This is a genomic window from Streptomyces sp. NPDC052236 (assembly GCF_044548015.1).
In the GTDB taxonomy this organism is placed as follows: Bacteria; Actinomycetota; Actinomycetes; order Streptomycetales; family Streptomycetaceae; genus Streptomyces.
In genome coordinates this window covers 32,061-86,662 of sequence record NZ_JBIUBL010000028.1, presented here as the reverse complement: position 1 = coordinate 86,662, position 54,602 = coordinate 32,061, and the positions used below count along the sequence as shown (strand labels likewise).

The following is a 54,602-nucleotide window of genomic DNA, read 5'->3' as shown; positions in this document are numbered from 1 at the left end:
ACCTGGTGCAAGTGGTCCCAGACCACGTCACCGGGCGCAGTGATGTCGATCTGTTCCTCGAGAGTGGGCATAACGGTCTCCCTACCTCTTTTACCAGGGTGCGCTTCCGTGACGCGTCATCGCAACGGATCCGGCCCGCAAGACGGACTCAGCCGATGGATGTGCCGATCCTGCCGTCCGTCGTCAAGCGCTTGCCGGTCGTCGGCCTCTCGCTGCTCCTGCGGCTCGACGTGTTTATCTTCGGGAGTCACGCAGAGCGACAAGTGTCTTGACGCGCTTGACGGTCCTGCCGACGTCGTAGCGGGGTGCACGCCGCCGGCTCGGTCTGCGCCTCGGCCTGTCCGGCCTGTGGAGGCGCTGCACCATGCGCAGCAGCACGGCGTACTTGTGATTGCGGTCCAAGGTTCGAGGTCAAGGCCCGAGGGCCGTGACCGGGTCCGTCGTGGCCGACGATCGGGATGCGCGTCAACCGGAACGACAACCGCAACCGCATCGAGTCGGCGGTCCTGTATCCGATCCGATCCGCTCCGCGCACGAGGAGCAATTCCTTCTCCCGGACGACGAAGCAACCCTCGCCACGATCGGCGAGATCGCGTCCGGCAAGAGCCGAGCCCGCCTCCACGTCGTCCCCCCGAGGCGACAGTCGCGCAGGGACTTTGTTCGTAGGACTTGTTGTGGGCGAGGGGCCCGCCGGTGGTCAAGACACCGGTAATCTGCTGAGGCCCGGGGTGTTCCATCTCAGGTCGGCGTCACAGCTTTCGCGGTCGATGCGTTCCGCTCTGAGCTCCACGCGGTCGGCCGAGCGAGGAAGGGATTCGGTGAGCGAGCGCTGCTCGCTGTCGCCCTGCAAGGTTCCCGAAGCGATGAGTGTGGCGGCTGGATCGGTGGTGGTGATCTGCCATGCCACCCGTGCCCTGGCGCAGTCGGTCGAGCTGTCGGCCAGTTCAAGGTCTCCGCTGAGGAGAAGCCTGTTCTTGGCGTCTTCGGGCGCGAGGATTGTTCTGGTCTTCCCTCCGGCCGACAGTCTCCAGTACCAGCCGTCCATGCCAGTGCAGCGCATGCCATACAGGCCAGAGCAGCTCATGCGTCGCTCGGAGGGTTTGTCTCCTGCGTGATAGAGGATCCCGTAGCTGACGTCCGATGTGACGCGGAGATAGGTCAAGAGACCGATCACTGCGCCCACCGCGACCATCGCTGCGGCGTAGGCAACGCCGTTCATGTCCCGATGCGGCCTCGGGAGCCGCAGCCGGCGACGGAACGTCCGGTCAGCCGTCGACTCCTGCTCGCCTGGTGAGATCTCGCCGGTGATCCCAGAGCCTGGGATCGTTGAGGAGCGGGCGGTGGTCTGCGGCCTTTCCGGCCTGCCCGATTGACCCGCGACTCTTGCGAGGGCTTCGAGCTCGGCCACATCGCCAGGGAGTGACCCTTTGCTGCCCAGTCTCTTCCTCTCTGGGGCGCTGCCGCCAGTCTCCCGGCTCGTGGACGCTCGCTCTGCATTGGCCTGCCGGCTTTCGGGGACGTGGTGTCCACGTCTGGCCTGCTCCCCCTCTCCGCGGCGGTTGGCTTCCTCGGCGGCGTCGAGTTGCCGCTCCAGCAGGGTGCAGCGCTCCTCAGCCAGCACGGTGGCCCGCCGTGCGTGGGTCAGCTGCTCGGACAGCCGCGTCACCTGCCATTGCAGCTGATCACGCTCGGCGCGCAGGCGGTCCTGTGCCCGCTGCTGCTCCGCCAGGACGGTCTCCTGCTCCTCCCGGTCAACCGCACGCGCGCCCTCCACCGCCCGCAGCTGCAGCCGCAGCTGCTGGAGACGGTGCTGCCGGTCTTGCAACAGTTCGGCAGTCGATTGCTCCCGAGCTTGATACTGGCGTACCTGCGCGTCGGTCTCCTCCAGAAGGTGTTGCAGCTCCCGCACCCGGCCCGTGGCCGAGCTGGCCGTGATCGCCTTCCGGTGCAGCCGGCGCAGATGCGCGATGGTCTCCGGCGTAGCCGGCTCCCCACGGTGCTCGGCCACCTCCGTGAGCAGACCCATCACGAACGGCCACGGTGGAACCCGTTTGCCGCTGAGGAAACGCGAGACCGCGCCGGCATCGACATAGCAACGGGACGCGTACCGGCGCACCGAGATGCCCAGAGCGCTATGAAGAACCCGCAGCTCCCTCGCCAACTCGGCTGCTTCAGGTGACAAGTCCTCGCCCAGCGTCTCCAGCTCGCCCACAATCACATCCACCCCTGGCGCTGCCATAGATGGCAACGCGTGACGCTTGCTGCAACTCCCCAGGCCCGTACGAACCTGATCCCACCGCCACGCGGAAACAACGTCCGCCCACGATGGGGAGTTGACCCTATGCCCACAAACCGCCCGCCCGCACACCGCTACAGGCTCGCTCTCGTCGTGGCCGCGGTCTCCGGTGCTACCCGTGCCGCCGTCGCGTGGCTGCTGGACCGCTTCGCCGATCCACAGGGATGACCACGATCACCACCCGTTCGGGTGAGAGATACCGCCCTGGGAAGAATGCGGTGCCGCTCATGCGGGGGTGCGCACCCACCGCTTGAGTTCACTGACCCCCGTGGAGGATGGACAGCAGCTCTCCGCGATCGGCATGCGCTGGACACAGGAGTCGCCCTCCTGATTCCAGCTGGGCCGGGCAGAAGTTCTGCCCGGCCCGGCAACGTGGGGAGTAGCGCGGCTGAGCTCCGGCCGGTGGTGTTCGTGGGCATGGCGCAAGCCCACCGCCTGGTCATTGTCCGCGCCCGTGGGCGGCACCGTGCTGCCGGCCGGGTCGGCGGTGGATGCGGTGCTGTCCTGTGAAGCCGGGAGGGCGGCGTGCGCGGCCGTCTCCGGGGCGCTCGGCCAGCCTCTCGGCGTCAGTCGGGCCAGTCTGGGCGGCAGGTGCAGCGGAAAGGGGTGGCGACCCGGCGCTGTCGTCGGCGATCCTGAGCGCTTTCGCGGTCACGCCATACGGGGCCCGCCCAGGCGGCCCCGGCGAGGCGGGCCCGGGTGTGGAGGTGTCCTCCGCGGGCCCGCCGTGGTGGGGTGCTGCTCAGTGGTCGTCGCGGATGGTGGTCGCAATGCCGTTGCTGATCACGACCTCGGCGGTGAAGCCGGTGAAGCCGTTCTTGGCGGCCCTCTCCAGTTCGGTATCGGTGCACTCGATGCCGCCCTGGCCGCCTTCACCTGTGTTCGTGTCACCGCAGATGTCGCCGTAGCCCCAGATCTCGGTGTCCTCGGCGACGAGGAACTGCTGCTCGACGCCCTTCGTGTCGGAGACCGTGTACGTGCCCGGCGCCAGGTAGGAGACGTTGCCGAACCAGGTTCCGTTGACGCCCTTGCCCTTGTCGACACCCTCGATGACGGTCTCGTCGGAGCCGGCACCCGAACCGGAGGACGAGCCGGAGTCCGAGCCCGAACCGGAGGAGCCGGACCCGGAGTCGGACCCGGAGTCGGACCCGGAGTCGGTCCCCTGCTGGGCGGCACGCCGCTCGGTCACCAGGGTCGCGATGCCTTTCTTTATTTCCACGTCGGCGCTCACGGCGCCCTTCTTGGTGGCCGCCTCCAGCTGGTCCAGCGTGCACGGCGCGTCCACCTTGGACCCCGCCTCGCCGCATATCGTGCCGACGCCGTGCCTACACCCCGTCTTCCCTACGATCACCCAGGGAGCGCCTCCCGCCGACGCGAGCCGCCGCAGATCCTCGGCCGGCTCCAGATCGCGGCGACCTGGTCTTCGCTCAGGCTCAACACCCCGATACGGCGACGACCCGAGTTCGGCGGAATCCGTCGACGCCTCGTAGGCGAGCCGCGTGCGCTCGCCTACGAGGCGGTCCCTCACCAGGGCGACGTGTTGCCCGGACCTTCGTGTCCGATGGCGCCCGTTCACGTTGCGGCGGCGAGTCAGGGCCGGGCGGCGAGGGCCTCGACCTCGAACAGCACGTCAGGCGTAGCCAGGCTCGCGACACCGATGAGGGTTTGCGTGGGCGGTTTCGTACCCCAGCCCTCCTGCACGGCCCCGGCGATTGGCCCAAGCTTGCTGACGTCATGGTTCACCACATACGTCCTGAGCTGGACGACGTGGCTGAGGTCGAGCCCATGGGCGGCAAGAGCGACGCCGATGTTGCGGAACGTCTGCTTCACCTGCTCGGTGAAGTCGGTCGAGACAACCGCGCCGTCTGGGCCCGATCCGTACTGACCCGCGACAAGCACCAGTTCCGTACCTGCGGGGACGGTGGCGGTGTGGCTGTAGCCGAACGGGACCGGGTCGTGCAAACCGTCCGGATTGACAATGGCGTGTGCCATGTGGGTGACACCTCTCTTGTGCGATGGGTCTTTGTCGTGCAGGTAAGCCTTGGTAAGCCTCCCAACGAATCACGACATCCCGTGTCATGTATTCCTGTAGAGTTTTCGTATGCGCGCCGACCGGTTGGTATCGCTGGTTCTGCTGCTGCGGCAGCGCGGTCGGCTGTCCGCGACCGCGCTGGCCCGCGAGCTGGAGGTATCCACCCGCACCGTGCTGCGCGACATCGAGGCGCTGTCCGCAGCCGGCGTCCCGGTCTACGCCGAACGCGGCCGGCACGGCGGTTTCGCGTTGCTGCCCGGTTTCCGGACCGAGCTCACTGGACTGAACCCCGACGAGGCCCTTGCCCTGCTGGTCGCCGGATCGCGGCGCGGCGCGCAGGCATTCGGCCTCGGCTCGGCGCTCGCTTCGGCCATGCTCAAGGTGGTCGACGCGCTACCCGAAAGCCATCGGGACACCGCGGCCGGCGTGGCCGAGCGATTGCTCATCGACCCTGAGACCGACCTCCTCTCGCGTCGGCTGGTCGCTGAGGAGGTACCTGACACCATCGTGGCCGAGGTCCGGCGCGCGGTGTTCGCCGGACACAAGCTGCGCATCCACTACGCGGCGGTGGACCAGACCCCGAAGTGGCGCACGGTGGACCCGATCGGCCTGGTAACCGTGCGCGACCAGGGCTACTTGCTGGCCACGAGGTCCGGCGCGGACCGCACCTACCGGCTGTCCCGGATCTTGGCCGCCGAGGAACTCGCCGAACCGGCACAGCGGCCGGACCGGGTCGATCTGGACCGGGCCTGGCAGGAACGCAGCACGCAGTTTCGAACCGGCGGCGACCAAGTCACCGTGCTGGTACGAGTGGCCCCGGCGCGGCGGGAGGACCTGGTGGGCACCGCGCTCGCCGTCCTCGCCGAAGAAGCCGACGCGGACGGCTGGCTGCGGCTGGAGGTGACCTTCCAAGATTCGAGACACGCCGAATGGGCGCTGTGGCAGCTCGCCACGAACGCGGAAGCCCTGGCCCCGCAGTGGCTGCGCACCGCCCTACGCAACCGCGCCGCCGCGGTCGCCACCCACTACGAAGCGTCCTCCTGAACGTCGAAGGGCGATTCCCCCGCCATACGAGGCAGCGAAGTTCCCGACCTCGTCGCGGCGATGCGGCGAAGAACGCGGAGCAACCCAGTCCGCCACGAGCCGGCCGATCGATCGATTCTCGTTCGCAGCCCTGTCCGGTCTGATACCCCGACATCTCTGGCGCGACGTCTACCCGGTCTCCCCTGGGTACTTTGCTCGGTCGGCATCTCCGATTCATCACTGCGACGTGGAACTGCACCAGCACCCACAGGCCGCGTGGGCTGCCACGCCACACCGAAGTCACGCCCTGGTCAGCAGCACCTCCAGCGCCAGCGCCGTATCCGGATAGCGACTGGCCACTGCCGCGCCCGGCCGGCCGGGATCCGCGGTCTCCCAGGTCCCGTCGCAGCCCAGCAGGCTCGCCACCGCGTCGCACGCCGCGGGGTGGGCAGTGAGCAGCGTGCAGCCGCGGCTGCCGTCCGCGCGCCGCGCAGGATGGACGGCTTCCGGCTCCGGCTGCGCCCGCCACGGCGGCACCCACTCGTCCAGCGCTGCGAGCCGGCCGGGGAAGATCCGCCCGGCCTCACGGGTCAGCAGCGGGGCCAGCTCCGCGCCGCCCGATCGCAAGGTGGTGATCAGGGTCGGCAGCCAGGGCAGGAGCACCGGGTCCGGCAGCCGTGCGAACGCGTTCGACACTGCCTCCACGACGAAGTCGGTGAGGCCCGGGACGGGCTCCAGGGCGTGTACGAAGCCGCTGAGGTAGCGCGGATAGGCGGGTACCACCAAGGGGTTGCCCAGCAGTTCGTCGCACCTCGCCCGAAGGTCCGCGCGGGTCAGGTGCCCGAGCTGTACCTGAGCCGCCCACAGCAGCGCCGTCCTTGACGGGTCCCGCGGATGCGACTGGGCGAGGGCCAGTTCCAGTTGGGTCCGGTCGCAGCCCAGCGACAGCGCCAGGCTCTCCATGCTGAACAGGAAGCCCAGCATCGCCGCCACTTGCTGGACGGTGGCGTCCTCGTCGGTGAACGCCGTCGGCAGCAGGGTGCAGTAGTGCGCGTATCCGGTCTTGACGAAGGACTCGATCCACGACGGCAGCACCGGCTCGCTGGTGCGGTAGTACGCCAGCAGCCGCCGCACCCGGCGCAGCACCTGCGGTGCGCCGTCGACGCTGCGTTCGGCCGACAGCACCTCCAGGGCGCGGGTGCCCAGCTCGTCGGCGAGGCGGCGGCTGCGCAGGTACAGCGTCGCGTCCTCGACGGCCTGCAGGACGGTCGCCGCGGTGGTGTGCGGGCCGTACGCCGTGCGGCGCAGGCGCTGCTCCAAGACCTGCTCGATGCTGACACCCTCGTAGCCGAGCTCGATGAGCGCACGCTGGTGGGTGCCCAGCGCCAGGTCCCACGACTCCTGGATCGGCCGCTCCCCCAGCTTCCGCTCGCCCATGATCGGCCGCGCGGTGCCGTGCGGCATCAGGTAGCGCAGCATCCACAGCACATCGGAGCACTGTTCCAGTTCGGGCTGGGCGGCTATGTTCAGCAGCGCCCGTTGTACGCCGCGCTGCTGGAGCTTGAGGTTCAGCGGCGCGAGCCGGTCGTGGACGTCGCGGGCCAGGGGTGGCAGCGCGTCGTAGCCGACCTGGCCGATCCGGTCGCCGCCCATCATGATCTCCACGAGGCGGCGCACGTCGCGCCGGCCGGGCACGGTGTCCTTCTCGATGCAGGTGACGGCCGCGTCCTGGAAGTCGTACGGTGTGGGCCTGGCCCGGTCGCGCATCCCGGCCAGCAGGATCGACGTCTCGAACACCGCGATGGCGTCGGCGGTCGAGGCGAGGTAGCCGTTGCGTCGCGCGGCGCGCACGATCTCCACCGACCAGCCGAGCAGTTCGGCTTCGTCCAGCCGGTCCAGGACGGGCGGTTGCCGCAGGAAGCCGGTCAGCTTGTCCGTGGGCGGGAGATCCCCCAGAGCTTCGCCTGGGTGGGGGTCCCCTGGGGAGCTACGGGGGAGAAGCGAGGGGGAGTGCCCCCATACGGGAGCCGCGGCCGCGGTCTTCTTGGCCGCCCTCGGTTTCTTCGCGCCGGCCTGTCCCGCCAGGCGGTACGGCTCCAGGCGCGTGCGCCTGAGGTTCTTCGCCCAGAGGGTCGCGGCGATCGACACCGAGCCGGCGGTGAGGCCGAATTGCGCCTCGATCGCCGCGTGGCTGGACGGAATCAGGCCGTGCAGCCACTTGGTGGCACTGCGCGGGCTGATGTCGAAGGTGTCGGTTCCGTGGACGCCGAACTCCGCGACGCGGCTGGCCGCGTGGAAGGCGCCGCAGACGTACAGGCAGTCCGCGGGATCGGTGCCGGTCGCGGCCAGGTGTTCGCGCATCCTGGTCCACATGTAGCGCTCGCGGTCCTCGTCCACACGCACCCGGTTGGGGTCGCCGGGTGCGAGGCGCCTGAAGAGGCTGCCTATCAGGAGCATGACCTGGCGGTAGGTGTCGTGGTCGCTGTCGCCGAGGGGCAGTTCGACGTACTGGTGCCACCACTCCGACCAGTGCCGCACCCTGCCGTGACGCAGCAGGTGTTCCTCCAGTTCGGCGAAGCGCGGTCGCAGGTCGCCGATCTCCACGCCGACGGCGTCGCCGTGCAGCGCGGCCTCCTCCTCGGCGGGCGGTGCGTCCGGATCGGGCGCCGGGGAAGAGGCCGCGCGTGCGTCCCACTGAAAGACGTGGTCCGAGGAACGGTCGACAAGGACCAGTTCGACGCCCGGCGTGTCCAGTGCGTAGGCGATCGCCTGGTACTCGGCCGAGGCCTCGGTGATCGGTGCGACCACCGACAGCGGGGACCACTCGGCCGGGAAGCCGTCGATCTCGGTGGCGTACGCCTGGACCGCCACCGGGAGCCTGCAGTTGCGCAGTTCGCTGAGCAGCGGCGCCATGTCCTCGCACAGCTCCAGGTACACGACCTTGGGCTGCTTCTGGCGCAGGCGGCGTGCCATCGCGATGGCCGAGGCGGGCGAGTGGTGGCAGACGGGGAAGATCTCCAGTGGCTCGCGCACCGCGCGGTCGACGTCGTCGACGATGCCGAGAAGGATGCCCTCCAGTGCGTCGGGCCCGTCGGCGAACGTCGCGGCGGTCTCCTGCAGCTGCGCGCGCAGCGGGTCGAAGGTCCCCTCGTGTGTGCTGCTCATGACAGGGCCGCTCATGACAGGGTGGCGATCGCGTCGCGGCCGCCCTCCAGGAACTCCGGCCAGGATCCGCCCTCTTCCTTGCTGCGCGGCTCGACAACGCCGTGCAGATACTTGTTGAGGATGGCCAGGTCCTCGGGCTCGCGCCGGGCCAGTGAGCCGACGAGCGAGGAGGCCAGCGTGTGGGCGGTGAGGGCGCGCTCGCCGAAGAAGTTGCTGTGCAGGATCGCGTCCTCCAGCACGCCGATCTGTTCGGCGGTGGACAGCGCGGACTCCAGCTTCTCGTCGTCGCTGCCGGCCGCGGCCGCCGAGGCGCGCAGGTCGGCGAAGCTCTGCAGCAGCACGTCGAGCAGCGTCGGCGGTACGTCCAGTTCGAGCTGGTGGCGGCGCAGCAGTTCCTCGGTGCGGAAGCGGACGATCTCCGCCTCGCTCTTCTTGTTCGTCACCACCGGGATGCGTACGAAGTTGAAGCGGCGCTTGAGCGCCGAGGACAGGTCGTTGACGCCCCGGTCGCGGCTGTTGGCGGTGGCGATGATCGAGAAGCCGGGCTTGGCGAAGACGATGTTGTCGCTGTCCAGTTCGGGGACCGAGATGTACTTCTCGGACAGGATCGAGATCAGCGCGTCCTGGACGTCGCTGGTGGAGCGGGTGAGTTCCTCGACACGGCCGATCGCTCCGGTCTCCATCGCGGTCATGATCGGTGAGGGGATCATCGAGTCCCGGGACTGGCCCTTGGCGATGACCATGGATACGTTCCAGGAGTACTTGATGTGGTCCTCGGTGGTGCCGGCCGTGCCCTGCACGACCAGCGTGGAGTTGCGGCTGATCGCGGCGGACAGCAGCTCGGCCAGCCAGCTCTTGCCGGTGCCCGGGTCACCGATGAGCAGCAGGCCGCGGTCGGAGGCCAGCGTGACGATGGAACGCTCGACGAAACTGCGGTCGCCGAACCACTTCTGCGAGATCTCCCGGTCCAGGCCGTCGGAACGCTCGGAGCCCAGGATGAATGTGCAGACCATCTTCGGGGACAGCCGCCAGGAGAAGGGCTTGGGGTTGTTGTCGATGGACTCCAGCCAGTCCAGTTCCTCGGCGTACTTGGTCTCGGCAGGGGCGCGCAACACGTCGGACACAGCAGGGCCTTTCTAAGAGGTCTAAGGGAGCTGAGCGAGCTAAGCGAGGAACGTCTTGAGTTCGTGGACGAGTTTGCGGATGTGGCCGGAGAGCACCGGCGTACCGAGGTCCTTGAAGCGCTCCCGGAACCACGGGTTGACGCTGCCGCGGCCGGAGCTGGTCACCGAGCCGACCGGGATGAACTTGGCTCCCGAGCGGTGAATGGCGGCCATGCTCTCGAACAGCGGCTCTGTCTGCCATTCGTAGAAGTCGGAGATCCACACCACGACGGTGTTGCGGGGCTCGGCGATCTTCGGCTGGGCCAGTGCCATGGCGACCGTGCCGTCGGTGCCGCCCCCGAGGTTGGTGCGCAGCAGGGTCTCGAAGGGGTCGTGTACCCACGGCGTGAGGTCGAGCGCCTGCGTGTCGTACGCGATCAGATGGACGTCCACCTTCGGCAGTCCGGCGAAAATCGACGCCAGGATGGTGCAGTTCACCATCGAGTCGACCATCGAGCCCGACTGGTCCACGACGACGATCAGCCGCTGGGGCGTCGTCTTGCGGGCGGTGTGCCGGTAGTAGAGGCGGTCGACGTACAACCGCTCCTCCTCCGGGCTCCAGTTGGTGAGGTTCTTCCAGATCGTGCGGTCGAGGTCGAGGTTGCGGAACACCCGCTTGGGCGGGACGGAGCGGTCCAGGGCGCCTACCGTGGCTTTTTCCACCTGGGTGCGCAGGACTTCGGCGATCTCGTCGACAAAACGGCGGATCAGGGCCTTGGCGTTGGCCAGGGCCACGCCCGAGAGGTTGTTCTTGTCCCGCAGCAGCTGTTCGATCAGTGACATGCTCGGGGTCAGCTGCGCGGCGAGCTTGGAGTCGGCCAGCACCTCGCGCAGGCGCATCCGCTTGACGAGGTCGGCCTCGATGGCGCCGAGTTCCGGGCCGATCTCCGGGATCAGCCGGCTGAGGTCGGGCGTCGTGCCACGGCCGCCGGTGCCTGTGCCGGTCGGGCTGACGCCCGGTCCTGCGGTCCCTCGGCCGGCCCCTCCGCCGTGTAGGTCGCCGGGCTTGCAGCCGAGCGCGCGCTCCAGCCAGCCCGCGTCCGACTGCCAGCGCGTCAGCTGTCCGGCGGTGACCGTGCCCGAGCCGGAGGCGAAGACGTTGAGCAGCACCTTCGACACCAGCGCCGCGCGCCGTACTTCGGCGGCCCGGTCGCGTGCACCGTCGTCGTCCGGCTCGGGTGCCATCAGGCCGTCGAACTCGGCTGCCAGCTCCGGGTGGCGCTGCACGATCGAGTCGACGGAGGCCTGCGGGTCCAGCAGCGCGGACGGCAGAGCGATGTCCTCGACGACGGCGAGGCTCGCCGATTCCAGCGTGGGCTGCTCCTCGTGGTCGAAGAGGCGGGCGAGGAGCCGCCAGTACAGGATCTGACGGCGATTGTCGTGGGGGTCGACCCCGGGGTTCTGCGGGGTCGCGTACCCGGCAGACTGCTCGGATTCGGGCGTGTGCCCGGTCGTGTGCCCGGTCGTGTGCTCCGTCATTTCCGCAGCAGCCTCCCCGCACGCTCCCGCAGTACGGCCACGGCGTCGGTGGCGGCCTTCTCGGCCCTGACGCCGGCCTTGTCGGTTGTGCCACCGGCCCATCCCCCGGCGTGGATCGCGACAGCCTTCTTCCGTACGGTCGTCTCGACGGCCAGCGGCTGGACGCGATACGTACCGGCGTCCCAGCGGAGCAGCCCGATGCACGCGCCGGACACCGCGACTGCCTCGGGTGTGAGCGGTCCGGCAGTCGGAATGCGGTCGGTGTCGACAGCCAAAGAGTGTCCGGCGACGGTGAACGTCAGCGCCGCGTTGTCTTTCCGGGCGGAGTACCCCTCCAGGAACACGGGTACGGCGATGCGTGCCGGGTGCCGGTCCAGGGGTGCGGTCACCGCGTCGGTGGCGGTGGGCAGGGCGACGCGGGCAGTGGCGAAGGCGTCGGCGGGCTCGCTCGGGCGTGCGTGCTCGTCGCTCCAGAGCAGGTCGCCCTCGGGGGTGACCGGCATGCCGGTCAGCTCCATCGAGCGGCCTTCGCTGACGGCTGCCAGGAGCGACATGTGCGGGCGGAGCAACTGCCAGAGGCCGGCTCCGACGACCGTGTCGGGCTTCGGCACCGACACGCCGGCACGCACCAGGCGGGGCGCGGCGCCGTCTGCGGGCTCGAACACCGCGTGGACCTGGGCCTGTACGGCGGTCGCGTGTTCCTGTACGTCGACGCCGAGGGGCAGGAGGCGGCCGATGGCCGTGCCGGTCATGGGCACGTCGGCGGCACCGGGCAGCGTTAGCAGCATCGCGCGCGACCACAGGTCGGCCCAGCGGCGTGCAGGGATGCGTTCCAGGGCCGCTCCCGGGCAGGATGCGGCGAGTTCGGCGGCGAAGCCGTCGAGGAGCGTCGCCAGGCGGCGCAGGCCCGGGTCCGGAAGCATCGCGGAGACGACGTGCGCCGATCCGGAGACCACGTCGTGGTCGATGCCCTGCCACCCGGAGCGCGCCAGATCGGACAGCCAGGAGCGGGCGGCGATGAGCAAGTTCGCCGCTTGCTGCCCACCCGGCGCCGGGACGGACTCCTCGCTGCGAGGCCGGCCGGTCGCCTCCTCGACGCGGGCCATCAGGGCGTCGTGGACGGAGCCGAGCAGTGCGGTGCGGGCGGCGGCGAAGGCGACGAAGTGGTCTTCGCTCGCGGCTCCGGCCGCCGCCTTCTCGGCTGCCTCGGCAACCCTGGCGGCCAGCGGCGTCCCCGCGACGGCATGGGCGAGCCCTGTCAGGCCGGCGGCCTGGGCGGGCTGGGGACGGAGCAGGCCGGCGACGAGGGCCCGGTCAAAGGCGTCGACGGCCGTCAGGGCTTCGTCGAGCCCGGCGATGGGTTCGCGGAGCAGGTCGGCGCGCATCACGCCACCGCCCTGGTCGGCGGGAACCACTGCATCTCCGGCAACGGTGCGGTGGTCGGGGCGAGTTCCAGGTAGGCCAGGTGGCGCAGGAACCGGCTGAAGACCTGCGCGGCGGCCTTCGTGTCCCCCTGCGGTGGACGTGTGTTGCTCATGTCGTCGGCGATGCTCTGCGCGCTCGGCTCCCCGTCCGCGCTCTCGACCCTCAGGTAGCGGGCGACGCGCTCGGCGCCGTACTGCAGCACCGCCTCGTTGATCAGGGCCCGGATGTGATTACAGAACGAACCCCGCGCGCCGCCGCAGGGCCGGTTGTTGTTGGTGCTGCAAGCGAACGCGTAGGTGCCGGCCGCGACCGATGAGACATAGACCCGCTCGATGTCCGAGCCGCTGGACACCACGCCCTGCAAGCGTCCGTCGGCCAGCTCGACGAACGGGACCTTGGCGAGCTTGCGCGGCCGTGCGGGTGCTATTACCCGTGCCGTGCTCGACTTCTCCCAGTCAGACAACGCACCATCTCCTCTGCACCAAAGGGACTTCCGCGCCACAACGGCGGGACACGACTGAACATACTTGCGACCACTGACAACGCCGATTACGGACGCACCGCCGCGTCACGTACTGCTCACGGAACCGTGTCTGTACGCCCTGGTCACCCTGCTGATGGCCGAGTGCGAGGACCACGACCGCCGCCGGGCCGAACGCCGCATCATGCCGCCCTGGTGAACGAACCTGGCTCGCCGGCACTGTGGCTGCGCCTCGAACGGCGCAGGCGCGCGGCGGGCCCGCCGGTGACGACATAGACCCGGCGGCGCAGCGCTGGCCCCCACCGGCGTCTGGCTCAACAGCTTGGCGATGATGGTGGCTGTCACGACTGTGATAGCAGCGGGCCTCTCGCTCTACAAGCTCGCCCCGCGCTTCCGGTAGCCGCAGCAGTCCGTCCGGCCGGGCGATGTGTACCCCGGCCGGACGGACTGTCAACGTTGCAGGCGGCGAACGGCGACGCGTCCGATGAGGGGCAGGTGGGTGCCCCGGTGCGGGTCTACCGGGAGGTGACCGCCGAGGTCACGCCATGTACCGCCAGATCCGCGAGCAGCCGTGCCCGGCGGCCGGCGGCCGGCGGCCTCGGCTGCGTCGGGGAAGTCGGCGCTCGCCATGCCGAGGCGGTCCACCAGCTTCTCGACCGCGGAGTTCTCCGCGGTGGAGCGGCCCGGCAGCAGCGGCAGTTCGTAGTCGTGCTGCCAGGTCCGCTGCATGGCGCGGTCGTTCTTCCAGCGGACTTCGCGCAGGGTCTCCAGCTGGAGCCGGCGGGCGGTGGCACTGTCCATGCCCGTGTGCGACCACTGTTCGGCGTCGCCGTCCGCGTCGAACACCTCCAGGCCGAACCGCTCAGCGTCCTGCCATACCGGCATTGTCTCGTCGTTGAGCATGAAGACGTAGAGCGCGAAAGGGCCTTCGTACTCGTTCACCAGGAAGTTCTTCGTGTCCTCGAAGAGTTCGGGGGTCTCGCCCGGGTATCCGGTGTGCGCGATCTCAAAGGGTGTCAGGCATTCGGGCATGACACCGATGACGGTGCCACCGGCGCTCAGGGCCGCGTCGGCGACGGCGCCCATCAGGCCGACGGCCGCACCCCCGTAGACGAGACGCAGCCTGGCCTCGGCGATGGTCCGGCCCAGTGTGGCAGCGGCTCGTAGATGCGTGCCGACGCGGCCCGGTGATGATCCGCAGAAGACGGTGAAGCTGTTCACCAGCACAGGGTTCACCAGCACAGGCCATGCCTCCTGGTCAGGATCGTGTGGGGATCGTGGAGGCGCTTGGCCTCGGCGAGGCAGTAGCGGCGGACCCGGTCAGGAGCGGCCACCAGGCGTACGGTCGCCGGACCGCACCCGCGCGGGTACGCGCGGCCGGGCGAGGACGCGCCGCTCATGGACGTCACCGCGATCAACCCCTCGGTCGCGGGCGCGGGCGGCGAGATGATCTCCAGCGGTACCGACCTCAACCGGTTCCTGGACGCGCTCGTACGCGGCAGGGTGCTGCGCCCGGCCGAGCTGCGGGAGATGATGAAGACCCGGCCGACCGGCAACCCGGACGGACGGCCGGGCGTACGGCCTCGGCCTGGAGAGCAGGCCACTGCCCTGCGGCGGCCTCTACTGGGGGCACACCGGTGACATGTTGGGGTACGAGACGGCGGGCGGTGCCACGGTCCACGGCAGGCAGGCGACGGTCATGGTGAACGTCGACCCGGGGGGTTCGGACGCACAGAGCGACGACATGAAGGCCGCCGTCCAGACGGCGCTCTGCGAGGGCCGGTCCTCGGCCTCTCAGTAGCGCGCGCCCACCGGTGGCGGCAACGCGTCCAACTCGGCCGGTGTCGACCTCGGTGAGGCCGGCACCGGCGCCGGGGATGGACGGCCTCCGGCATCACGGCGGTGCGACACAACACCTTGGCTCCGACGGACGCACGCGGGCACCGGAATAGCGCGCCGAGGGTTCACCCCTGGCCTTCCCCCACTGCCCCCGCCGTCCCGTTGCGGTACAGGGCCTTGCCCATGGGGGAGCTTTCCCCGGTGACGTGCGCGCGGATCGAGGCGATGTAGTCGTCACGGCTGACGTGCCCATCGCCGTCGGTGTCCAGCGCCTCGAAGGCTGTTTCGATATTGCTGACCGGGTTCCCCAGTGCCGTACGCAGCGCCGTGAACTCCGGCAGATCCAGAGCGCCGTCCTTGTCGGTGTCGACGAGGTCGAACAGCGCACCGAGCACGGGCCTGCAGACGCTGTCGAACGCCTCGGCACCGGCCCATGCCGCGTACTCGTCAAAGGTCACCCCTCCGTCGCCGTTCGCGTCCATCGACGCCCACGCCCGCTCCCCGGCCTTGCGTGCGGTGATGACCAGGGGATCGTCCTCTGTGCGTCCCGTCGCCAGCGTCACACGCTCGGCCCGCGCGAAGTACTCGTCCTTCGAGAGCACCCCGTCTCCGTCCGCGTCGAGCATGGTGAAGACGAGTCGCTTGGCGGCAATTTCACTCACTGAAGCACCTTCTGTCTGGTTTAGTCGATATTGAGGGCTATGTTCTCGTTCGGCGGTTGCTACCCGGTACGCCGGGACTCAAGTCCCCCTCGGCGGTTCACGTGATGCAGGTGGTGCATGTCCGGCGCACGGGGCGGGATGTGCGCCCTCGGCCTGCTGCAAGGAGCTCGGGTGGCGGGAGGAGTGCGGGGTAGCCAGGGTGCGTTGGCGGATCCGGATTCCCTGGAGGGTGCATGATCGGCGGGCGTGGTGCGGCGGCGGCGTTGAGTTGTCTGGTCCTGGTGGGCTCGTCATGGGTCTGGGGTCCAGCCGGTCAGGCCGACGGGGGCAGGCACGGAGGGGGCGTCCTGTGCACGGGCGCCAGCAATAGCGTGTACGACCCGCCTCTGACTCTTGAGCCACGCAAGACCCGCGTCCGCGCGGAGGCACGGTACGCGTGCGCCGTCGCACCGGGCCCGACCGTAGCGGCCACCGGTTCTCTGGAAGGCGTATCACCGGCAGCGTCCTGTGTGGCGTTGACCAGCTCCCGCCTCACGGAAACCGTCCGGTATGCCGACGGCGAGCGGTCGTTGGTCCACTATCACAGCGGCACCACTCTCCGTGTCGCCGGCATTCTCGTCGTCAGACTGTCGGGCCGTGTCACCGAGGGGCGGGGCGAGGGTCAATCGGCGCAGCGGACCGTGCCCGCGCTGCCGAGCCGACTGCCCACGCAGTGCCTCTCCTCCGGTCTTCAGGGGAGCAGCGGCTGGGCGCAACTGCTGATCCAGCCGTAACCCGTCCCCTCACGGGGATTCACCCCAGCCCGTCCGCCAGGAGTCGTGAAGGCTGGGCTGCAGTCTGGTGACGGGCGGATCCGTCCTCCCCGCCGGCACGGGTTGGCCCCGGGCGGGAGTGCTCTCCCGGGACCGACTCGCATGGCGTCGGCCAATGGGCGTACGCCCTCAACCACCCGGCCCCTTACAGGGGCGCGGCGGCAGGCTCCGGGGGCTCGGGGTTCTCGTCCTCCTCGTAGTCCTCGGCGAGTTCCCGCACGTCCACGTCCGGGGACGCGCGGACCGCCTCAAGCCACTGTCCGTGCAGGTCGAGCGCACCGACATCGTCCAGCAGCATCTCCAGTGCCTGCATGGCGAAGACGTCGGTCACCTCCTCGCGCAGTGTCGCGGCCGCCAGCGGGGCCAGCTCGGCGTGCAGGCCCTCGGCGTACTCCTGCCCGGAGGCGCTCAGTCTGCGCAGCACGAGCCGGGCGAAGATGCCGGGCCGTCCCAGGCTCAGGGAGCAGGAGTAGAGCTCGGGCACGACGGCTCGTACCAGCTCCGGGCGGCTCCAGCCCACGTCCATGAGCAGATCCAGCGCGGCAAACATTTCGCCTCCGCCGTTCAGCGCCTTGCGTACCGCCGGCAGTGGGTCGGTCTCGAACAGCTCCCGCATGGCGTTGCCGCGCTTGTTGCTCGCCCGCACGAAGTCGTCCCAAGCCTCCTCGGCCTCGCTCTTCTCTTCCTTCCCGAACCAACCCATCGTCTCCCCCTCGGTGCGCGCTCTCCCTGGCCGACGACCCCGGCTGTCCGCTCCAACGGCCCGTCCCGTACCTCAGACCAACGAACCAGGGGATGCGTTGCCCTTGCGGTCCGAGGCAATCGCGCAGGTGCCGACGCGGGCTCGGACTGGGCGCAAGGGCCCGGCATTCGCGCCCACGGCTACGGGCACGAGGGCTTGGGGCTGAGCCGTGCGATGTGGCTGAGAGGGATGTCGATACTCTGCGACATGATCGAGATGTACAAGACCGTAGGGATCTTCCCCTCGCGGGTCCACCTGGACAGCGCCCTGGACAAGATCGAGGCGATCGGCCCCGGACGCTCGCCTGCCACCACGGCAGCGTCAAGGCCGGCCAGGCCGGCCGCTACCTCCGGGCCCTGCGGGAGCACGGTGTCACCGGCGTCACCGAATGGAACCCGATGCTGGAGCCACTCCAGCGCTGAGACCCCGCAACGGCCCCATATCGGGTGTGACGACAGTGCCCCACCCGTGACATTCCGCGCAGCCCTGGCAGGACACACGGCACGTGTCTCCTGAAGCAGTACTCAGTCACTCAGGCCACCGGCAAACGGCGTCGTCCGCCATTGCTCGACGGACGGTTTCAGTGCCTCCGCGAGCATGGGCAACTGCGGCGCGAGCGCGAGGCACGCCACCGTACGGGACATGCCTACGGCGTTGACGACGCGCAGCACGCGCTCGTCCAGCTGCCGCAGACCTCGGCGCTGCGCGGCGGAATTGTATGCGGCCTCGCAATCGGGTCCCATGGCCGCCACGTCCCACTCGACCGGTCCGAGCGTGACCAGCTCGAAGTCGGCGTACAGCTCACCGGCCGCAGTGGCGACGATGTTGACCGCGGGGGCGTCCCCATGGATCGGCTGGAAGTCGATTCCGGGGAACACCGCCTCGAACCCCGCGCGCGAGCCGACAACAGGTTCCAGGACCTCCCATTCCCGCCGAGCGCGGTCGAGATCAGCCGGCTCAATGAGGTCGGGACGCGCTTCGAGGGCGGCAAGACCCTCTGTAGTGAACTTCGGTTCGGCCGCCGACAGGAACGGCAGATCGCCCGGGTATTCGCGCAGCGCGGCGTGCAGGTCGACGATCAGGCGGGAGTTGTGCACGAAGTCAGGTTCAACGCTCTTGTCCTGCTCGACGAACTGCCAGAACGTCATCGAGAAACCGTCGCGCCGCACGGGTTCCTTCGGCACGAGCGGACTCGGCGGAATCACCGGGTTGCCCTGTTCCGCGAGCCACGACACCACATCGAGCTCCACCTGCTGTCGTGCCGCCTGGGTGTCGAGGTCGGTGTACGACGGCAGGACGGTGGGCACCCGGACCACCACTGGTGACGGAGCAAGGTGGACGACAACGGAGAACACGTCATGGAGCACAGTCGCCCCGGTCACCGTGAGCCCGAGATCGCGCCCCGCGGCGACGGCCGCCTCGAAAGCACGTGACGTGCGGGCGGCGAGCTGGTCGGGCGTCATGAATCCTGGCATGTCGGCGATGGTGCCACACCGGGCGGAGCCGTGCAGGTGTAGCCGTGCAGGTGTAGCCGTGCAGGTGTAGCCGTGCAGGTGTAGCCGTGCAGGTGTCTCCCGGGAGTTGCTCTTCGGCCGACGGCCGAAGTCTCATCCGCGCTCGCGGAGGTACGCCTCCAGCTCGGCGGCCCCGGTCAGCATCGCCCGCCCGCGGGCGGACAGCCGGCCGCGCCAGTCGCACAGTGCGGCCTCCAGCGGCTCCAGCCCGCCGGCCGCCCGCACCTGGGCGATCAGCGGGGCGATCTGCTCCAGCAGGTGGCCGCCCCGCCTGAGCTGGTGGGCCAGCCGTACGTCCCGCACATCGGCCTCGTCGTAGACGCGGTACCCGGTCAACGGGTCGCGGCGCGGGCGCACCAGCCCGGCGCGCTCCCATGTGCGCAGCGTCGCGGGCCGGATTCCGAGCTTCCCGGCCAGCGGCCCGATGAACGTGCCGCCGGGCCCGGACACCGCCGCGTCGGGTTCGGACGCCGTGGTGGGTGCCAGGTCGCGGAGGGCGCTCTCCACGGCCTGGAGTGTCCGCCGGTCCTCAAGGAGCTGGGCGTGGCTCTCGTCGATGAGGCGGAACGCCTCATCGACCACGCCCTGGTTCACCGCCCGCATGATGGACGTCGCCGTCTGGTGGCCGTGGCCGGGCACCAGGGCGAGGAACGCGCGCAGGGCCCGCGCGTGCAGCGGGGTGTAGGTGCGGTAGCCGTGGGGTGTGCGCCCGGCGGCCGGAAGGATGCCGGCCTCCTCGTAGTTCCTGACGGCCTGCGTGGACAGACCGTGCCCGCGCGCCAGGTCAATCGGCCTGAGCCGCTCGCCGCTTTGAAGGTTTCGCCCCATGAGCCCGACGATATCGCGGAAAAGTTTCAACCGAAGGTTCAACGATACCGTTGAAGGCATGGCTACTGACATCAAGGACACCACCCATGCCGTCGAGGCCGCCGCCGTCATGAAACTGCTTCCGGCCCGGCCGCGGCTGCTCGCCCTGGGCGAGCCCACCCACGGCGAGGACACTCTGCTCGACCTGCGCAACGAGCTCTTCCGGCAGCTCATCGAGCAGGAGGGCTACCGGACGATCGCAATCGAAAGCGACTGCATGATGGGCCTGGCCGTGGACGACTACGTCACCTCGGGCAAGGGCACGGGCACGGGCACGCTCGACGAGGTCATAGAGCACGGATTCAGCCACGGGTTCGGCGCGTCCGCGGCCAACCGCGAACTCGTGCGCTGGATGCGGGAGTACAACGACGGCCGGCCCGCGTCCGACCGGCTCCGCTTCGCCGGTTTCGACGGCCCGCTGGAGATCACCGGCGCCGCGAGCCCCCGGCAAGCCCTCACCGCACTCCACGACTACCTCGCGGCCGGGGTGGACACGGACCTGCTCCCCTGCACCGCGGAAACCCTCGACCGCCTGCTCGGCGCCGACGACCGGTGGACCGACCCCGCCGCGATGAGGGACCCGGCCCAGTCCGAGGGGCAGTCGGCCGAGGCCAAGGAACTGCGGCTGCTCGCCGACGATCTGGTGGCGCTGCTCGACGCGCAGACACCGCACCTGATCACGGCGACCTCGCGGGACGACTGGGACCGGGCGCGCCTGTACGGGCGCACCGCCACCGGCCTACTGCGCTACCACTTCTGGATGGCCGACACCTCGCCGATCCGCATGACGCGGCTGATCGGCCTGCGGGATTCGATGATGGCCGCCAACCTCCTCGCCCTCGCCGAACGGGGCCCGGCACTGGTCCACGCCCACAACAGCCATCTCCAGCGGGACAAGAGCACGATGCGCATGTGGGACCAGCCGCTGCTGAAGTGGTGGAGCGCCGGCGCGCTCGTGAACGCCCGCCTGGGGAAGGAGTACGCCTTCCTGGCCACGGCCCTCGGCACGATCCGGCACCAGGGAGTGGACACCCCGCCACCGGACACCGTCGAAGGACTCCTGTACGCGCTCCCGGAGAACCGCTACGTCATCGACTCCCATGGGCTGGCCACCGCCCTCGGCAACACGCGGCCCGCCTCCCGCGTGTCCCCCTATTACGGCTACTCCCCACTTGACCCGGCCCACCTGGCCGGATACGACGGGATCGTGTTCGTCAAGGACGTCCCGCAGAGCTAGCAACTCACCCACGAGCAGTGGAAGTTTATCGAGCCCGTGAGCAGTGTCGAGTCGGTCGTTTTCGGCGTCAGCGGTACCGGCCGCGTTGGGGGCCGCGCCAGTCGAAGCACACCACGGCGGCGTCGTCGCGCAAGAAGCCCTGTTCTGCCCGCAAGACCGCCTGGGTCAGGGCGTGGACCGTCTCGCGCGGGTGCAGGCCTGCGGTGTGTTCCATCAGAGCGGGAAGATCGGCCTCGGCGGCGTTGCGGTCCAGCATCCCGTCGGTGACCAGGATGAGCCGGTCTCCTGGCTCCAGTTGCAGGGACTGGACGCGATGGTGGCGGGGCATGGGGGCGCCGAAGGGCAGGTCGATCTCGAGTGTGAGGTGTTCCAGGGTTCCCCGGCGCAGGCGCCAGGGCCAGGGGTGGCCGGCGTTGACAAGGCCGGCGTGACCGGTGGGCAGGTCGATGCGCAGGAGCTGGCCGGTGACCATGGCACCTCCGCTGTGGTCGCTGACGGCCTGGTGGGCTTGGTGGGCTTGTTCGGCCAGGTCGGCGCCGGAGCGCCGGCCGTTGCGCAGGGCACCGACGAGCAGGGTGGCAAGCAGGGCGGCACCCACGTGGTGGCCCATGGCGTCGGTGATGGACAGGTGCAGGGTATGGCGGTCCAGGGAGTAGTCGAAGGTGTCGCCGCCGATCTGTTCGGCCGGGACCAGTTGGCCCGCCACGGTGAACTGGTCTGCTTCGCAGGTCAGGGCGTCGGGCAGGAGCTGATGCTGGATTTCGGCGGCCAGGCTCATCGGCAGGGTCCGCCGTCCCCACCGGTACAGGTCGGTGAAGCGGCGGTTGGCGATCAGGACGTAGGCCAGGGCGTGGGCGGCTTCGGTGATCCTCTGCAGGACCGCCGGGCCGGGTTCGGCGGGCAGGAAGAGTTCGAGCAGTCCGATGGCGTCGCCCCGGTTGGTCACGGGGGCCAGGACCTGGACATGACCGCGGGCATGCTCTGCCCTGCGCACGCCCACCTGCTGGGTCCGCAGAACCTGCTCGTAGACGCTGTCCGGCAGGTCGATGGACTCCCGTGCTTCGCCGGCCTTTGTGGTGCTCAGGCGCACGACGGCGTTTCCCGTGTAGTCGACGACCAAGAGGGATACCGTATAGGCGCCCAGGCGTTTCGCGAGTTCCCGGGCAACGACGTCGGCCGACTCCACAGGTGATCCCGCCTCCGCCATGGCCAGGAGCCGGGCCAGCTCCGCAGGTCCTTCTTCAGCCACGTGCGTTCCTCGTCCTGGGTGTAAGGATCCGGTCGATGGTGTGCCTCTGCTTCTTCCACGTGGAGAGATCCTCACGCGGCATCGCCTCGATGAAGCCCTCACCGGCTGCGGCACGCTCCCGCGCACGAGCTCCTCCGCTCGACCGCTCCTCCGCTCGATCGTTGTCAACGCAGAACAGCGTGACCCCACCAAACAGCCCCAATCCCCCATTACGCCAAAGACGGCATGTCACATATCAGCGGCCGAGGTGGCCCCATCGTCGGCGCGTGCCCAGCGCGGTGTGGCGAGGGTGAACTCATCATCCATCGGCGTCGGGCCGTGGCCGCGGAACGCCCGACCGCAACGCTTCGCGCAGAAGCGCGACGGCCGGGGGAATCTCCGTGTCGTTGATGTTGCCGTACCCGAGGACGAGCGCGCGCTCCGCTGACCGCTTCGCGCTGTAGTCGTCCAGGTCCACCAGGCGCAGCCCGACGGCGGCCGCGGCCCGGACCGCCCCGCGGGTGTCGGCGCCGTCCGGCAGGTGCAGCAGGATGTGCAGCCCGGCGGCGGTGCCGGCGACCCGGCCCTGCGGCACCTGGGCGCCGAGCGTGCGGACCAGCAGGTCGCGGCGGGAGCGGAACCGCCGCCGTGCCGCGCGCAGGTGGGCGTCGTACCACCCGCGGTCGATGAAGGTGGCGAGCGCGAGTTGGTCCAGCACCGGTGGCGCGGCGGCGACGAGGTTCGCCGCCCGCAGCGCCGGGGTCATCGCGGCAGGCGCGACCAGCCAGCCCAGGCCGAGGGCCGGCGACAGCGTCTTGCTGACCGAGCCGAGGAGGAAGACCCGGCTCGGATCCATCCCCTGCATGACGGCGACCGGGTGGTGGTCGTAGCGGAACTCGGCGTCGTAGTCGTCCTCGATGACGAAGCCGTCCACCTCGCGGGCCCAGCGCACCAGTTGCGCCCGGCGTGCCGGGGACAGCACCGTGCCGGTGGGAAACTGGTGTGCCGCGCCGACGACGACGGCCCGGGCAGGCGTACGCCCGAGGTCCTCGACGCGCAGGCCGTCGTGGTCCACGGGCACCGGGTGCACATTCAGACCGGCGCTTGTCGCGGCGTCCCGCAGCCGCCCCCAGCCCGGGTCCTCCACGGCCAGGTCGGTGATCCCCTCGGCGTCGCGCAGCGCCCGGCACGTGCGGACCAGACCGTCGGTGACGCCCGCGCACACGGACACGGACGCGACATCCGCGTCGGCGCCGCGCGAGCGCCGCAGGTACTGCGCGACGGTGGTACGCAGTACCGCGTGCCCGGCGGGGTCGGGCAGGCCGAGGTCGTAGTGGACGGCCGAGCCGGTGACCGTTCGGACGGCGTCGGCCCAGCGGCGGCGCGGAAACGCCCGCAGGTCGGGCAGGCCGGGTGCGAGGTCGTACCGGACCGGTGGCGGCGCTGGTACGCGCCGGGCGCGAGGCCGCGGCGGCGCGGTGTCCGGTGACCATGAGACACGCGTGGCGGAGCCCACCCGGGCGCAGAGATAACCCTCCGCGATGAGCTGCCCGTACGCCTGCGTCACGACCCAACGGGAGCAGCCGAGTTCCTCGGCGAGCGCTCGGCTCGGTGGCACGGTGGCGCCCTCCGTCAGCCGGCCGTCCCGGATCGCGGTGCGCAGCGCGTGAGCCAGGCGATCGTGCAGGCGGTGTCGGCCGTGCTCCGCTGGGCCAAGGTCCAGCAGCGTCGCCCAAGCGAGATTGGTCTGGGAAATGGTCACGGGATTGGAGCGTACCGCCGATCCGAATCCGCCTACCGTGAAGGGCATGATCAAAAACCTGGTTCTTGGTTCCATGCTGTTCGGCACGGTTCAGGACGAGCGCCGATCGTTCGAGCTCCTGGACCGCTTCGTGGACGTCGGAGGCGTCTGGATCGACACCGCGAACTGCTACGCGTTCTGGGATGACCCGACCGGCTTCGGCGGGCAGAGCGAGGCGTTGCTCGGGCGCTGGATGGCAAGCCGCCCGGGCGTCCGTGACCGCGTCAGGATCAGTACCAAGGTGGGCTGTGAGCCGACCGTGGCCGGGCGATTCCCGGAAACCGCCGAAGGCCTGTCGGCCGGGGCCGTCAAGAGCGGGATCGAAGGCAGTCTCCGACGGCTCGGTACGGACCACGTCGAGCTGTACTGGGCCCACAAGCCCGATCCGGCCACCCCGCTGGAAGAGACGGTCGCCGCCTTCGACGAGCTGGTGTCCGCGGGTACGGTCGGCCGCCTCGGCTGCTCCAACTACCCCGTCTGGCAGATCGAACGGGCACGGCAGATCGCCCGGGCTCACGGCAGCGCCGGCTTCACCGCAGTGCAGCAGCACCACACATACCTGCGGCCGCGCCCCGCGACCGGGCCCACCGTGGTGCACCGGTTCGGTGCGGTCACGGACGAGGTGCTCCACTACCTGGAGCACCACCCGGACATGGCGCTGTGGGCGTACACACCGCTGCTGAGCGGCGGCTACACCCGCGCGGACAAGCCGCTGCCGGCGGAGTACGACCACCCCGGCACCGCCCGCCGCCTCACGGTGCTCGACGAGATCGCCGCCGAGACCGGCACGAACCGCAACCGGGTGGTGTTGGCGTGGCTGACCGGAGGGAACCCGGCCGCCACGCCGATCGTCGGCGTCAGCACGGTCGACCAGCTGGACGAGGCAGTCGCGGGGGTGTCACTGGAACTGACCGCCGAGCAGCGCGAACGTCTGGACTCCGCGGTGTGACCTGTCAGCAGGGTCGGGGACTGCTGAGTCCAAGGCCCTGCAGACCTTGTGGAGTTGCCGGTCGGCCTCCCCGCCTCAACAGAAACAGGCCTCCACCGTGCCGGTGGCGGAAGTCGGGGGCGGGGATACCACCGCATGGCAGTTGGCCACGCCGGCTGACCTGGGAACAGCAGAAACAGCGGGAACAGCACTCCCTCCAGCTGAAATCGCTTCGATTTCATCGCGGGGTGCCGCATAGTCTGCCCGCATGGCTCATGCGAAGACTTCGTACGTCTGCCTGCCCTGCCGGGCATCGTACAAGCAGCCCTACGACGGGGATCAGCGGCGGATCTGCCCGCGGTGTGCGGAGCCGCTGGTCCATGTGGGCTCGGCGTTCGCCGCGCCCCGACGGCGGGATACCGCGGCCTGGCGGACTCTCTCGGTGCTGCTGAACGCGGGCGTGCGTTTCCACAAGAGCTGCTGCGGCGGCCCCGGATACCGGCCCCGCACCCTGCGCGAGGTACGCGAGCGGATGGCGTACGCGCGGCGATCCGGCAAGCCTTTCTCCGAGGCGCTCGTACTGCGTGACGTGCCGTGACCGGGCACCACGATCTGGTGCGGCTTGTGACGCCGCCGGCCACGCCCATCGATGCCCGTGGGGACTGGACCGCCGCCGAGATCGTGGTTGGCGCTCGGCTGCCCGGCGACTACAAGTGGCTGGTCGACACATACGGACGGGGGGAGTTCTGCGACTTCCTCTATCTGCGGACGCCCTTCGGTACGAGCGAGTACAACGGCATCGAGTGGCAGAGCGGACACCTGACGGGATCGCCTGAGCGGGACAGGGAACGCTACCCGTATCCGCTGCACCCGGCGCCGGGCGCGCTGTTGGTCTGGGGCACTACGATGGACGCCGACCGGCTGTGCTGGGTCGCCGACGGAGCCCCCGAGGACTGGACCGTCGTGGTGTGGAGCCACGAGGACTGGTACGAGACTCATCCCACGGGCGCGGCCGAGTTCATCGAGGGCTGGGCCCGCGGACGGATCAGCTCCCGCCTGCTCATGGACATGGAGCCGGACCTGGCACCGTGGTTCAACGCCTTCCGGCCCCGCCTCCACTGGTGTCTCCGCCTGTCCGAAGGCCCCTTCACCCACCCCGAGCGCCTGCGGCTCCTCCGGGAGGCACTGGATCCCACCGTGGACAGGGGCGCGTGGCGGTCGGAGCACGACGAGATGGGACAGGACCATTTCGCGACGGTCGACACCGACTGGCTGCTCACCTACGACGTGTCCCGCCCCCACCAAATCCTTGTCGGCTTCCCACCCGAAGACAGGGCACAGGTTCGCCGGCGCCTTTCCGCCGCCGTCCAGCTCATGGGATGTGAGCTTCTTCAGCTCACGACGGCAGCGGGTACTCCCCTGCCGGACTGGGGCATGGCCGCGGACGAGACGGAGTAGACCTCGCCGAACTCGCCGGCCATTTCGGACGAGCTGACGAGCTGACGCGCTGACGACTCGGCCGATATCCCGTCGGGGTGCCGGTCGTTGAACGGGCGTGTCGTCGATGTCTCGTTCGCGCCGGTCATGGGTGCACCGTCCTCGGGTGAGGGCGACCGAACGGGCGATGACCCCGATGGCTGGAGACCTGAATCCCCATGTGCGAACCAACAGGAGCCAAACATGAGCGGCGATGACACCGGGAGTACGTCGAACAGTCCTTCCCCGGCTCCGACCACGACGGCCCACAGTGCCCCGGAGCCGGTTGTGACGGCAAGGGCCCGCAGGAGGGTGGCTGCGGCGTCGACGCCGTGACATGGTCGCCCGCGCAGGGCAACCCGACCGGCCTTCAGATCCGGTACAGCGCGCGCTGCGGCGCTGTGTGGGGCCGGATCACCAAGGGTGAGAAGGGCGACAAGGTGACCGTCTCGGTACGGAGCGGAGGCGCGCAAGAAGCGGTCATCGAGAGCCACCACGACAATTTCACCAAGATGGTCACGACCGGAGCATCCTTCCAGGCGGAGGTTTGCGCCGTTCCCTCGATCTCCCTTGCGCGCTCCGGGACATGGAGCAAGTACTGCATCAGCGCCACGGAGAAGACGGACTCGACTCTCTGAACCGTCGACGCCAGGCCAAGTCTCGACGGTTGGAGCCGGTGCCGGCCATGGACCGCGCGGAGGCGGAGCATCAGGTGCTCCCGCCACCGCGAGACGCGATCGGCGCGTCTGGCCCGACGTGGACCGCCGGGACCTGTGGCAGGCCATCACCGAGTACGGCCGCCGGCAACGCCGCTACGGCGCGGTGATCACAGACGCTCAGGCGTCCTGATCCGCACACGGTGCGGGCCATGAGGCCGACGAGGCCTTCGGCTGTTCCCACCGCTTGCTGATGAGTGGCCGGCTGTGTGGGGCGGGCCAGGCCTGCAGTGCGTCTTCGGCGACGCCGAGCCCGTCCAAGACGGTCTGCTCCGTCCATACGTCGCTGAGGTCGCCCTCGGACTCGTCGTCCAGGACGTGGATCTGGAAGTAGTCCGCGAAAAGTTCAAGGTCGGTCGCCACGGAGGCATCATGGCTGCTGCTCGGGGTGTGTCAGACCTGCCTGCAACACTGTGGCCCATGTCCCTCGCTGATCTCAGTCTCGACCAGTGGCTGTCCACCGACCTGCCTACCGCACGTCGCATCGCTCAGGAGGCGGCGGATCTGGTGGCGGGCCGCGTGACCTCCGTCGAGACCATTGAGCACCTCGGCGCACCGCTGCACCGCGTCCGAATCGAGCGGAATGGTGAAGAATTCGCTCTGATACCCGGTGGCACAGTGGCACTCGGATTCGACCTGAGTACCTGGCAGCCGACGCCCGAGCAGACCGCCGACTACGCAGAGAGCCTGAATCAGGGTTTTGGCTACGGCCCCGACCTTCGGGCCCACCTCGCGCAGGTGCTCAGTCCACGCAGGAGCGCCACCTTCGACACGGTGCTGATGGCCGTGGAGGACCAGAATCTGACCGAGCTGCCCGCCGACATGCCTGCCGCCCTCGCGGCTCATGGCTTGCGGATGCCGAGCTCCGACGAGTGGGAGCACGCCTGTGGAGCCGGCGCGGACACCCTGTTCCGGTGGGGCAACAACTGCCCGCTCGACCGTATCCCCTACGGGGACCGCACCGGCCGGCACAACCAGCTCAGCGCCTTCGGCCTGCGCATCGCCTACGACACCTACAGCACGGAACTGACGAGCGACGTCACTGCGGTGCACGGCGGTGACGGCGGCGAGTCAGTGTGCGGCGGTTACGGCCACCTGCTGGCATGGCTGCCCCTGGCCACCGCCAACCGCAACCCTTCCTTGGCCGAGTTCGTGTACAGCCCAGACGGCGAGGACCTCTGCGAGGACTTCTCCACCCGGCCCGTGCTCACGCTCTGAACCTGCGGCGCCGTGGCGGGCTCAGCCAGGGACCTGCGCCATCAGTACGGGAGTCGTTCCGGCGCGGCTGCTGAGGCGTGGTCGGGTCCCGGGTCCCGGGACCCGGGTCACGCCAGGGTGACGTGCATCCCGCCCTCGGCCAGGACATCGAGCACGTCGGCGAACAGGTCGTACGGCTGGCCGTCCGGCCTCAGGACGCGGGACAGGTGCACGCGTGCGGTCGCGGCGTCCCGCCAGAGCAGGGTTGCGGGGGCGGTGTAGCCGAAGGCGCCGCGCAGGCAGTCGACGAGGGCATCCAGGCAGCCACCGAAGTAGCCGCCCGGCCCGTTCACCGCCTCGCCGAGCGCCAGGTACAGGCCCGGGACGTCGGTGATGTGCCGGCCATCGAGCTCGTACCCATGGCCGGCCGGCCGGTCATGGTGTGCGCGCCGGCCGGGTCTCTCCCGGACGAGTTCCAGCGAGGCCACGCGCTGCCGGGTGTCGAGGCCTGCCCAGGCGCCGGGTGTCTGCGGCGGCCCGGCGAGCCATCGCTCCCAGACGGGCCGGGCGTGTTCCGGAACGGGCGTGAAGAGCCCGCCGTCCAGCTCCAGGTCGATCAGATCCGCACCGCGTGCGGACGGGTACCAGGCGGTGACGGTGGCCCACAGCAGCCGCTCGGCAAGCGGCTCGCCCCACTCGCCCCGTATCTCCAGGGCGGCCTGCTCCAGGTCCAGCGACCGCCGGGTCCCCGTCATCAGTACCCGCCTCAGCTCCTCACCCTGGACGAGCCCTCGCAGGACGAGCGGAGGTTCCACCCGCTCGGGCGGCAGGACGCGGGCGAATTCCCGGCAGGAGCCCAGCCACTGATGCCCGTCGTGCAGTCGGACAGGACCTCGGTGTCCCTCGGGCGGGCCCTCGTAGTCGTCCAGGCCGGTGAGCACGAGACCGTCCGTCCCGGGGTGCTGTCCGAGGCTCTCCGCGTCTTCCAGGAGCCAGGGACCGCGTGCCTCGTCTTCCAGGAGCGAGGAACCGAGTGCCTCGTCTTCCGGCACCAGCCACACCCGGCTGCCGGCCCAACCGCGCACCTCGGCTCCTTCCGGAACCCAGCCGAACAGTTCGTACGTTCCGCGCCGGGGCTCCCCGAACAGCCCCTCCGCCTCGGCGCAGACGCCCCAGACGTGGCCGTGCTCCGTCCCGGTCAGCGTGTACCGCGCCCGCCCGTGGCGGTCCTCGTCCTGATGCATGGTGAGAATCATGCCTGGACCAGGAGCGAACGGTGGAGCTGAGCCGGCGTCCAGCCCGCCAGGCCGTCGACGTCGCAGGCGCCGGCGAGGGGGTTGGCCGGCCGATCGCCTCGCGGGTATCGGGGTGCAACTCTCGGGTTGCGCCTGAAGGGGTCGATGTGCAACTCTGGGGTTGCATCCAACGCCACTGAAGGAGCCCCTTATGAACGAGGACCGGATCGAACGCGAAACCCTGATCGCGGCACCCCTGGAGCGGGTCTGGTCACTGGTGGCCCAGCCCGGGTTCTGGGTGGCCGACAAGGCGAGCCTGCCCGGCACGACGGCCAAAGAAGGTGAGTCGATGGTGGCGAAGAACGCCGAGCACGGCGACTTCCCGGTGCGTGTGGAGAAGGTCGAGCCGCCGACGTATCTGGCGTACCGCTGGACCAGCGCGTTCCCCGGAGAAGAGCTGCGCGAGGACAACAGCACCCTCGTGGAGTTCACGCTGACGCAGGAAGGCGACCAGACGCGGCTGCGCGTCGTCGAGAGCGGGTTCGCGGCGCTGGCCGGGTCCGAGGACCTGCGCAGTCAGAACCTGAAGGACCACAGCGAAGGCTGGCCCCTGGAGCTCGACGCGCTCAAGACGCGCGCCGAACAGCCCTCCGCGTGACAGACGAAAGCCGGGGTGGGGTCGACAGCGTCCTGGTCGCGCTGGCCGACCCGACCCGGCGCCAACTGCTCGATCTGCTCGCCGCGCAGGGCGAGGCCACCGCGACGACGCTCGCCGCGCGGCTTCCCGTCTCGCGGCAGGCGGTCGTCAAGCACCTCGCCGTCCTGGACGCCGCCGGGCTGGTTTCCGGCAGCCGGGTCGGACGCGAGGTGCGGTACGCGGTGCGGCCCGCGGCGCTGAACGCGACGGCACGGTGGATGGCCGGACTGGCCGCCGACTGGGACCGGCGGCTGGCGCACATCAAGCGTGTCGCCGAGGCGGCGGAGCGAGATTCGGGCTCGACACGACCAGACTGAAAAGGAAGCACGTTATGGACACGACAGCACTTCGCAGCGCCTACGACAAGCTGCTCGATGCGGCGGCCATCCCCGACCTCGGCGAAGGCGCCGACGGAGGATGGAACGCCGATCAGATACTGGCTCATCTCCTCAGCGTCGACGCCGCGATCGCGGCGGTCGCTCTTGGCGTCGTCTCGGGCTCGCGCCCCACCTTCGACAACCGGATCTCCCTCGACGCCTGGAACCTTGACCGGATCATCGCCGAGCACTCGGGCAGGGCGGAATTGATTGATCACGCCCGTCGCCAGGCAAACGTCCTCTGTGACATCGCCGATCAGCTCAGCGAGGAAGCCACTTCGGTTCTGGTGCCGTCGCTCCTCCTGTCCAACGGCGCGCTCCTGCTGGACCAGCCGATTCCGCTTGCAGGCCTCGTCGATGGCCTCGCCGAGGACCACGTGCCGGTGCATACCCAACAGCTCCTGGACCTTCGCGTCGCCGTCCCTGGGAACACCTGAAAGGCAGCGAACGACGCCGGTGTACTGGCGTGATCAGCTTCGTGGTGGTCAGGACGGGGTGACGGTGCCAGGTCCACCGGGTCGGCATCCCAGCCCTCGTCGATGAGGCGTGGTCGGCGAACCCGGGCGAGAAGGCAAGGACGCCGTCGACGTGTCTGGAGGCAACTGGATCACCGGGGCCAAGGTCCCCCACAATGATCCGGCAGTCACCGCACAGCACGTCACGAGAGGAAGCACCGTCACATGGCCGGCAACACAGACATGGTGACCTTCATCGAGGCACGGCTCACCGAGGAGGAGCACGTCGCGCGGGATGCCGGCGGCGCGAGCTGGAGATGCCCGCCCGAAGTGCCCGGAGAGGTCCACGACAGGACCTCCGGTATCGCGTTCACGGTCAGAGGCGCCGGCTACGACCGGCACATCGCGCTCCAGGACCCGGCTCGTACGCTGGCCCGCATCGAAACCAGCCGCGTTCTGCTCGGCGAGTACACCGAAGTGGCCGACCGCGACACCGACCGCCCGAACGACGACTACACCTCCGGCCGTGCCGTCGGACTCGGCTTCGCAGTACGCCAACTGGCCGCCGAATACGCGTGGCACCCCGACTACAAAGCGAAGTGGCTCCCCCGATTCATCTGAACCGCGGGTTGGGGAGCGTCAGCCAAAGGGCTTCTCCTTCAAGTCGCCGGCCGGCGCACTGCCGCCCGAAGGTCCCTCCGCGTGGCCACTTCGGGTTGCACGTGGTGGCAGTTGCCGCCGGTGTTCGGCCCGTCCGGTCCGACCGGTGAGCATGTGGGCGCTGAAAGGGGGAAGGGCACGACAGCCGGGCGCACCACTGGAGACCGTCGAGCGGACGGTGCCCTGGTCGGCCGGATGCCGCCGCCTGCACCGCCGTTACGAGCGCAAGGGCACTGGACGCTGGACGCGACTGCGATCGGCATGCAAATATATGCCTCATGACACATAATCATGCAGCCGATGAAGGGTGCGTGCCGTTGGTGTGGCCGGACGGCTTCCGGGCTTACACCGGCCATGGAGGGCTGCGCGATCGGGGAGACGACATCTCGATCGTGGCGTCGGACAGGCCGTCCGTCAGCGCCGCGATGTTCACTCAGAGCCGCTTCGCGGGGCCGGCTGTGGTGCTCAGCCGCGCGCACGCCGCCGGACAACGTGTCCGGGCCCTCAGTACGTTGGCTCAGAACGCCAACGTTGCCACCGGGCGGCAGGGCGAGGAGAACGCCGCCGAGGTCGTCCGCCGGGTTGCCGGGATTCTGGACATCCCCGAAGACGAAGTGCTCATCGGCTCCACCGGAGTCATCGGACGCCCGCTGCCGATGGACACCATCCGTACACACTTCGACGAGACCGCGCAGCGCGGTCTGGCGGCGTTCGAGGCGGGACCGCTGGACGTGGCTCGCGCGATGATGACCACCGATACGCGGCCGAAAACGGCCGTACGGACCGTTGGTCAGGCCCGCATCGTCGGCATTGCCAAGGGGGTCGGCATGCTGGAACCCGACATGGCCACCATGCTTGCCTACCTGTTCACCGACGCGGCCCTTTCCCCGGCCGACCTGGACATCGCGCTTCGCGGCGCTGTGGAGAAGACCTTCAACTGTCTGAGCGTGGACACCGACACTTCCACCTCCGACACCGTGGCTGTGATCGCCAATGGCGCGGTCGGCCCGGTCGACTTCGCGGAGTTCTCCCTCGCACTCGCCGACCTGTGTCTGGACCTGACCACACAGCTGGCTGGTGACGGGGAAGGCGCGACAAAGCTTCTGCGTGTCACGGTCGGCCAGGCCAGGGATTACGGGCAGGCCAAACGCGTCGCAAAGAGCGTGGTGAACTCGCCGCTGGTCAAAACCGCGGTGCACGGCGCCGACCCGAACTGGGGCAGGGTCGTGATGGCCATCGGCAAGAACACCGACGACACGGACATCGAGCCGGACAAGGTAACCGTGCGGTTCGGCGCGATCGAGGTATATCCCGAAGAGCCCGAACCGGACACCCTCGACCAACTCGTCAGCATCATGCGGCAGGACGAGGTCGACATCACCATCTCCCTCGGCCTCGGTGACGCCACGGCCACCGTCTACGGCTGCGACCTGTCCGAGGGCTACATCCGCGTCAACGCGGACTACACCTCATGACGGCCGCCGATCGCAGCTGAGCACCCCGTATGGTCCTGACCGAGCCCTGATCAGCCGTGCCACACCCCGGTCGCGGCGGTGGTTCTGACGTAGTCGGTGAAGTCGCGGGGTTCGCGACCAAGAGCCCGCTGAACGCCGTCGGCGGCGGCCCTCACTGATCCAGCCGAAGAGCATGTTCAGCAAGGCGACGAAATCCTCCGGCAAGCCGCGCCGCGCGGCGTAGGCCGCGAAGTCGGCCGATGAGACGGGACACACTCCCGGCAGTACCGCCGGCCCGCTACCGCGATCAGCCCAAAGCACGACCCACAGGGGCCCCGACCGTACTTTCGGCTGGTCCGCCGCGCGCCCCGGATTCCTAGTCTCGGCAGTATGGATACGTACAGGGATACCGCGAGCCGGCCGACGGGCGGACGCCCGGGCGCAGCGGCGGCCAACGTCGGGCTCGGGATCGTATTCGCGCTGGGGACCGTCTTCACGGCGTACATGATCGGCGACAGCTGGGGTGGCGCCTACTGGGTGTGCGACGCCGCCGTCGGTGTGGTCGTGTGCTCCCTGGCGCTGCTCCGCGAGCGGCAGCGGGCGGGTACCGCGATCGCGGGACTGGCCGTCGCTGCCGCAGCCGTCGCCGTGTCCGCGGCCGCCGATCTGCCGCAGGAGCCGGCGCCGGTCACGGCGCTGGCCCTGTCCGTGCTCATCGGCTCCGCGCTGCGGGCCCTGCCGCCCGGGCAGTCCGCGGGTATCGCCGCCGCCGGCCTCGCGGTGGTCGTGGGCGCCTGGCTCTCCGGGTCCAGTGCGGTCGCGGCGTTGGCCACCCTGGCCTGGATCGCCGCCGTCGCGGTGGGCGGTGCCAGTGTGCGGGGCCCCCGCTCCACCAGAGGATGGTTCGGGGCCTCCCCGTCGCCTCTGGCCGTACCCACCTGGCCAGGTCGCGCAGGGAACTGGCCTCCCGGGATGACCACGCACAGGATGTGTGTCGCCGCCCCGGGGTTGCGTACGCCGGGGACCAGTGCGCCCAAGACCGTTCGGGGCGTGCGACTGATCGGGCTCACTCCTGCTCAGCCTTCAGGAACGGTTTCTGGAGAACCTGGTCGAGTTCGTCGCCGAACTCGGTGCCAGTGCGGTCCTGTCGTCACATCTGCTCGGCGATATCGAGCAGGTCTGCGACTACCTCGTCGTGCTGTGCGACTCCCGGGTGCAGGTCGCCGGCGATGTCCGGGACCTGCTGGCCGCCCATCACCGGCTTCTCGTGCCGCGCGGTCGGCTGCCCGCAGGGGCGGACGCCGGGATGGGCGCCGGGGTGGACGCCGGGGTGGAGATCATCCGGGTCGAGGACGGCAGCGCGATCGTACGCAGTCGGGCGGGGGCGCCGCCGCCGGCGTATCCGGTCGAGCTCGTGACGCTCGAAGAGCTCGCACTGGCCTATATGACCCGGGCGATTGCTGTGCCCCCGGCGCGAGAGGTCGCGCGATGATGTGGCTGAGCTGGCGGCAGTTCCGTATCCAGGCGCTCGTCGCCGCGGTGGCGCTGGCCTTGATCACCGCCTATCTGGTGTATCTCGGCGGGGATATCCGCACGGCCCACAACGCGTACCGGTCCCGGTGCCCGAGCGAGGGTGAATGCGCCCGGGCCGCGGTCCAGTTCCGTGGCGCCTACAAGAACACGTTGCTGTTCCTCGCCGGCGGGCTGGCGCTGATCCCCGCCGTCATCGGTACGTTCTGGGGCGCGCCGCTCATCGCCCGGGAACTCGAAGCGGGCATCCACCGGCTGGTCTGGAACCAGAGCGTCACCCGCGGCCGCTGGCTGCTGACCAGGCTGCTGGTCGTCGGGCCGGCCGCCATGGCCGTCACAGGAACGGCGACCGCCCTGCTGACGTGGGCGGCGGGCCCGTTCGACGAGGTGGCCCAGGACCGGTTCAGCGCCGTGGTGTTCGGCGCACGCCACATCGCGCCCCTCGGCCATGCCGCCCTCGCTGTCGCACTCGGCACCGTCATCGGTCTCCTCGTACGCCGGACGCTGCCCGCGATGGCCCTGACGCTGGTGGCCTTCATCGCCCTCCAGTTCGTGGTGCCCAATCTGGTACGGCCCCATCTCATGCCCCCGGAGAAGGTGTCCCTGCCGATGAGCGCCCGGGCCTTCAACGAGGCCCGGAGTCTGGGCAGCATCACCGGCGCGGCTGTCGTGGGCGGTGTGAGCGTTCCCGGTGCCCCGGATGCCTGGATCAGCGATACGAGCTCGCTGCGCACCGCCGACGGCCGGTCACTCGGCGAGGCCGCGTTCAACGAGTGCCTCAACAACCCGCCCAGCACAGGCGCCGACGGCACGTTCGGCGATACGGCGGTGTGCCTCGGCAAGCTGGACCTGCACGTCGACGTGTCGTACCAGCCCGGTCACCGCTACTGGGCGTTCCAGTGGATGGAGACGGCGCTCTATCTCGCGGGCAGCGGACTCCTGACGGCGTTCGGCCTCTGGCGCATCCGGCGCCGGGTGAGCTGAGGCGGCGGGCGCTGCCGGGCTTCGTCGGCCGGGTCCCACCGCCGGTGCGGTTAGTGGACCTTGAGCGGGGCCCGCTACCGGGCCGACCGGCCCGGGGCGGTGGGACCGGCGGCGAGCCGTTCGACAGCACTGGACGGCTCCGGCCAGCCGTCGGGCGGCCCGGTCCTGGTCCTGGTCCTGGTCCTGGTCCATCAGGATGTGACCTCGGTCGCCGTCGCACCGGACGGATCCCGCGCCGTCAGCGCCTTTCCGAGCCCCTCGCGAACGGCGGTCACCGGCGGTCACCAGGGCCGAGCCTCCCACCCGGTCAGCCCTGCGTCAGGCGGACTGGCGCCAGCGGTTGGTGATCGGGAGGCGGCGGTCCTTGCCGAAGACCTTCGGTGAGATCTTCGTGCCCGGCGGGTACTGCCGCCGCTTGTACTCCGCCGTGTCGACCATCCGCAGCACCCGCGTCACCAGTTCCGCGTCGTGGCCCGCCGCCACGATCGCGTCGCGCCCCTGGTCGCGGTCGATGCAGAGGGACAGGATCTGGTCCAGCACGGTGTAGTCGGGCAGGGAGTCGGTGTCGACCTGCCCCGGCCGCAGTTCGGCGCTGGGCGGCTTGCTGATGGAGTTCTCCGGGATGGGCGGGGTGTGGCCGCGTCCCAGTGCGGCCCGGTTGCGCCAGCGGGCCAGGGCGAAGACCGACGTCTTGTAGACGTCCTTGATGGGCGCGTAGGCGCCTACCGAGTCGCCGTAGAGGGTGGAGTAGCCCACCGCCAGCTCGCTCTTGTTGCCGGGCGCGAGCACGATGTGCCCCTCCTGGTTGGACAGGGCCATGAGCAGCGTCCCGCGCAGCCGCGACTGCAGGTTCTCCTCGGCGAGCCCGGTCAGCCCCAGCGCCCCCATGTAGGCGTTGAACATCGGCGCGATCGGTATGGTCCGGAAGTTCAGCCCGGTCAGCCGGGCCAGTTCCGCCGCGTCGGCGACCGAGTGCTCCGAGGAGTACGGGGACGGCATGGCCACCCCGTGAACGTTCGCAGCGCCGACGGCGTCGCAGGCGATGGCGGCGACCAGGGCGGAGTCGATGCCGCCGGAGAGCCCGATCAGCACGCTGCGGAAGCCGTTCTTGGCGACGTACGCGCGCAGGCCCACGACCAGCGCCGTGTACATCTCCTCGTCGTGACCGAGGCGTGCCGCGCACCCGCCGGGGAGCTGGACCTCGTACGGGGGCAGCGGCTCGGCCGAGATCGTGCGGTGGTCGACCACCAGCCCGTCGTCGCCGACGGGCGGCTCCTCGGCGGCGGCCGGGAGTTCGAGGTCGACCAGCATGCAGCCCTCCTCGAACTGCCGCGCCCGGGCGATGACCTCGCCCCGCGCCGACACCACGATGGAGTCGCCGTCGAAGACCAGCTCGTCCTGCCCACCCGTCATGGTCAGGTAGGCCAGCGTGCAACCAGCCTCCTGGGCGCGCTTGCGGACCACGTCCAGGCGGTCGTCGTGCTTGTTGAGCTCGTACGGGGAACCGTTGATGGAGAGCAGCAGCCCGGCCCCGGCGGCCCGGGCGGCCGGGGCCCTGCCGCCGTCCTGCCACAGGTCCTCACAGATCGCGAGCGCGACATCGACGCCGTGCACCCGCACCACGGGGAGCGTGTCGCCCGGCACGAAGTACCGGACCTCGTCGAAGACGCCGTAATTCTGCAGACGGTGCTTCGCGAGCCGCAGCACGACCTCGCCCCGGTGCAGCACAGCGGCGGCGTTCTGCGGCGCGCCGGCGGGCTGACCGTGGCGGGGCGGCGCCTCGCTACGGCCGACGTAGCCGACGACCACCGGCAACTCCCCGCAGCCCTCGTCGGCCAGCCGCCCCGCGAGTGCGTCCAGCGCGGCGCCGCCGGCATCCACAAAGGAGGAACGGAGTGCGAGGTCCTCCAGGGGAAAGCCGGTCAGCGCCATCTCGGGGAACGCCACCAAGTGGGCTTCCTGCCCGGCCGCATGCCGGGTCCAGCGCACGATCGACTCGGCGTTCCCGGCGAGGTCGCCGACGGTCGAGTCGATCTGGTTCATGGCGAGACGAAGTTGAGGCACTCGCCGAGTGTACGAGAGTAATCGTCACACCGACACAATGGGCCCGGCGCGCCAACCACCAACGGACCCCCGTGCTGCCGTGACCCAGTTGAAGTGCTCTACCGGATGAATCCGGGAGATTCCGTTCTACCTTGCGGTGGCGGGTCCGGTACAGGTGCGAGACGTTCCGGAATCGCGGCGTCCGCATGCGCGAGCGTCCGCGAGGAGATCACCGTGAGCTCTGCGAAGACTTCGAAGCCGAGCTGGAGCAGTTCAACGGTGAAATACACGCGGAGCAAGTCCTACGGCGGCGCACCGACACCGACAGCGACAGCGACAGCGACAGCGACAGCGAGCGACATGAGCGACATCCTCGTCGGATGCACCGCACGGATTCCCTGTCCCCGGCAGCGCCCCGAAGGAACAACCATGAAATCCAGCCGATTTGATCCCACCGGCATACCGAGCACAAGCAGCTGAGGTCGATCAACCTCACGACCGGGCGCTCCCGGGTCGAAGCCCATCACCTCGGCGTCGGCCTGCCCCCCCGGGGTCACCCGGGCCGAGCCCGACCGACACCGACGCCGTTCGCCCGGCCACGCCAGTTCGCTGGACTCGCCACAGGCCCGGCCGGCTCCCTCCTCATCTCAGCCAACGGGGAGGGAAGCATCCTCATGCTGCGTCAACGGTCCGGTCGATGACCGGACAACACCCGCCCCGCACCGTCGTAAGGACCTGCGGGCGGCGCCACGGGACTGCGGAAGCAGAACGGCGCTGCCCCTCCTTCATCCTGCAAGGGGTGGGTTGAGACGCGCGAAGCCTTCCTGTCGCTCGTACGGGAAATAGGGGTAGGGAGCCGTTCTGGCGCTCGCGGTGTCGAGTCTCGCTGCCTGATCTGCTGTCAGGCTCCAGCCGACGGCGCCGAGATTCTGTCGGAGCTGGTCCTCGTTGCGTGCGCCGATGAGGACGGAGGAGATGGTGGGGCGCCCCAGCAGCCAGTTGAGGGCGATCTGGGGGATGGACTTACCGGTCTCCTTCGCGATCTCGTCGAGCGTGTCGACCACGCGGAAGAGGAGGTCTTCCTGCACGGGCGGGCCGTAGTCAGCGGTGCGGTGCAACCGGCTCCGGGCCGGGAGCGGTTGGCCGCGGCGGACCTTGCCGGTGAGCCGTCCCCAGCCGAGCGGGCTCCAGACGATGGCGCCGACGCCCTGGTCCCGTGCGAGCGGCATCAGCTCCCACTCGTAGTCGCGGCCCACGAGGGAGTAATAGACCTGATGTCCCGCGTAACGCTGGTAGCCGTACCTGTCCGCGACGGCGAGCGACTTCATCAGGTGCCAGCCGGAGAAGTTGGAGACCCCGGTGTAGCGGAGCTTGCCGGCCCGTACGAGGTCGTCGAGCGTGGACAGCACCTCCTCGACCGGCGTTCCCGCGTCGAAGGCGTGCAGCTGAAAGAGGTCGATGTAGTCCGTGCCGAGGCGGCGCAGTGCGTCCTCGACGGCCTTGATCAGGCGCGGGCGGGATGTCCCGGCGTCGCCGGGTCCGTCGCCCGTGGGCAGGCCGGCTTTGGTGGAGAGGATCACCTGGTCGCGGCGCCCCTTGATCGCGGCGCCGAGCACCTCCTCCGAGGCTCCGCCCGAGTAAACGTCAGCGGTGTCGAACATCGTCACCCCGGCCTCCAGGCAGATGTCCACCAAGCGGCGCGCCTCCTGGGCGTCGGTGTCGCCCCAGGCGCCGAAGAGCTCTCCGCGGCCGCCGAATGTTCCGGCGCCGAAGCTCAGCGCGGGGACCATGAGCCCTGATGCTCCCAGCCTTCTGTATTCCATGGTTGACGTCCTTCCTCGTGCGGTTCCCCGTGACGGGGTCATGCGATCGCTTACTAACGGGTTTACGGTTCCGTTAGTGCGCGCTTCAACGTAACAGAGATCGGGCACTAACGGAAAGGGAGTCCCGTTACGCAAGGCGGCGATCGCCCCGCAAACCCGCGTGCGGCAGCCCGTGCCGCAGGTGCCCTGCCCCAGGAGAAGCGCAGGTCACACTTCTCCAGGCGAGCCAAGAACCTCCAGGTAGTGCCGAAGTCCCGGGGCGGGCTTGCTCCTTCGCACCCATGGACAGCAACCGGTCGAGGGTTGCGGGCACATCGTCGACATGCCCAGTAGGTGACGGCATCGGCCGGCTCGGCAGCCGAACTGTCGGTCCGGCCCCAGATCCCGCACGAGTCCTTCGTGACCGATCCCGGCAACCCGACCGAGCCCGTCCCCGCTGCCGTTCCTACTCCGCTCGCCGGCAGTGGCCCGGCGCCGGAGCCGTCCTACGACGGCAATGCCATCACCGTCCTCGACGGGCTCGACGCGGTCCGCAAACGGCCGGGCATGTACATCGCGACGACCGGCGAGCGCGGCCTGCACCACCTGGTGCACGAGGTGGTCGACAACTCCGTCGACGAGGCCCTGGCCGGTGTGGCCGACACCATCGACGTCACGATCCTCGCCGACGGCGGCATCCAGGTTGTCGACAACGGCCGTGGCATCCCCATCGACATCGTCCCCTCCGAGGGCAAGCCCGCCCTGGAGGTCGTTCTCACCGTGCTGCACGCGGGCGGCAAGTTCGGCGGCGGCGGCTACGCCGTCTCCGGCGGCCTGCACGGCGTCGGCCTCTCCGTCGTCAACGCCCTGTCCACGAAGGTGTCCGCCGAGGTGCGCAGGGACGGCCACCGGTGGAGCCAGGACTTCAAGGCCGGCATACCCACCGCTCCGCTCGCCCGGCACGAAGCCACCACCGCCACAGGCACCACCATCACCTTCTGGGCCGACGACAACATCCTGGAGACCACCGACTACTCCTTCGAGACCCTCTCCCGCCACTTCCAGGAAGTCGCCTTCCTCAACAAGGGCCTGACGATCTCCCTGACCGACGAACGCGCCTCGGCCAGGGCCACCACCGGCGCCGAATCAGCCGACGGTGACACCGACCGGCAGGCCCGGACGGTGACCTACCACTACGAGGGAGGCATCGCCGACTTCGTCGCGTACCTCAACTCCCGCAAAGGCGAGACCGTCCACCCCACCGTCATCTCCTTCGACGCCTCCGACCCAGGGCGGACGCTGTCCGCCGAGATCGCGATGCAGTGGAACACCGGCTACAACGAAGGTGTCTACTCCTTCGCCAACGCCATCCGCACCCACGGAGGCGGCATGCACGAGGAAGGGTTCCGCACCGCCCTGACCGCCCTGGTCAACAAATACGCCCGCGACAAGAAGCTGCTCCGCGACAAGGACAACAACCTCACCGGCGACGATGTCCGCGAGGGCCTGACCGCGATCATCTCGGTCAAGCTGGGCGAGCCCCAGTTCGAGGGCCAGACCAAGACCAAACTCGGCAACACCGGGGCGAAGACCTTCGTCCAGCGCGTGACGTACGAGCACCTGTCCGACTGGTTCGACCGCAACCCCACGGAGGCCGCGGACATCATCCGCAAGGCCACCGCCGCGGCCACTGCCCGCGTGGCCTCCCGCAAAGCCCGCGACCTCACGCGCCGCAAAGGACTGCTGGAAAGCGCGGCCCTGCCCGGCAAGCTGTCGGACTGCCAGTCCAAGGACCCGGCGAAGTGCGAGATCTTCATCGTCGAGGGTGACTCGGCCGGCGGCTCGGCGAAGTCCGGCCGTAACCCGATGTACCAGGCGATCCTGCCGATCCGCGGCAAGATCCTGAACGTCGAGAAGGCCCGGATCGACAAGATCCTCCAGAACACCGAGGTCCAAGCGCTGATCTCGGCCTTCGGCACCGGAGTCCACGAGGACTTCGACCTCGGCAAGCTCCGCTATCACAAGATCATTCTGATGGCGGACGCCGACGTCGACGGCCAGCACATCAGCACCCTGCTGCTGACCTTCCTCTTCCGCTTCATGCGACCCCTGATCGAGGCCGGACACGTCTACCTCTCCCGCCCCCCGCTGTACAAGATCAAGTGGGGCCGCGACGACGTCGAATACGCCTATTCCGACCGCGAACGCGACGCCCTGGTCGAACGCGGCCGGCAGACCGGCAAGCGCCAGCGCGACGACACCATCCAGCGGTTCAAGGGGCTCGGCGAGATGAACGCCGAGGAGCTGCGCGTCACCACCATGGACGTCGACCACCGGGTCCTCGGCCGGATCAGCCTTGACGACGCCGCCCAGGCCGACGACCTCTTCTCGGTGCTGATGGGCGAGGACGTCGAGGCCCGGCGCTCGTTCATCCAGCGCAATGCCAAGGACGTCCGCTTCCTCGATATCTGAATCCAGGCCACCTCCTGCCCGAACCCGAACCTGAACCCGAGCACCGCCGCCGTGGACCCTGATCCAACGGCGGCGGTACGCATTCGTCCCTCGCGGTGTTCTGGCTCTCCGGAACGAACAGCGGCGCAGCGCGCCGTCCGGACCCTTGGTCCGCGGCCGGATGCTGAACCTGGCGCGTGGAGGTACCAACTAGGTACCATGAGGTCATGCCATCACTGAACGTGCCCTTCACCGACGAGGAACTCGAGGGTGTGCGCGCGGCCGCCGCCGCCGAGGGCAAGAGCCTCAAGCAGTACCTTCACGACCTCGGCGTCCGCGAAATGCACCGCAAGCGGTTCATCACCGGCAGCGCCGCCTGGGCGGACAGACTGCGCACCGAATTCGACGAAGCGTTCCCCGAGGAGATTCCGCCGGCCCGCCACCAGGACGGGGCCGCGGCCGCCTGATGAGCGCGAGCGTTCTGCACATCGATGTCTCCTGGTTGCTGGACGTCCAGGAGTTCGCCCTCGGCCACGAGGACGTGACGATTTCCGACTACTCCGCCCTGGTGGCAGCCGTCGCACGCCACAAGACCCGGATGCCGACCCTGGAGGCGTCCGACCCGGACGCCGCATGGCGCGCAGCCGCGCTCCTGCACACCATCGTGCGCCTTGAACCGCTGCCGCACCGCAACAGCCTCTACGCCGCTTTCGTCGCCGCCCAGTACATGGACCAGTCCGGCGAGGGCATCGACCCGCCCTACGGAGCCCTGCCCGACCTCGTCCGTAAAATCCGCGACACCCGCCTGAGCGTCTACGCCGCCGCCGATCAACTGCGCTCCTGGAGGATCTGACGCCTCTTTGCGCCGACGGGTCAGCACCGGCGTGTCGACACCTCCGACGCCGCATGGTCCGAAGGATCAGTGATCGTCGGTGATGCTGGTGGCGATGCCGTTGCTGATCTTCACCTCGGCGGAGACGCCCGCGCCCTTCGTGGCCGACTCCAGCTCGCCTTCGGTGCACTGGGTCGCAGCCTGTCCGTCCTCATCACCGCAGATGTCGCCGGTGCCCCAGATCTTGGTGTCCTCGGCAACGAAGAACTGCTGCTCGACACCCTTCATGTCGGACACCGTGAACTTGCCCGGCGCCAGGTAGGACACCGTCCCGAACCAGGTGCCGGACACACCCTTGCCCTTGTTGATGCCCTCGATGGCGGTCTCCCTGTCGCCGGAGGCGGAGCCGTCCTCGCTGTCGTCGACGGCCGGGCCCTCGTCCGGCGCCGGACGCTCGGTGACCTTGGTGGCGACGCCGTCCTTCATCACCACGTCCGCGGCGATCGACCCGTCCTTGAGGGACTTCTCCAGCTGGTCGGTCGTGCACACGGCGTCAGGGGTCGGGCTGTACTTACCGCATATCACGCCGCCCCCGTACACCTTGGTGTCCTCGGCGACAAAGAACTGCTGATCCTTGCCGGACACGCTGACGATGTACTTACCGGGCGCCAGGTACTCCACCAGGCCGCCCGCGAAGGTCCCGCTCACGCCCTTGCCGCCCTTGGCGCCCGCCGTCTTGCCGCCCCCCGTCTTCGAGTCCGCCGCCACGGCCGCACCCGCGGCGCCGGTGTTGCCCGTGGACACGGACCCGCTGTCCGCGGTGTCGTTCTGGCACGCCGTCAGCAGCGCGGTCCCCGCAACAAAGGCGGCGGCGAGCAGGAAGGACTTGGTACGGCGGGCAGAAGCCATGACGGTGTTCCCCTTCAAAGGACGAGCCGGGAGTTTTTCGTGCCGGGACCTACCGGCGGTCTGTGCTGTGATCACCATGCGCCGGGCGAGAGGTCAAAGGCCGTGAAGTCTTCGACTCACGACATCGTTGTCACCATTCCGAGACACAGCAACACTCCTGCACCGAGGAGAAGTTAGGGTGAACCACCCAGGCTCGCCGCCACTCGTAGCGCGGTGGCGCCCGGTGCGCCGGACCAGCACGGGAGGAAGATCGATGGGCCCAGAACAGGGTGGCCGGATCGGTGACCGGGTGAGCGCGGCACGGGAACGTGCCTTCGTGGGGAGAGCGGTCGAGCGGGAACTCCTGCGGGCCGCACTGGCACAGTACCCGGGTGCGCCGACGGTTCTCTTCCTGCACGGTCCTGGCGGCATCGGCAAATCTTCCTTGCTGCGCATGTTCGCTCTCGAAGCGAGCAAAGCGGGAAGGCGCGTCGTCCTCGTGGACGGCCGGACCGTGTCCCCCACCCCCGAAGGCTTCGCGGAAGCTGCCGGGAACCTTGCCCAGGGGCCGCCGGCGGTTCTCCTGGTCGACACCTTCGAATACAGCCAGGGCCTGGAGGAGTGGCTGCGGGAGCATTTCCTGCAGCAGCTCCCGTACGGCACCGTAGTCGTCATCGCCGGCCGCAACGCCCCGGACCCGCACTGGGTCGCGGATCACGGAGCGGCCTGCTCCACGTAGCGGCTCTGGAAGCTCTGACGTCCGACGAAGCCGTCGTCTTTCTCCGCCGGCGCCGGGTGCCGGAGCCGATGCACAGGGCGATGCTGGAATTCACCGGCGGCAATCCGCTGGCTCTGTCGCTGGCAGCCGCGGTGGCCGTCCAGGACAACGGCAAGCACCCCCATGAACAGGCCGACTGGTCACCGAGCCAGGACGTGATCAGCACCCTGCTGAGCCAGCTCGTCGGTGATCCGCCGACCTCGGCGCACCGAACGGCTCTCCAGGTGTGCGGGCGCGCCTACATCACCAGCGAAGCCCTGCTGCGGAGCGTGGTGGGCGGCGAGCGTGCCGGTGAGCTCTTCGACTGGCTGCGCGCGCAACCCTTCATCGAGTCCACCGCCGCCGGGCTCTTCCCCCATGACGTGGTGCGTGAGGCGCTGGAGGCCGACCTGCGCTGGCGCGACCCCGAAGGCTTCGGCGCGCTCCACAAGAAAATGCACCAACACCTTCTGGAAGGTGTACGGCAGGCTCCTCCCTCCCGTGTTCTGCAGGCCGTGGGCGCCCTGCAATACCTGTATCGCACGGAGGGGTTGTGGACTGCTGCCGAAGTAATGAGCGGTGGTGACTTCTGGTGAGCGTGAGTGAGTGCTTGGGTTTGGGTCTGGCCGTTCGAGCCGGTCTTCTTCTGTGTGCGGCGTGCTCCGGGCCCCGTCACGGGAGGGGAACGCGGGTTCTCGGGTCGAATGGGTGACCTTTGCGGGTGGTGCTCGTTGAGTGACGTGACGGGGTTCTTGGGCCTGGGTGGGAGGTGAAGGGGTGGGTGAGTTGCGCGAGTTGGCGGTGTCGTTCCTGGTGCCCGGTCCCGCCGGGGTGGCCATCCGGGACCGGCTGCGGGTGTCGCAGGTGGATGCGGCGGTGCTGGCCGAGGTCGGCGTGTTCCTCGGCTCGCTGGCTGCGGGTGATCTCGCGGAACGCTCCCGGCAGGGCCTGGCGCACGACGCCACCGGGTGGGCGGTGCGCAAGCGGGAGCTGACGGGCACGTCCTCGGCGCGCTGGGCGGGCAGCATCACCAAGGCCACTCATGGTCAGTGGGCGCTGGCGAGGCGCGGCCAGGCGGCCCATCTGGGCCGACTGCGGGGGCAGATCGCGTCGATCGAGGCCAGGCTGGCCCGGCCGCTGGGGGCCAGGGCCAACAAGCGCGAAGGGCTCGTGCGCGGGTACGGCAGCCGGGCGGAGTGGCATGCCAAGTCCCGTCGCCTGCACGCTTTGAAGGACCGGTTGGCGGTGGTGGAGGCGGACTGGACCACGGGCCGGGTGCGGGTGCTGCGCGGCGGCAAACGCCTGGCCCACGCCCGCCACCACCTTCAGGCGGCCGGGCTGAGTGAGCAGGAGTGGCGGGCACGCTGGCAGGCGGAACGGATGTTCCTGGCGGCCGATGGGGAGTCCGGCAAACGGTTCGGCAACGAGACCATCCGCGTCACCGATACCGGACAGGTTTCGATCAAGCTTCCGGCTGCGCTGGCCCATCTGGCCAATGCCCCGCACGGCCGGTACGTCCTGGAGGCGACCGTGCGCTTCCGGCACCGAGGTGCGGAGTGGGCCGACCGGATCACCGCCAACCGGGCGGTGGCCTACCGCATCCACCACGACGTGCAGCGGGAGCGCTGGTATGTGACCGCGTCCTGGCAGCGCGCGACCGCCCCCGTCCTCCCGCTGGATGCGGCCCTGGCCCAGGGTGTGGTGGGGGTGGACATGAACGACGACCACCTCGCCGCGTGGCGCCTGGACGTGCACGGCAACCCGGTCGGAGAGCCGCAGCGCTTCTTCTACGACCTGACCGGCAGCACGCAGCACCGCGACGCGCAGATCCGCCACGCCCTGAGCAGGCTGCTGCACCACACCCAACGTTGCGGGGCCGCGGCGATCGCCATCGAGGACCTGGACTTCACCGACGGCACCAGCCGGGAGAAGCACGGCCGCAACAAACGCTTCCGCCGCCTGCTCTCCCGCTTCCCCACCGGCAAGCTCAGGGCCCGGCTGGTCTCGATGGCCGCCGAGCAGGACATCGCCATCGTCGCGGTCGACCCCGCCTACACCAGCAACTGGGGTGCCCAGCACTGGCAGAAACCGCTGACCACCCCACGACGTGAGATGTCCCGGCACGATGCGGCGAGCATCGCGGTCGGGCGACGCGCCCTCGGACACCCGATCCGGCGACGGACGACACCGCCCCACCCCGACCGGAGCGATCGTGGTGGGCATCGGACCGTCCAGGCCCGACCGGAAGCCCGAAGGCGTGAGGAAACCCGCCCCCACCCGCCCGGACCGCGCACCAGATGCGCCCCGCCGGCCGTGGAGCGAAAGCGGGAGACCAGCCTGCCCAACACCGTTCGGGGCAGCGCCACCGAGCAGCAGTCCTGGCACCAGGACTCACCCCCGCTCAGTGTCTAGGAACGGTTCATGTCCGAGACCCACCACTGGAACCCGCTCGGACGCGTGGCGGACCTGCCGTACACGCCGGCCGACGAAGAAGACGTACTACGGATGGTCCGCGGGAGCGAAGGAGTCCAGTCGGCCGCTGTCGCCCGCTTCTGGCTGGAGCGCCAACCGGGTGCCTTCCGGGTCCAGCGGTCGTACCACGACGGCGGCGACGCCGCCTGTTCCGCCTGGCTGCGCATGTCGGAACCCCATGGCCAGGACGTGGATCCGGTGGCGGCCGCCGCTTGGGCACACGCGCATGCGAACCACCCGCTGCGACCCGGGGAGCACCTCGCCCTGGCCCGGTTCCATGTGCACCCGAAGAACTATCAGCGGCCCTCGCCCGTGATGGATCTGATCCTGTGGCGGATGCTGGGCGAGATCATCCGGGACGGGCAGCTCGCCTGGTCCTTCATCGTGATGCGGGACGACGGCTTCTGGAACAAGCACCTGATCCACTGCGACATGGAACCGGTCGAAGAAGCGGTGACCATCGACGGCCATGCCTACCGCCTCTTCGCACGCGACTGGCGCACGCTGCCTCCGACCTCCTGGCTGACGGTGAAGACGGACATGATGCTGACCGGCGAGTCACAAGGCAGTGACGTCGCGAGAAAGGAGGCCACGGCACGCAGCGAAGTCGCCATCCTGACACGAGAGGAGTTCGACGGATCCGTACGTGCCGGCCTGCGGGCGCTGAGATGGCCGAGCCGGCTGGCGTCGAACCCTCTACAGCTGAGCCGGCGGATCAGCAGCAGGGTGCCCAGAGTGTCCGGATCACCCTCAGCTGGTCGTCGTTGATGTCGTTGACGCGGTCGGCGCCCACCCCGTACCGGTCCCTGCTCGTGGACACCGAAGGGTGGTTCTGGATCAGGACCGTTGGCGTGCCGCGGTACGGCGCCCCTCGTGATGGCGAACTGCACCAGTCGACTCGCGAAGGTGCCGCGTTCGCGGCCCCTCAGTCGAGACAGAACTCGTTGCCCTCGATGTCCTGCATCCCGAGGCACGACTCGTTGACTCCATCGGCAAGCAGTAGTTGCCCGCGTACCGCGCCGAGCGCGACCAGTCGTGCGCACTCGGCCTCAAGTGCGGCCAGGCGCTCTTCACCCACGAGCCCGGTGCCGACCCGCACGTCAAGATGCAGCCGATTCTTGACGACCTTGCCTTCGGGAACGCGCTGGAAGAACAGTCGCGGGCCCACACCTGAGGGATCAATGCATGCGAACGCCGAACCCTGACGCTCAGGCGGCAGTGCGCGATCGAAATCGTCCCAAGTAGCAAACCCCTCCGGTGGCGGCGGTACGACGTACCCCCAACACCTCGCACCAGAAACGAGCGACGCGCTCAGGTTCTGCGCAGTCGAAGGTGATTTGGAACTGCTTGATCGACGCCATCGGTCCATCGTAGAGGCGGGGTCTTTCGTCGTCTCCACGGGGCCGCCCCTGGCCAGGTTGTGGCGCACCTTGAGCCGTGGGATGACAGCGTCTTCTCCCGCAGGTGCACCTCACGCCTCGCGATCAGCCGGTCGATCGCCATCTTCGAGCGGGCCGGGTCCCGGAGTCCGGCGGGGTAAGCCGCTTCGCCCAGGCCGGGACCATCTCATCGTCCGCGACGGACGCCAGTGGCCGGCTCTCGCCGAGCCGCTCGGCGGTCTTGCCCCCCCCGGATCCCGTAGTTGCGGACCGTGTTCGGGTTGCCGAGCGAGCCGAGGAAGACGTCGGCCGCCGACCGGACGGTCAACGCCTTCCCGGCCGGGAACTCGACGACGGCGGGCACCGCTTCCCCTTGCCATAGACAGGGCGTTATGTGCGGGACAACTTCAGAGCGGTCCCGCGACCGACGCCCCGTCAGCCGCCCACCAGGAGCGGCAGATTCTTGGCGCCGGTTTTCGTTCCGATGTTCCTCAACCCCCGAGACGGCGTGACCACGCGCCAGATCACTCAGCTCCGCCGTGCCGCCCGTACGACGGCCGCCCGGGCACAGGCCCGCGATCGAAGTGGGGGGCATCCTGTGGGAGGAGCGTGCCTTACATGCCTGATTCGACTGTGGCGCTCCTAGCAGCAGGTTCGCTTGACAACCCTAGGTCGAGCGCGGTGTGGTGCCGTGATGCCGCACGTCCGGAGAACCGTGCCCGGTCCGCCCCGCGTCCCCACCGGGAACGGACCCGGAACGTACAGAAGGCTCGTCCCATGAAGCGCACCACACAGCACGACCGAACGGCGCCTCCGACGAGCGTGAACCCACAACGCGGCGTCACTGCCGCGGCGTGCGCCGTCCTGCGGCGGCACCGGGGGACTCTGGCGGGTGCGACGGTACGCGTCGTCGGCCTGTCCGGACTGACCGGGCTGCTGATGACGGCCACGATATTCGCGCTCGCCTGGCCCGTCTTCACCCGTATGCGGAACGAACGCATCTGGTACCGCCATGTCGAGGACCCCTATCTGCACGACCACACCGACCTGGCACTGGTCGCCCTCTGCACGCTCCCGCTCTTCCTGCTCCTCCTCGGCATCGGCAGCGCGGCCCTGCAGAGTGTGTGCTCCCGGGCCGTCACAGCGGGGACTCAAGCACCCCCGGAGGGGGGCTGGTCGCGGGCCGCGGTCCGCGACCAGCTGCGACCGGTGCTCGCCGTGTACACGCTGCGCGGCCTGGTCGTATGGCCCCTGCCGCTGCTCGTCGTTGCCGTGGCGGACAGCCTCACCGGCAGCCATCTCGACACTCCGCAACCCCTGGCACCCGGATCGTGGCCCCACACACTCGTCGAGGCCTCCCCGGTGGCGGCCGCGTTCGCCGCTGTGCTGCTGCGCCTCGCGCTCGCCCTCGCCCCGGCCGCCGCGGCCGGCGGCCTCGGCCCCTGCGCGGCCCTGCGCCATTCCTGGTCGCTGACGTGGACGCGCGCCGGAGGGGCCCGCGTCCTCGCCCTCGCGCTGCCGCTGGCCGCGCTCACCGCTGGGGTGCTCCGGCTGGTGGTGCAGCTCGCCCTGCCGCTGCGCCCCCTTGTGCGAGTCCTCCTCGAACAGGCCACGGGAAACTTCTTCGCCGCCTACTACGTCGGCATCCTCGTCCCCGTCATCGTCGGCATCCTGGTCACCGCGGCCCTGACCCTTCCCCTCACGTGCACGGCCTTCGCGGTCCTCCACGACCACCTGCGGTCGCCCCATACCTCTCCCCGACGTGCCGGGGACACGGCGGACTCCACCGCCTGACGCCTCACGCCCGCCCGGGCCCGGGACCAGTCGGGGTTGAGCAAATGGACGGGTCACCACCGACGCGTGGCTGACCGCCGCCGTCGAGCAGACCGGCCAGCCGCCGCAGAGCCTCGTCGACGACGCCCTCGAGCTTCTGTTGAAGAAGCTGCGCGTGCCCAAGCCTGCGACAGCGGACACAGCCGACGCGATGTCCGCGGCAGCGTGATGGCGCGCGGCAGCTACGGCACCCCGATGACCGTCCACCGTCTTCCCCGGCGCCCTCCCGATCCGCGGCGGCAGGGCACCTGCCCGAAGTGCTACGCCATGCAGGGCGAGCAATGCCGCGACCGACCCCGCACCCCGCCCAGGAACGGCGTCCACGCCGAACGCCTCAAGGATCGTCTCGGCGATCTCCTGTGGCGAACCGAGCCGACCGAACGGGTCCGCTCGGTTCGCCACAGCGAGCATCGCGACCACCTGATCGCCACACGCGCCCCAAGGTCTCCGCGTCGGCGTCCCGAAGGCCACCAGTGCCCTGAGGACGACCGCCGGACGCGTCGGTGAGACGGCTCGTTCCTAAGCGACCGTGAGCACGATCTTGCCCTGGATGTGCCCCCGGGCGGCGCGCTCGTGCGCCGCCCGGGCATCCGCGAGCGAAAACGTGCTGTCGATCGCGACGCGAATCTTCCCCGCGTCAAGCAAGCTCTCCAGTTCGGCGAGCTGCGCGCCGCTCGAGCGGACCTGGGCGGCCGTGACCGTGACACCCAGCTCCGCGTTCTCCTCGTCATCGAACTGGCCGAAGTACACCGGGTAGAGGGACCCGCCGCGCTTGAGGGTGCGCAGGAAGCGCCTGCTGTCGGGACCCCCGACGGTGTCCAGGACCAGATCGACGTCACGGACGACCTCCTCGGGCCGCTCCTTGGTGTAGTCGATGAACTCGTCGGCGCCGAGCTCGCGCAGGAACGTCTCGTGGGCGCCGGAGGCTACGGCGATGACGCGGGCCCCCTTCCACTTGGCCAGCTGGAGAGCGAGGTGCCCCACGCCACCGGCAGCGCCGTTGATGAGCACCGTGCTCTCGCTGTCGAGTGCCATCGGGCGGTGCTGGGCCTCTTGGAACGGCGAGGGGTGATCGTGCCCGAGCTCGATCAAGAACTGCCACGCCGTCAACCCCGACATGGCCAGGGCGGCGGCGTGCACGTGGTCGATGCCGGCCAGCTTGCGGGCGAGGTCGGACGCCGGCGCGGTGACGTACTCGGCGTACGCGCTGCTCTGGAGAACGGTGGGGAAGCGCATAAGGCCGATCACCTCGTCTCCGACCGCGAAGCCGTTGACGTCGGCGGCGACGGCTTCCACGACGCCTGAGACGTCGGTCCCCGGAATCAGGGGGAGATGGAACGAGGGCTTGAGCTCGGGGGGTATGTCGGGCATTCCCTCGCGCGCGTACCAGTCAGGAGGGTTGATGCCGACCGCGTGCACGCGCACGAGCACCTCACCCGGCCCCGGCTCGGGAACCGGCACCTCCTCATGACGCAGCACCTCAGGGCCGCCGAACTCGTGCAGCCGGATCGCTTTCATGGTCTGTTTTGGCACAGCTTTCTGTCCTACGTCTCTCGCGGGGTAAACTAAGTGAACCAATGGTCCGTTTTTCTGGACCACTGATCCGAATATATGGACCACTGATCCGGATAGTCAAGGGGAGCAGATGCGGGCCGATGCCAGGAAGAACCGCGACCACCTGCTCGCAGTAGCGGGCACCGCCATCACCGAGCAAGGCGTCGACGTGTCACTGCGCGACATCGCGCGCAGGGCCGACGTCGGGCTCGCGACGCTGCTGCGTCACTTCCCGACACGCGAGGCGCTGCTCGATGCCCTGCTCCGCACGAGCTTCGACGAGCTGGCGGCACAGGCAGCCGAGCTCGAAACGTCGAGCTCGCCCGAAGACGCTCTCGTTTCGTGGCTACGCGACTGCGTCGCGTGGACAACTGAGTATCGGGGCGTGACCGTGCTGATGGCAGCCGCCATCGAGGACACCGAATCCGCACTCCACGCTTCGTGCGTCACCCTGCGCGCGGCCGGTGCGCGGCTCCTCACCCGTGCCCAGGCCGCGGGCATGGCGCGGAGCGACATCGATGGCGCCGATCTGTTTGCGCTGGTAGCCATGCTCGCTTGGCTCGGCGATCAACCCTCGCTCGCGCCACGCGCCGATCGCCTCTTCGATGTTGTCGCGAGCGCGATTCTGACAACTGCAAGGAGCAGCTATGCCGAGGAGGAACGTCGCCCTCGGGCCTGCAGATGAAACCGCCTCGCTTGCGGACCAGCGAAACTCGGCCGCGCGCTCGGCAGGAGCGGTTCGACGCCGAGTTCGCCAAGACGGTCAAGGGCACCGGCATCGAGCCGCGCGCTCCCCGGGAGCGGACCGCGACCGCCGCGAAGCGGCTGACGAAGGCGGCGCGCACGAAGGGGGTGGGCTCGATGCTGTCCTTCCGCACCTTGAGCTTGAGTTTTAACCTCGGATCCGGGTGTGCGGGGCGGCATGGCATCGTGTGTCCGTGCACATCTCGACGGATGATCAGCCACGGCCTCTGGCGACATGCTGGCTCTACTGGATCGCGGTACCAACCGGTGATCAAGCGGGAGTTATGAAGGTGCTGGGGCTCACGCGGCCCACCCCCGTGACGTTCGCGGAAGCCGAGACGCTCATCGAGGAGGACGGCCACGGTGACGCAGATGGAAATCCCGATGGACTCGCTCGGGTGTACGTAAGCCCCGAAGTCGACGGGTGGACGCTGGTCATCGGCCCGTGGTGCGATCCGTGCGACGGTGAGCGCGGCGACGAGGTGCTGCACCTGTGCACCGAACTGAGCACGCGATACGGCCGGGCGCAGGCCTACTACTACGGTTGGCAAGGTGATGGTTCGGCCTGGCTCATCGCCGAGCGGGGCAACGTGCTGCGGCGCTATGGCGCGACGGGGGAGGCCGAGGACACCCTCTTCACGTTGGGTGAACCGCTGCCACTGGAAAGAGCGCGACGGGAGCAGTTGGGCCTGTCACCAACGTGGGACGAGAGCGCACGAGATGACGAGGCCGAAGACGAGTGGAAGTCGGCCGCGTTCGACCTCGCCCCCAAGATCGCCGCCGCCCTGGGCACCAGCCCACTCACGCTGACGGCAGATACGCCGGTGCGTGGCACCGGCGTCCTCGCCTTTACCCCGCACCCCACAGGCGCTGAGGCTGGGCTCGTCACCTGAGGCCACCAGCCCGCCGCGCCCCGGCGCCGCCGGCTCGGCGCGCGCGGCCTGTCCGAGGTGCTGGCCGCCGCGGCCGAGGGCATGCTCGGGGAACGGAGCGGCGAGAAGCGCCATCGTGCGTTGACCGCCACGTACTTCAGGGGGGCGCCCACCCAGGAGGCGGCGGCGGAGCGTCTGGGGCTGCCCTTCTCCACGTACCGGCGGCATCTGACGTCCGCGATCAAGCGGATGAGCGACCTGCTGTGGCACCACGAGCTCCGGGGCACCGCGCTGCCGACCGGGGACGGGAAAGGGAGCGGGAGCGGGAGTGGGAGCGGGGAGCCGGCCTGACAGCGCGACCGGTCGCGACTATTCCCACCTGTACCGCCGCCGTTCGCGGCACCTCCGCCGGTGATGGCCTCCCGTACGCCGTCGAGGCCGGGCAGGTCCTCCTCGGGGCGCGTGGCGAACCAGGTGCCGCCCACTCCCTGGCCGGTGACCTGGCCCGGCTTGGGCCCTTGCCCCACGGCCCGCTTTGGCGTGCGAGGATCGACGAGCAATGTGGCGTGCGAGAGGTAGGGGGAATCGTGCTGATCAGGGCGGCGCAGATGAAGGAGGCCGCGTTTCTGAGCGATCTGGCACTCCGGTCGAAGGCGTACTGGGGCTATGACGAAGCGTTCATTGCAGCCTGCCGGGAGGAACTCACCGTTCGTGAGGCGGAGGTCGAACGCCGACGGGCCACGGTGGCGGAACGGGACGGGCGAATCCTGGGCTTCATCACCCTGGAAGGAGAGCCGCCGGAAGGCATCTTGGGCATGATGTTCGTCGATCCGGATGCCATCGGGCAGGGCATCGGCCGGCGTCTGTTCGAACACATCATCGCCACCGCGCGGAAGCTGGGGTTCGTCCGTGTCACGATCCACGCAGACCCGAACGCCGAGCCGTTTTATCGAGCGATGGGTGCCATACGAATCGGGACAACCCCATCCGGCTCCATCCCTGGGCGGGTAATTCCCCTGATGGCTGTCACCGTCACGGGTTCCCAGGCCGCGGACCACGCCACAGTCCGATGACTTATCAAACAGCTCCTCCCGCCCTCTGGACTCTCCACAGAAACGCCGTGACCGTCTACGCCGTCCTCGTGGATCAGGACTCGGTTCTCAGCGCGTGGCCCGGTCTGCTGCCTCTCGGGTGATGTCGGCGTAGAGACGGAAGAGTGCCGGCCGGGCTTCGCCGTGGTCGCGTTCGTGCAGCGCCGCCCAGCACAGGGCGATGAGCTCCCGGGCCTGGGTGCCGGGCCAGGGCTGGGGCAGGAGCTGAGGCGGCAGCAGCGGGTCGGGCTCCATGGCGCGGGTGAGTTCGGCGGCCAGCTCGACCGCGATGGTGAGAAGTGCGGATGGGGAGAGTGCGGATGGGGAGAGTGCGGATGGGGAGAGTGCGGATGGGGAGAGTGCGGATGGGGAGAGTGCGGATGGGGAGAGTGCGGATGGGGAGAGTGCG

General features: G+C 69.5%; 55 protein-coding genes and 3 pseudogenes (1 of these 58 only partly in view). 31 read left to right on the top strand and 27 right to left on the bottom strand.

Annotated features, from left to right (window positions below; translation table 11 throughout):
• Window positions 1-71 carry the beginning of an SRPBCC family protein gene (locus ACIHCQ_RS35075; RefSeq protein WP_399671888.1) on the bottom strand. Its footprint begins 373 nt before the window's first position, so the window shows 71 of its 444 coding nt (coding positions 1-71); its start codon is at window positions 69-71; its stop codon lies off the left edge, out of view.
• Between the two features lie 626 nt (window positions 72-697).
• Window positions 698-2,212 (bottom strand): hypothetical protein, encoded by a 1,515-nt coding sequence (locus ACIHCQ_RS35070; protein ID WP_399671885.1) that lies wholly within the window; start codon window positions 2,210-2,212, stop codon window positions 698-700.
• Between the two features lie 129 nt (window positions 2,213-2,341).
• Between ACIHCQ_RS35070 and ACIHCQ_RS35065 the strand changes: the two genes are divergently transcribed.
• On the top strand, window positions 2,342-2,464 hold the full coding sequence (locus tag ACIHCQ_RS35065; protein ID WP_399671883.1) for a hypothetical protein: 123 nt from the start codon (window positions 2,342-2,344) through the stop codon (window positions 2,462-2,464).
• Between the two features lie 574 nt (window positions 2,465-3,038).
• Here the strand turns inward: ACIHCQ_RS35065 and ACIHCQ_RS35060 are convergent.
• Window positions 3,039-3,647: a hypothetical protein gene (locus ACIHCQ_RS35060; RefSeq protein ID WP_399671880.1), complete on the bottom strand. Its 609-nt coding sequence runs from the start codon at window positions 3,645-3,647 to the stop codon at window positions 3,039-3,041.
• A gap of 239 nt (window positions 3,648-3,886) precedes the next feature.
• A complete protein-coding gene (locus ACIHCQ_RS35055) occupies window positions 3,887-4,288 on the bottom strand; it encodes a RidA family protein (protein WP_399671877.1) in 402 nt (133 codons plus the stop codon).
• 109 nt (window positions 4,289-4,397) lie between these two features.
• Here ACIHCQ_RS35055 and ACIHCQ_RS35050 point away from each other — a divergent pair, with 109 nt between their 5' ends.
• Window positions 4,398-5,372 (top strand): helix-turn-helix transcriptional regulator, encoded by a 975-nt coding sequence (locus tag ACIHCQ_RS35050; protein ID WP_399671874.1) that lies wholly within the window; start codon window positions 4,398-4,400, stop codon window positions 5,370-5,372.
• A gap of 279 nt (window positions 5,373-5,651) precedes the next feature.
• On the opposite strand, the gene ACIHCQ_RS35045 is transcribed toward ACIHCQ_RS35050, so the two are convergent.
• The 5 genes from ACIHCQ_RS35045 to ACIHCQ_RS35025 are packed head-to-tail and all read right to left on the bottom strand — an operon-like array spanning window position 5,652 to window position 13,046.
• The gene (locus ACIHCQ_RS35045; RefSeq protein WP_399671871.1) at window positions 5,652-8,516 is read right to left on the bottom strand and encodes a hypothetical protein; all 2,865 of its coding nucleotides are present in this window, start codon (window positions 8,514-8,516) and stop codon (window positions 5,652-5,654) included.
• 11 nt (window positions 8,517-8,527) lie between these two features.
• On the bottom strand, window positions 8,528-9,640 hold the full coding sequence (locus tag ACIHCQ_RS35040; protein WP_399671869.1) for an AAA family ATPase: 1,113 nt from the start codon (window positions 9,638-9,640) through the stop codon (window positions 8,528-8,530).
• A 39-nt stretch (window positions 9,641-9,679) separates the two neighbouring features.
• Window positions 9,680-11,158, bottom strand: a complete 1,479-nt coding sequence (locus tag ACIHCQ_RS35035) for a VWA domain-containing protein (RefSeq protein ID WP_399671867.1) — start codon at window positions 11,156-11,158, stop codon at window positions 9,680-9,682.
• Window positions 11,155-12,573 carry a hypothetical protein gene (locus ACIHCQ_RS35030; protein WP_399671864.1) on the bottom strand — a complete coding sequence of 473 codons (1,419 nt, stop codon included), beginning with the start codon at window positions 12,571-12,573 and terminating at the stop codon, window positions 11,155-11,157. Before ACIHCQ_RS35030 ends, ACIHCQ_RS35035 begins: the two co-directional genes overlap by 4 nt.
• Window positions 12,543-13,046 (bottom strand): hypothetical protein, encoded by a 504-nt coding sequence (locus ACIHCQ_RS35025; protein ID WP_399671861.1) that lies wholly within the window; start codon window positions 13,044-13,046, stop codon window positions 12,543-12,545. The genes ACIHCQ_RS35030 and ACIHCQ_RS35025 overlap by 31 nt, the downstream gene beginning before the upstream one ends.
• 64 nt (window positions 13,047-13,110) lie before the next feature.
• On the opposite strand from ACIHCQ_RS35025, the gene ACIHCQ_RS35020 reads away from it, so the two are divergent.
• The gene (locus ACIHCQ_RS35020) at window positions 13,111-13,263 is read left to right on the top strand and encodes a hypothetical protein (protein ID WP_399671859.1); all 153 of its coding nucleotides are present in this window, start codon (window positions 13,111-13,113) and stop codon (window positions 13,261-13,263) included.
• A gap of 251 nt (window positions 13,264-13,514) precedes the next feature.
• On the opposite strand, the gene ACIHCQ_RS35015 is transcribed toward ACIHCQ_RS35020, so the two are convergent.
• Together ACIHCQ_RS35015 and ACIHCQ_RS35010 are read right to left on the bottom strand one after the other, a co-directional pair.
• Window positions 13,515-14,306 carry an LOG family protein gene (locus ACIHCQ_RS35015; RefSeq protein ID WP_399671856.1) on the bottom strand — a complete coding sequence of 264 codons (792 nt, stop codon included), beginning with the start codon at window positions 14,304-14,306 and terminating at the stop codon, window positions 13,515-13,517.
• Complete coding sequence (locus ACIHCQ_RS35010) at window positions 14,297-14,464, bottom strand: hypothetical protein (RefSeq protein WP_399671853.1); 168 nt, start codon at window positions 14,462-14,464, stop codon at window positions 14,297-14,299. Before ACIHCQ_RS35010 ends, ACIHCQ_RS35015 begins: the two co-directional genes overlap by 10 nt.
• On the opposite strand from ACIHCQ_RS35010, the gene ACIHCQ_RS35005 reads away from it, so the two are divergent.
• Both ACIHCQ_RS35005 and ACIHCQ_RS35000 read left to right on the top strand, forming a co-directional pair.
• Window positions 14,463-14,705, top strand: coding sequence for a hypothetical protein (locus ACIHCQ_RS35005; protein WP_399671850.1), 243 nt, complete (start codon window positions 14,463-14,465; stop codon window positions 14,703-14,705). The genes ACIHCQ_RS35010 and ACIHCQ_RS35005 overlap by 2 nt on opposite strands.
• Before the next feature lies 1 nt (window position 14,706).
• Window positions 14,707-14,865 (top strand): hypothetical protein, encoded by a 159-nt coding sequence (locus ACIHCQ_RS35000; RefSeq protein ID WP_399671847.1) that lies wholly within the window; start codon window positions 14,707-14,709, stop codon window positions 14,863-14,865.
• Between the two features lie 163 nt (window positions 14,866-15,028).
• Here the strand turns inward: ACIHCQ_RS35000 and ACIHCQ_RS34995 are convergent, their stop codons facing one another.
• The gene (locus ACIHCQ_RS34995) at window positions 15,029-15,565 is read right to left on the bottom strand and encodes an EF-hand domain-containing protein (protein ID WP_399671844.1); all 537 of its coding nucleotides are present in this window, start codon (window positions 15,563-15,565) and stop codon (window positions 15,029-15,031) included.
• A 515-nt stretch (window positions 15,566-16,080) separates the two neighbouring features.
• Here ACIHCQ_RS34995 and ACIHCQ_RS34990 point away from each other — a divergent pair.
• A complete protein-coding gene (locus ACIHCQ_RS34990) occupies window positions 16,081-16,338 on the top strand; it encodes a hypothetical protein (protein ID WP_399671841.1) in 258 nt (85 codons plus the stop codon).
• A 184-nt stretch (window positions 16,339-16,522) separates the two neighbouring features.
• Here the strand turns inward: ACIHCQ_RS34990 and ACIHCQ_RS34985 are convergent, their stop codons facing one another.
• The 3 genes from ACIHCQ_RS34985 to ACIHCQ_RS34975 all read right to left on the bottom strand — a co-directional run bounded on the left by ACIHCQ_RS34985 (window position 16,523) and on the right by ACIHCQ_RS34975 (window position 19,461).
• The gene (locus ACIHCQ_RS34985) at window positions 16,523-17,080 is read right to left on the bottom strand and encodes a hypothetical protein (protein ID WP_399671838.1); all 558 of its coding nucleotides are present in this window, start codon (window positions 17,078-17,080) and stop codon (window positions 16,523-16,525) included.
• A gap of 563 nt (window positions 17,081-17,643) precedes the next feature.
• Complete coding sequence (locus tag ACIHCQ_RS34980) at window positions 17,644-18,594, bottom strand: phosphotransferase family protein (protein ID WP_399671835.1); 951 nt, start codon at window positions 18,592-18,594, stop codon at window positions 17,644-17,646.
• 132 nt (window positions 18,595-18,726) lie between these two features.
• Complete coding sequence (locus ACIHCQ_RS34975) at window positions 18,727-19,461, bottom strand: TioE family transcriptional regulator (protein WP_399671832.1); 735 nt, start codon at window positions 19,459-19,461, stop codon at window positions 18,727-18,729.
• A 58-nt stretch (window positions 19,462-19,519) separates the two neighbouring features.
• Between ACIHCQ_RS34975 and ACIHCQ_RS34970 the strand changes: the two genes are divergently transcribed.
• A complete protein-coding gene (locus ACIHCQ_RS34970; protein ID WP_399671829.1) occupies window positions 19,520-20,737 on the top strand; it encodes an erythromycin esterase family protein in 1,218 nt (405 codons plus the stop codon).
• Window positions 20,738-20,804: 67 nt separating this feature from the next.
• On the opposite strand, the gene ACIHCQ_RS34965 is transcribed toward ACIHCQ_RS34970, so the two are convergent.
• Window positions 20,805-21,986: a PP2C family protein-serine/threonine phosphatase gene (locus ACIHCQ_RS34965; protein WP_399671826.1), complete on the bottom strand. Its 1,182-nt coding sequence runs from the start codon at window positions 21,984-21,986 to the stop codon at window positions 20,805-20,807.
• Between the two features lie 298 nt (window positions 21,987-22,284).
• A complete protein-coding gene (locus ACIHCQ_RS34960; protein ID WP_399671823.1) occupies window positions 22,285-23,727 on the bottom strand; it encodes a PLP-dependent aminotransferase family protein in 1,443 nt (480 codons plus the stop codon).
• 46 nt (window positions 23,728-23,773) lie between these two features.
• Here ACIHCQ_RS34960 and ACIHCQ_RS34955 point away from each other — a divergent pair, with 46 nt between their 5' ends.
• The 4 genes and pseudogenes from ACIHCQ_RS34955 to ACIHCQ_RS34940 all read left to right on the top strand — a co-directional run.
• Entirely contained in the window at window positions 23,774-24,715 is a 942-nt protein-coding gene (locus ACIHCQ_RS34955) for an aldo/keto reductase (protein WP_399671820.1), read from the top strand.
• Between the two features lie 247 nt (window positions 24,716-24,962).
• Window positions 24,963-25,292: a deoxyxylulose-5-phosphate synthase gene (locus tag ACIHCQ_RS34950; protein WP_399671817.1), complete on the top strand. Its 330-nt coding sequence runs from the start codon at window positions 24,963-24,965 to the stop codon at window positions 25,290-25,292.
• Complete coding sequence (locus ACIHCQ_RS34945; RefSeq protein WP_399671814.1) at window positions 25,289-26,152, top strand: SMI1/KNR4 family protein; 864 nt, start codon at window positions 25,289-25,291, stop codon at window positions 26,150-26,152. The genes ACIHCQ_RS34950 and ACIHCQ_RS34945 overlap by 4 nt, the downstream gene beginning before the upstream one ends.
• A 314-nt stretch (window positions 26,153-26,466) precedes the next feature.
• Window positions 26,467-26,808, top strand: a pseudogene (locus ACIHCQ_RS34940) (DUF2690 domain-containing protein); the annotation flags it as partial.
• Window positions 26,809-27,006: 198 nt separating this feature from the next.
• Here ACIHCQ_RS34940 and ACIHCQ_RS34935 read toward each other — a convergent pair.
• Window positions 27,007-27,249, bottom strand: a complete 243-nt coding sequence (locus ACIHCQ_RS34935; RefSeq protein ID WP_399671811.1) for a hypothetical protein — start codon at window positions 27,247-27,249, stop codon at window positions 27,007-27,009.
• A 57-nt stretch (window positions 27,250-27,306) separates the two neighbouring features.
• Between ACIHCQ_RS34935 and ACIHCQ_RS34930 the strand changes: the two genes are divergently transcribed.
• Window positions 27,307-28,104 carry a hypothetical protein gene (locus ACIHCQ_RS34930; protein WP_399671808.1) on the top strand — a complete coding sequence of 266 codons (798 nt, stop codon included), beginning with the start codon at window positions 27,307-27,309 and terminating at the stop codon, window positions 28,102-28,104.
• Window positions 28,105-28,211: 107 nt separating this feature from the next.
• Here ACIHCQ_RS34930 and ACIHCQ_RS34925 read toward each other — a convergent pair whose 3' ends face one another.
• Window positions 28,212-29,339 carry a barstar family protein gene (locus tag ACIHCQ_RS34925; protein WP_399671805.1) on the bottom strand — a complete coding sequence of 376 codons (1,128 nt, stop codon included), beginning with the start codon at window positions 29,337-29,339 and terminating at the stop codon, window positions 28,212-28,214.
• A gap of 190 nt (window positions 29,340-29,529) precedes the next feature.
• On the opposite strand from ACIHCQ_RS34925, the gene ACIHCQ_RS34920 reads away from it, so the two are divergent.
• From ACIHCQ_RS34920 to argJ, 5 genes are all read left to right on the top strand, one after another.
• Window positions 29,530-29,976, top strand: a complete 447-nt coding sequence (locus ACIHCQ_RS34920) for an SRPBCC domain-containing protein (RefSeq protein WP_399671802.1) — start codon at window positions 29,530-29,532, stop codon at window positions 29,974-29,976.
• Entirely contained in the window at window positions 29,973-30,332 is a 360-nt protein-coding gene (locus ACIHCQ_RS34915; RefSeq protein WP_399671799.1) for an ArsR/SmtB family transcription factor, read from the top strand. Before ACIHCQ_RS34920 ends, ACIHCQ_RS34915 begins: the two co-directional genes overlap by 4 nt.
• Window positions 30,333-30,346: 14 nt before the next feature.
• Entirely contained in the window at window positions 30,347-30,829 is a 483-nt protein-coding gene (locus ACIHCQ_RS34910; protein ID WP_399671796.1) for a hypothetical protein, read from the top strand.
• Between the two features lie 243 nt (window positions 30,830-31,072).
• A complete protein-coding gene (locus tag ACIHCQ_RS34905; RefSeq protein WP_399671793.1) occupies window positions 31,073-31,468 on the top strand; it encodes a DUF6221 family protein in 396 nt (131 codons plus the stop codon).
• A gap of 317 nt (window positions 31,469-31,785) precedes the next feature.
• Window positions 31,786-32,982 (top strand): bifunctional glutamate N-acetyltransferase/amino-acid acetyltransferase ArgJ, encoded by a 1,197-nt coding sequence (gene argJ, locus ACIHCQ_RS34900; RefSeq protein ID WP_399671790.1) that lies wholly within the window; start codon window positions 31,786-31,788, stop codon window positions 32,980-32,982.
• A gap of 509 nt (window positions 32,983-33,491) precedes the next feature.
• Here argJ and ACIHCQ_RS34895 read toward each other — a convergent pair.
• Window positions 33,492-33,854, bottom strand: a complete 363-nt coding sequence (locus ACIHCQ_RS34895) for a hypothetical protein (protein WP_399671787.1) — start codon at window positions 33,852-33,854, stop codon at window positions 33,492-33,494.
• Window positions 33,855-34,156: 302 nt separating this feature from the next.
• Here ACIHCQ_RS34895 and ACIHCQ_RS34890 point away from each other — a divergent pair, with 302 nt between their 5' ends.
• Window positions 34,157-34,453 (top strand): hypothetical protein, encoded by a 297-nt coding sequence (locus ACIHCQ_RS34890; RefSeq protein WP_399671784.1) that lies wholly within the window; start codon window positions 34,157-34,159, stop codon window positions 34,451-34,453.
• Entirely contained in the window at window positions 34,450-35,475 is a 1,026-nt protein-coding gene (locus tag ACIHCQ_RS34885) for an ABC transporter permease subunit (protein ID WP_399671781.1), read from the top strand. Before ACIHCQ_RS34890 ends, ACIHCQ_RS34885 begins: the two co-directional genes overlap by 4 nt.
• 318 nt (window positions 35,476-35,793) lie before the next feature.
• Here ACIHCQ_RS34885 and ACIHCQ_RS34880 read toward each other — a convergent pair whose 3' ends face one another.
• Entirely contained in the window at window positions 35,794-37,539 is a 1,746-nt protein-coding gene (locus ACIHCQ_RS34880) for an NAD+ synthase (RefSeq protein ID WP_399671778.1), read from the bottom strand.
• Between the two features lie 764 nt (window positions 37,540-38,303).
• A complete protein-coding gene (locus ACIHCQ_RS34875; RefSeq protein WP_399671776.1) occupies window positions 38,304-39,341 on the bottom strand; it encodes an aldo/keto reductase in 1,038 nt (345 codons plus the stop codon).
• A 399-nt stretch (window positions 39,342-39,740) separates the two neighbouring features.
• On the opposite strand from ACIHCQ_RS34875, the gene gyrB reads away from it, so the two are divergent.
• From gyrB to ACIHCQ_RS34860, 3 genes are all read left to right on the top strand, one after another.
• Window positions 39,741-41,792 (top strand): DNA topoisomerase (ATP-hydrolyzing) subunit B, encoded by a 2,052-nt coding sequence (gene gyrB, locus ACIHCQ_RS34870; protein WP_399671998.1) that lies wholly within the window; start codon window positions 39,741-39,743, stop codon window positions 41,790-41,792.
• Window positions 41,793-41,998: 206 nt separating this feature from the next.
• On the top strand, window positions 41,999-42,238 hold the full coding sequence (locus ACIHCQ_RS34865; RefSeq protein WP_399671773.1) for a hypothetical protein: 240 nt from the start codon (window positions 41,999-42,001) through the stop codon (window positions 42,236-42,238).
• Window positions 42,238-42,624 (top strand): toxin Doc, encoded by a 387-nt coding sequence (locus tag ACIHCQ_RS34860; protein WP_399671770.1) that lies wholly within the window; start codon window positions 42,238-42,240, stop codon window positions 42,622-42,624. The genes ACIHCQ_RS34865 and ACIHCQ_RS34860 overlap by 1 nt, the downstream gene beginning before the upstream one ends.
• Window positions 42,625-42,690: 66 nt before the next feature.
• Here ACIHCQ_RS34860 and ACIHCQ_RS34855 read toward each other — a convergent pair whose 3' ends face one another.
• Window positions 42,691-43,512, bottom strand: coding sequence for a hypothetical protein (locus ACIHCQ_RS34855; protein ID WP_399671767.1), 822 nt, complete (start codon window positions 43,510-43,512; stop codon window positions 42,691-42,693).
• A 253-nt stretch (window positions 43,513-43,765) separates the two neighbouring features.
• Between ACIHCQ_RS34855 and ACIHCQ_RS34850 the strand changes: the two genes are divergently transcribed.
• The 4 genes from ACIHCQ_RS34850 to ACIHCQ_RS34835 all read left to right on the top strand — a co-directional run bounded on the left by ACIHCQ_RS34850 (window position 43,766) and on the right by ACIHCQ_RS34835 (window position 47,488).
• The gene (locus tag ACIHCQ_RS34850; protein ID WP_399671764.1) at window positions 43,766-44,230 is read left to right on the top strand and encodes an AAA family ATPase; all 465 of its coding nucleotides are present in this window, start codon (window positions 43,766-43,768) and stop codon (window positions 44,228-44,230) included.
• Window positions 44,231-44,310: 80 nt separating this feature from the next.
• Window positions 44,311-44,844 carry a hypothetical protein gene (locus ACIHCQ_RS34845; RefSeq protein ID WP_399671761.1) on the top strand — a complete coding sequence of 178 codons (534 nt, stop codon included), beginning with the start codon at window positions 44,311-44,313 and terminating at the stop codon, window positions 44,842-44,844.
• Window positions 44,845-45,025: 181 nt separating this feature from the next.
• Window positions 45,026-46,660: an IS200/IS605 family accessory protein TnpB-related protein gene (locus ACIHCQ_RS34840; RefSeq protein ID WP_399671758.1), complete on the top strand. Its 1,635-nt coding sequence runs from the start codon at window positions 45,026-45,028 to the stop codon at window positions 46,658-46,660.
• A gap of 9 nt (window positions 46,661-46,669) precedes the next feature.
• Window positions 46,670-47,488 (top strand): hypothetical protein, encoded by an 819-nt coding sequence (locus ACIHCQ_RS34835; RefSeq protein ID WP_399671755.1) that lies wholly within the window; start codon window positions 46,670-46,672, stop codon window positions 47,486-47,488.
• Window positions 47,489-47,645: 157 nt separating this feature from the next.
• Here ACIHCQ_RS34835 and ACIHCQ_RS34830 read toward each other — a convergent pair.
• A pseudogene (locus ACIHCQ_RS34830) lies at window positions 47,646-48,081 on the bottom strand (VOC family protein).
• An 85-nt stretch (window positions 48,082-48,166) separates the two neighbouring features.
• Window positions 48,167-48,463 (bottom strand): annotated as a pseudogene (locus ACIHCQ_RS34825) (site-specific integrase); the annotation flags it as partial.
• Window positions 48,464-48,876: 413 nt separating this feature from the next.
• Here ACIHCQ_RS34825 and ACIHCQ_RS34820 point away from each other — a divergent pair.
• On the top strand, window positions 48,877-49,893 hold the full coding sequence (locus ACIHCQ_RS34820; RefSeq protein WP_399671753.1) for a hypothetical protein: 1,017 nt from the start codon (window positions 48,877-48,879) through the stop codon (window positions 49,891-49,893).
• Between the two features lie 558 nt (window positions 49,894-50,451).
• On the opposite strand, the gene ACIHCQ_RS34815 is transcribed toward ACIHCQ_RS34820, so the two are convergent.
• Complete coding sequence (locus tag ACIHCQ_RS34815; RefSeq protein WP_399671996.1) at window positions 50,452-51,450, bottom strand: NADP-dependent oxidoreductase; 999 nt, start codon at window positions 51,448-51,450, stop codon at window positions 50,452-50,454.
• Between the two features lie 127 nt (window positions 51,451-51,577).
• Between ACIHCQ_RS34815 and ACIHCQ_RS34810 the strand changes: the two genes are divergently transcribed.
• From ACIHCQ_RS34810 to ACIHCQ_RS34795, 4 genes are all read left to right on the top strand, one after another.
• Window positions 51,578-52,171 carry a TetR/AcrR family transcriptional regulator gene (locus ACIHCQ_RS34810; protein ID WP_399671750.1) on the top strand — a complete coding sequence of 198 codons (594 nt, stop codon included), beginning with the start codon at window positions 51,578-51,580 and terminating at the stop codon, window positions 52,169-52,171.
• 253 nt (window positions 52,172-52,424) lie between these two features.
• Entirely contained in the window at window positions 52,425-53,123 is a 699-nt protein-coding gene (locus ACIHCQ_RS34805) for a hypothetical protein (protein ID WP_399671748.1), read from the top strand.
• 57 nt (window positions 53,124-53,180) lie between these two features.
• Entirely contained in the window at window positions 53,181-53,453 is a 273-nt protein-coding gene (locus ACIHCQ_RS34800; protein ID WP_399671745.1) for a hypothetical protein, read from the top strand.
• A gap of 236 nt (window positions 53,454-53,689) precedes the next feature.
• On the top strand, window positions 53,690-54,175 hold the full coding sequence (locus tag ACIHCQ_RS34795; protein ID WP_399671742.1) for a GNAT family N-acetyltransferase: 486 nt from the start codon (window positions 53,690-53,692) through the stop codon (window positions 54,173-54,175).
• An 87-nt stretch (window positions 54,176-54,262) separates the two neighbouring features.
• Here the strand turns inward: ACIHCQ_RS34795 and ACIHCQ_RS34790 are convergent.
• Window positions 54,263-54,602 (bottom strand): PaaX family transcriptional regulator C-terminal domain-containing protein (locus ACIHCQ_RS34790; RefSeq protein WP_399671739.1); only part of this gene is annotated, 340 nt, incomplete at its 5' end.

What these genes read in the sequence shown, in the direction of transcription:
- ACIHCQ_RS35065 (WP_399671883.1), top strand. Translation starts at nt 2,342, where the DNA reads ATGCCCACAAACCGCCCGCCCGCACACCGCTACAGGCTCGCTCTCGTC.
- ACIHCQ_RS35055 (WP_399671877.1), bottom strand. Translation starts at nt 4,288, where the DNA reads ATGGCACACGCCATTGTCAATCCGGACGGTTTGCACGACCCGGTCCCG.
- ACIHCQ_RS35050 (WP_399671874.1), top strand. Translation starts at nt 4,398, where the DNA reads ATGCGCGCCGACCGGTTGGTATCGCTGGTTCTGCTGCTGCGGCAGCGC.
- ACIHCQ_RS35045 (WP_399671871.1), bottom strand. Translation starts at nt 8,516, where the DNA reads ATGAGCAGCACACACGAGGGGACCTTCGACCCGCTGCGCGCGCAGCTG.
- ACIHCQ_RS35035 (WP_399671867.1), bottom strand. Translation starts at nt 11,158, where the DNA reads ATGACGGAGCACACGACCGGGCACACGACCGGGCACACGCCCGAATCC.
- ACIHCQ_RS35005 (WP_399671850.1), top strand. Translation starts at nt 14,463, where the DNA reads ATGGACGTCACCGCGATCAACCCCTCGGTCGCGGGCGCGGGCGGCGAG.
- ACIHCQ_RS35010 (WP_399671853.1), bottom strand. Translation starts at nt 14,464, where the DNA reads ATGAGCGGCGCGTCCTCGCCCGGCCGCGCGTACCCGCGCGGGTGCGGT.
- ACIHCQ_RS35000 (WP_399671847.1), top strand. Translation starts at nt 14,707, where the DNA reads ATGTTGGGGTACGAGACGGCGGGCGGTGCCACGGTCCACGGCAGGCAG.
- ACIHCQ_RS34985 (WP_399671838.1), bottom strand. Translation starts at nt 17,080, where the DNA reads ATGGGTTGGTTCGGGAAGGAAGAGAAGAGCGAGGCCGAGGAGGCTTGG.
- ACIHCQ_RS34980 (WP_399671835.1), bottom strand. Translation starts at nt 18,594, where the DNA reads ATGCCAGGATTCATGACGCCCGACCAGCTCGCCGCCCGCACGTCACGT.
- ACIHCQ_RS34975 (WP_399671832.1), bottom strand. Translation starts at nt 19,461, where the DNA reads ATGGGGCGAAACCTTCAAAGCGGCGAGCGGCTCAGGCCGATTGACCTG.
- ACIHCQ_RS34970 (WP_399671829.1), top strand. Translation starts at nt 19,520, where the DNA reads ATGGCTACTGACATCAAGGACACCACCCATGCCGTCGAGGCCGCCGCC.
- ACIHCQ_RS34955 (WP_399671820.1), top strand. Translation starts at nt 23,774, where the DNA reads ATGATCAAAAACCTGGTTCTTGGTTCCATGCTGTTCGGCACGGTTCAG.
- ACIHCQ_RS34950 (WP_399671817.1), top strand. Translation starts at nt 24,963, where the DNA reads ATGGCTCATGCGAAGACTTCGTACGTCTGCCTGCCCTGCCGGGCATCG.
- ACIHCQ_RS34930 (WP_399671808.1), top strand. Translation starts at nt 27,307, where the DNA reads ATGTCCCTCGCTGATCTCAGTCTCGACCAGTGGCTGTCCACCGACCTG.
- ACIHCQ_RS34925 (WP_399671805.1), bottom strand. Translation starts at nt 29,339, where the DNA reads ATGATTCTCACCATGCATCAGGACGAGGACCGCCACGGGCGGGCGCGG.
- ACIHCQ_RS34920 (WP_399671802.1), top strand. Translation starts at nt 29,530, where the DNA reads ATGAACGAGGACCGGATCGAACGCGAAACCCTGATCGCGGCACCCCTG.
- ACIHCQ_RS34910 (WP_399671796.1), top strand. Translation starts at nt 30,347, where the DNA reads ATGGACACGACAGCACTTCGCAGCGCCTACGACAAGCTGCTCGATGCG.
- ACIHCQ_RS34905 (WP_399671793.1), top strand. Translation starts at nt 31,073, where the DNA reads ATGGCCGGCAACACAGACATGGTGACCTTCATCGAGGCACGGCTCACC.
- argJ (WP_399671790.1), top strand. Translation starts at nt 31,786, where the DNA reads ATGACACATAATCATGCAGCCGATGAAGGGTGCGTGCCGTTGGTGTGG.
- ACIHCQ_RS34885 (WP_399671781.1), top strand. Translation starts at nt 34,450, where the DNA reads ATGATGTGGCTGAGCTGGCGGCAGTTCCGTATCCAGGCGCTCGTCGCC.
- ACIHCQ_RS34875 (WP_399671776.1), bottom strand. Translation starts at nt 39,341, where the DNA reads ATGGAATACAGAAGGCTGGGAGCATCAGGGCTCATGGTCCCCGCGCTG.
- ACIHCQ_RS34865 (WP_399671773.1), top strand. Translation starts at nt 41,999, where the DNA reads ATGCCATCACTGAACGTGCCCTTCACCGACGAGGAACTCGAGGGTGTG.
- ACIHCQ_RS34860 (WP_399671770.1), top strand. Translation starts at nt 42,238, where the DNA reads ATGAGCGCGAGCGTTCTGCACATCGATGTCTCCTGGTTGCTGGACGTC.
- ACIHCQ_RS34855 (WP_399671767.1), bottom strand. Translation starts at nt 43,512, where the DNA reads ATGGCTTCTGCCCGCCGTACCAAGTCCTTCCTGCTCGCCGCCGCCTTT.
- ACIHCQ_RS34850 (WP_399671764.1), top strand. Translation starts at nt 43,766, where the DNA reads ATGGGCCCAGAACAGGGTGGCCGGATCGGTGACCGGGTGAGCGCGGCA.
- ACIHCQ_RS34845 (WP_399671761.1), top strand. Translation starts at nt 44,311, where the DNA reads ATGCTGGAATTCACCGGCGGCAATCCGCTGGCTCTGTCGCTGGCAGCC.
- ACIHCQ_RS34835 (WP_399671755.1), top strand. Translation starts at nt 46,670, where the DNA reads ATGTCCGAGACCCACCACTGGAACCCGCTCGGACGCGTGGCGGACCTG.
- ACIHCQ_RS34820 (WP_399671753.1), top strand. Translation starts at nt 48,877, where the DNA reads ATGAAGCGCACCACACAGCACGACCGAACGGCGCCTCCGACGAGCGTG.
- ACIHCQ_RS34815 (WP_399671996.1), bottom strand. Translation starts at nt 51,450, where the DNA reads ATGAAAGCGATCCGGCTGCACGAGTTCGGCGGCCCTGAGGTGCTGCGT.
- ACIHCQ_RS34810 (WP_399671750.1), top strand. Translation starts at nt 51,578, where the DNA reads ATGCGGGCCGATGCCAGGAAGAACCGCGACCACCTGCTCGCAGTAGCG.